Raw genomic sequence first — 57671 nt, 5'->3', positions numbered from 1 at the left:
GACTACCTGTACCGCAAACTCGGCGTGGCATGGTCGAAAAGTTGCTGCCGACACTGTCCCTACGCTGGCAACAAATCCGGCTGGCCGGAGCAACTCGCGCGGTTCGCCGCGCTGCCAACCGAAGCGGCACAGCACATCATCGACGAGTACGTGTGTCTGGCGCTCAATCCTCGATCGGGCCTGTTCGGGCCGGGCAAGTCACTGATCACGCGACTGCACAGTGACCAGGTAACCGAGCCCATCACCCTCGCCGTCGCCCGGATGAAGACGATGCCGTGGGCCATCTACCGCGTCTGCCGACTTTACTACGCGCCAGCCAACGCGATCCGCTCCCTGGACAACGTCCTGCTCGGGGGACACCGCACCGTCCACACCGCGCTGACCGAAGTCAGCCAGCTCGTCGACATCCCCCTGACGAAGAACGAGGAGATCTCCGGAGCACCGGTCCGCGATGGTGATCGAGATATCCACCGACGGCTCTGGCTCCGCAGGCGCTGCGACGGGATCTATCCCACGCAGGAGGAGTTTTACACGGCCGCGCCTGCCCAGGCATTGGATAAGGAGCTCGACAGTTTCGCCGACGCCTGGGCCGACCACACCGATGTGGCGCTGGCTCGGTTGGAACGCCGCGTCGACACGGCCATCGCCGTCGTGCAGCAAACCGTCATCGAAGGCCAAGAGCGCGGCTAAACGACCTGAACCAATCAACTGCACCGAGTAAACGCACCACTCGGTACGCGTCTTTCTCCCTCCTTCCCTGTGCGGGCCGCTTCGACACGGTTCTCCGGTCGGCGCGGCCCGCTTTTCGCATCATGACAGGAGCGCTTACCATGAATTCTCTTGCTGCTCGCGCATTTCTGCTGCGGGCCACCGAACCGCCAGCCCCTGCCGTCGACGCCTTCGTGGCCGCACACGGCCCCGTGGACGCGGTCGAGCGCATCCAGACGCAGGCCGCACCGCAGTCGGTCCTGCACGAGATCCGCGATCCCGAGCCCCAGATCGACGAGGACCTGGCTGCGATCGACTCCGGCCGCTACCGGCTTTTGACCCCGGAAGATCCCGACTGGCCACACGGCGCCCTCCAGGGCCTGACCGAACAGGGCCTCGGCGCACCCCTGGGGCTGTGGGTTCGCGGCACCGCCAACCTCGTGACAAGCACCCGCGCGGCGGTGTCGGTGGTGGGCGCCCGCGCCGCGACCAGCTACGGCGAGCACGTCGCCACCACGCTCGGCACGGACCTCGCCGCAGCCGACGTCACCGTTGTGGCCAGCGGCGCCTACGGCGTCGACGGCGCGGCCCACCGTGGCGCGCTGCTCGGCTCCGCGCCCCCGATCGCGGTGCTAGCCTGCGGCGCCGATATCGCCTACCCGCAAGGCCATGCGTGGTTGCTGGAATCGGTCGCCCACAGCGGCCTGCTGATCAGCGAGTACCCACTCGGCACGAAACCTGCCCGCGCACGCTTCGCGGCCCGGGGTCGGCTGCTGGCCGCCCTCGGAGTGGCCACCGTCGTCGTGGAAGCCGCCAGGCGCAGCGGCGCTCTCCCGATCGCGCACACCGCCGCAATCTTGGGTCGGCACGTCTACGGCGTGCCCGGACCGATCACCTCCGCCACCTCTGCTGGCGTGATCGACCTGTTGCGGACCGGCGTGGCCACCCCCATCGCCGCAGCCGATCACATCATCTCCCAGGAGGGCATCCGATGACCGAGCACACCGAGCTGGCCGCGGACATCGAGGAAGCGGTGGCCGCGCTCGGTCTCCCGCCCGGCTGGGACCTGCGGGTGGAGATCCGGCCACGGCGCAGCACGGTCGGGCTGCAACTCACGCCCGGCGAACCGGTGAAGGTACTGGTACCGCCCCACGCCACCCCGGAACGGGTCGCGGACGTCATCCGCCACCATTGGGGCTGGCTGGCGCAGAAGATCCCCGAGGCTCGGCGGCTCGCTCCGGACTTCGCGGTCAAGACGTTCGTCAACGGCGAAGGCTTCTATCTCCTCGGCAGGTCCTACCGGCTGCATCTCACCGACGACGGCCCGCCGACACGCATCGAACGTCTTCCCCACGTGCTGGGTACTGACGAGTTCCTGTGCGTCCGGCGCGACCGGCTCGACGCCATGTGCAACGCCGTGATCGCGCTGTACTGCGACCGCGGCATGGCGTGGGCCAGGGAGCATGGCGAACAGTACGAACACCATGCCAACATCCAGGGCTTGCGGTACGAGGTGCGCAGCCTCGGCCGTCGCCGCTGGGGCTCCTACAGCCCGACCAAACACCTCGTCAGCCTCCACTGGCCGGTGTTCGGACTCCCACAAGAACTGATCGAGTACGTGCTCGTCCACGAACTCGCCCACGCCACCCGCCCCGCCGGTCGTCACCACGGACCAGCCTGGCAACGCCAGATGAGCCTGTGGATGCCCGACTGGCGCCAACGCAAAGCAGCTCTCGCGCAGGTCGGGCGTCGCGCCTGGATGGGCGACTACTACCAGCCTTGATCCGTCGTGGGGGCCGTGACAACTACCAACTGCCCCACGAACATCAACGCCTCCACATGGTCACCCGCTCGACCACGCACCAACGCCAATCCCCTTGGCACGAACGTCCTACACAGGAGCGTGATAGACATGCGTGGTAGACAGACCACAGCGGCACGGTGTCGCTCACCAGGAGCGATCACAGCACACGGAGGCGTCGACGTGACCCAACCGGACGGAACGCCCGATGAGGTCCTTCAACTGCGCTCGGCCCGAGCCAAGCTCGAACGCATCAAGACCGAACTGAAAGAGGCTCGCGAGGAGCAAGCCCGGATCGAGGACAAGGTCAACGACCTGCTCGCCCAGCAGCGGGAAGCCCGCGAGGAGCGCAAGGACGCGGTGCTGGCCGCGGACGCAGCCAAAATTCCCCGACTGACGATCTCCAAGGAGGTCGGTATGCAGCGCAGCAATGTGTACAAGCTTCTGGAGGACGGCAGCGCCTCCGATTCGTAGACCAGCACCACCTGCGTGGTTGCTCGGGAAATGTGCCAGGGAGACGGGTGGATTTGACGGTGGGTTCGCGTGACCGGGAAGTGAAGAATCGGGTGTGATCGCGCAAGAATGGGCGATCACCCGATTCGCGAGTCACTTTCGGGGAAGACGCTGATCGCATAGGGGTGGGGCCGACCGCTGTCGGTAGAACGCGGTCGGATCGGTTGGCTGGCCGCTGATTTCGATCTGGAAGTGCAGGTGTGGCCCGGTGGATTCCCCGCGGTTGCCGACTTCCGCGATCACTTGTCCTGTTTGAACAGTCTGTCCTATATGAACGTGGTTGTGGTCGTTGTGTCCGTAGGTGGTGATCACGCCGTCGGCGTGTCGAATCCTCACCCAGAGTCCATATCCGGTGGCAGGTCCGGAGTCGATGACGGTGCCACTACTTGCGGCGACGATCGGGGTTCCGATGGGTGCGGCGATGTCTTGTCCTCGGTGGAACTCGCTGCCTCGTGGTCCGAAGCCGGAAGTGCATTGCCCGGCAACGGGGATCGTCCATGTTCCGGTAGGCGCACAGGTGGATCCGTGGACGGTGGCGAGGAGTTGCTGGGCGGCGGGTTCGTGGCGGGCGTAGGCGTGGGGGAATCCGGATCGTTGGACCGCTTGAGCGGCGTCGTTGATGCTCATCTGCTGCCATCCGGGCACGGCGAGCAGGTGTCGGTAGAACTGGGTGGCGCTGTAGGTGGGGTTCATGATGTCCTCCGCGCTGCCCCAGCCTTGGGAGGGGCGTTGCTGGAACAGCCCGAGGCTGTCGCGGTCTCCGTGATCGAGGTTGCGGAGTCCGGATTCCTGGATCGCGGTGGCGAGAGCGATGATCCAGCCGCGTTCCGGGATGGTCATGTGTTTGCCGACCGCGACGATGATGGCGGCGTTGGCGATCTGGTCGGGGCCGAAGCCCGATACGCCGGTGGGGCTGACCCCTGTCGGAGTGCAATTCGCCGTATGGCTGCCACCGAACATCGCGGAGACGACGCCAGCGATTGCGGCGGTGACGAACACAATGAGGACGGCGAACCCGGCCAACACGCTCAGGACGGTCTTGGTGATAGCGGACAGGTTTGATCACCTCATCGGGTTCCAGGTCAGTTCGTTGGCCTGCCAGGGCGGCATCGGTGCTGGAGGGCTCAAGCGCGGTACTGGGCTTGGATCGGCACCGGTGGCTTCTGCGGAGCTGGTTGGTGCTGTGAGGTGGGGCCAGGCCGACAGCAGGTCGATCAGTCGTCTACGGCCGGCTTCGGCGTGGTGGAGGGGAAGCCACACCTCGTCGGCGGGGCTTCCTGCGGTGCGGAGGTGTTCGGCGGTGGTGGTGGCGATCGGTAGCTCGTGCCGCCGGGGATCCGTGCGCAGGTGCTCGGCGAGGTGCCGTCGCGCGTGCGCTTCCCGGGCCGGGGTGGCGAAGACCGCCAGTAGCGGTGTGACGATGCGGGTCGTGGTGGCGAGGCTGGTGTAGCCGGGCAGTTTGGCCACGAATCGGCTGAGCTGGTAGCTGCCCGTGTCCCATTCGAGGAACCATTCGATCTCCCGACCGTCCTCGTGCCAGCGTCCGTAGCCGTCGGGGCGGACGTGGTCACCGAAGTGCCGAGTGCAGCGGGTTTCCGACCACCAGGCGGTGACGGCCCGATCCTGAGTGGTGTCGGTGAGTGCATCCGCCAGCAGCGCGGTGAAGAAGGTGTTGACGCCCATGAGGTGGGCCAGCCGCAGGGAGTAGGCGATGCCGACCGAGCGTTCGGGGCGGAACTTCAGGTCTTTGGGGTCGATGCCGTCTTCGTGGGCGAGCAGGTGGGCGCCGGTGGTGTCCAGGACGTAGCACATGGGGGCTCGGCCGCGGCCGATGTAGGGCTGGAAGCGGTTCAGCACGCGCCAGGTGTAGAGGCGCTGTAGGCGGTGGTTGGCTGAGCGGCGGGAGCCGAAGGCGATCGTGGCGATCTGCGGGGTGGTCAGCACCCGGTGTTCGGCCAGGACGCGGGCTAGCCAGCGGTCGCGGGTGGTGAGATGGGCGGCGACCTGGGCTTGATGCTCGGCGGAGGCCGCCCAGCGCAGGCTGGGCCGTTCCGGCATCGGTGCGCGCAGGTCGCGTTGCTGGTGATGAGCGAACACGATCGTCCCTCCTCGGGGGATGCGGGCATAACCGAGGGCGGCCCTCCCGGTGTTGGGAGGACCGCCCTGGAGCTCAGGGTTCAGGCCGCGGGGCGTGCGCGGCGTGGGTCTGTGCCAGTGGTTCCGGACTGGTCTCCGGTGTCTTCGGCTCCGGACTTCAATGGGCGGGCGTGGGCTGCGGCGGCTTTGCGCACGGCCTTGGACCGCCCGGGAATGGCCGACGGGAGTGGTTGGGTCGTCACCGTGAACGGCTGGGTCTCCTCGCCGCCGACGACCAGTCGCGCGGCAGCGTGGTACACGCCGAGGTGGGCGAGGTCGTGGTCCGACACTCGCGGTGCGGTGTGGCGGGCCAGTTCGCGGGCATCTTCAGGACTGGCGGTGAAGAACACTTTGCTGCGGGCGTTGGTGGAGATGCCTTCTTTGAGGTCCTTGGGAAGTTGCCCCAAGTGCTGGTGCGCCAGGGTCATCGACAGCCGGTAGCCGCGAGCTTCGGCAAGCATGTCCTCCATCGCATACGGCAAATTGAGGAAGTTGTGCGCCTCGTCGACGTACAGTCCAGCATCGCGGCGTTCGCGCTGGGCAACTGCGGCGCGAGCGGTCGTCTCCTGCCACACCCGCGCCACGATCAGCGATCCCAGCAGCCGCGTGGTGTCTTCCCCGAGGCGTCCCTTCGGGATGCGTACCAGGCATAGCCCGCCATTCAGCGCTTCACCTAGATCCACTGTGGAGGGTCCGGCGGCGATGGCCTTGACCACGAAGGGCCGCAACAAGAACGCGCGGAGCTTGTTCAACAGCGGCGCCGTGGCCTGGGCGCGGGCCGCGTCCGAGAGCTGGTCGTACCAGTCCCAGAACCCCCGCAGTGTCGGGTCGTCGGACACCCGGTCCCGGTGCCGCGCCCGCGTGGCCGGGTCGGTGAGCAGTTGCGGCAGGGTGGCCAGCGTGGGGGTGTCCGAGGCGGCCCGCAGGGTCAGACAGGCGGCGCGGAGGATGTCCTCGGTGCGTGGCCCCCAGGCCGAGGCGAACACCCGGGAAAACACCGAGACCAAGTTGTCGACCGCGGATTCCTTCGGCCCCTCTAGAGGGTTCAGGCACGGGGTCGGTCCGCGGGAGTCAGCGTCGAAGAGCACCACCTTGTCGGCGGCGTGTTCGGGAAGCCGCTGCAGGATGTCGGTGATCAGATCGCCCTTGGGGTCGATAACCACCGCCCCGCGCCCGTGCTCGGCGTCGGCGAGGATCATCCGCGCCAGCATCGTCGACTTGCCCGACCCGGTGGCGCCGAGGACGTGCAGGTGGTGCCGGGCGTCGGAGACCTGCAGACCCACCGGGCGGGCGTGGCCGGTGTCGGAGACCCCGACTGGGCGGATCAGCGCGCCCTCGGTGGGTGTGTTCGGCGGGGGCGGGACCGCCCGTGCTCCGGCGCGGGCTAAGCCCGGTAGCGCCTCGTCGGTGGGCAGGTGGGCGACGGCCGCCAGTTCTGGCACCGACAGCAGGTCGCCCCGCCGCAGGCGCCGCCGGGCCAGGACGGTCACCGGGTTGCGCAGCCGTCGGCGGCGGTAGTGGTTGTGCTCGGTGAAACCGGAGAACGCGCTCGCGATCGCGTGGGCGCGGCCCCGCACCTGATCACGCACCCGCGCCACCTGCTCGCCCGGGGTGTCGATCGGCACCGTCGTGGCCACCGCGTACCGGATCAGCGTTTCCCACTGCGCCCCGCGCTGTTTGCCGACGATGGCGCGGTTTTGCGCTTGGAACTCCAACGATGTCTGCGGGTCCAGCTTCGGCTGGCTGCCTGATGTCTTGGTGCCCGAGGGGCCTGGCGTGAGCAGGTCGAGCAGCCGGCCCGCCAGGTGGGTGGAGCGCCCGGCATGGAGGTGGCGGGCGGCCCGACGAGCCTGCTTGACCCGACGCCCGGTGACCGGACGCGCCAGGACCTGCACGCACGCGGTGTCGTGCACGCCGAGCCCCACGGGAGCGCCCAACAGGGCACGGATCGGGTCGGCGTCGAAGTCGGAGCGGATCGGCAACGCTTCCGACCGAGCCAGGCGCAGCGTGCCGCCGGTGACCAATTGCCGGCGCCCCTCGGCCGGGGCCGCGGGCACCGGCGGGTCGGCCAGGCAGGTGCGGGTGTGTGCTCCGGGCCAGGCGGCTTCGATGGCGCGCTCCACCATGCCCGGGGGCACCGCGCCCGGCACCCACAGCCGGAGTTGCACCCCGTCGTGGCCGAACACATACTCCCAGGCCAGATGGGGTTGCCCGGTGGTCAGGCGCTGCAGCATCGGCCGGACAAGCCCGACCAGGTTCGACCACACCGCCTCGGCACCGTCGGCATCAACCGTGGGAGGCGCCAGGACGGTGATCACTCGCGATTGCTCGTGGAGCGCATCCTGGCAACGCAGGAACCACCACCGCCGCAGCAGCCCTAGCCCGGTCGCCACGAGCACGGTCGCGGGGACCGCGATCAGCCCCCAGGTCTGCAGCCACGACCACACCTGGTCCAGCACCGCCTGAATCGCGCCCCACGGATCGGTCAGCAAACTCCCCAGTGGACTGTCTACTACGGATGGATTTGTTAAACCCATGAGGGAAATCTCCTTCCTGTCAGGAGGAGAAGTAGGGCTCGATGCGATCAAGCGGCGTGTTCGTCGGGTGTCGGACCGTTGCGACGGCGAGCCGACGGGGCGGTGGTGATCGCACGAACTGCCGCGTCTCCGCGAGTACGGCGGTGTGCGTCGACTTCGGCCTGCCACTCCGAAAACCGGCGTCCAGCCAGCTTTTTCACGAAGTGTGGGATGTTGTTCGCCGGAATGCCGACGAGGTGGGGGCCGAGTACCGCGAGCAGGTCTGAGGCTTCCTGGGATGACCAGCCCGCCTCGTGGATGGCGTCGGCGTCCGGAAAGACGTCGGCCACTCGATCCACCGCGGGGTCCAGCAGCGCATCCTGCGTCCCGCCGTAGCTGTAGACCCACAGGAAGTTCTCTGGAGGGTCCGGTTCCACGACCGTCTTGAAACGCCGAACTTCCTTGGTGTAGGCGTAGAAAGTGGTGTCTGGACGGGCCCGCATGATGCGCAGCCAGGACCCCAGGTAGGCGGTGTTGAAAAAGTCGCCTGAGTCGTGGATTCTGACCCAGCTACCGCGGAATTTCGGTGCGGCCAGCTCGGTGAGCATGGCCTGTTCCCACCCGGGTAGGTCGTCGAGGACGAACCGCAGGTTCGACATGTGCTTGGCGCGGACCGCTGGCCAGGTATACGTTCCGTGGCGGGCGTAGCACACGTGGCGGCAGATCCCGGCCGAGGGGCACGTGTTGTAGGTGCGGCCATCGGGCAGACGTCCGGCCCAGGCGGGCAGGGACCAGTTGTGTACGCCGATCGCGCGCATTTCCCTGTTCTGGGTCAACAGCCGGCGCGGGCGCTTCATGGATGGAGCGTCCGAAGGTAGACGAGCAGATGAAGACATACGTGTCCTCCGGATCAATAACAATAAATTCGGAATCTGAAAATAAGGTCCACTGTGGATCTTCGAAAGGCGGAAGCGTTTCGCTCCTTGTGGCTACGCCGGGTCGTCGTCGAGGTGGTGTTGGTTTGTGTTGGCGGACTCGGCGCCGGCGCTGCCGGCGAGTCGTTGCTGGCGGCCTTGGCGGTAGCGGTCCAGATTGATGACCTCGGCCCCGTCGGCGTCAACGGTGACGGGCTGGCTGTGCTTGGCCTCATGCCGGTGACGGATGTGTTGCGCCCACGTTGGGAGCGTGCGTACGCCGAGGACGACTGCGGCGCCGATGAGGTATCCGAAGATCACGATGACCGCACAGGCAAGCCCGAGGGCCGCGATCACTCCCGCTGCGAGTGCGGCGACGGCGAGGACGTCGTGGATGAGGTCGCCCACGAACGAGCCGAACACGTCCTGATCGACAACGGTCGTGGCATGCAGTGACGACATGAGGGCGTTCCTCCTTGTTCGCTCACTCGTCGAGTAGCAGGTCGTGGGGGCTGTCGATGTCGGCGAATTCGTCTGTCTCGTTGGTGTATTCGGAGGACAGGGATGCCAGCTCGGCGGGGTCAGTGGTGATCAGCTGGTGTTCGGTGTCGGAGGCGATGGCCTGCAGGGCGACCCGCTGAGTCCCCGTCGACAGCAAGCCCTGGCCCGTCCCGGCCGACAGCAGGAACTGCCGTTCGCCTTCGGAGAGGGCGAAGGTGCGGACGATGTCATCGATCGCCTGCGGTGCCTGTCTGAGCAAGAGCTGGGTCGCCGCGTTGCTGATGATCGCTTTGCCGAGATCCGTGCCGAGGACGTCGCCGACGTCTTGGGTGGCGACGGTGAGTCCGGTCCAGTGTTTGCGGGCGGATTTGGCCATGCGCCACAGGAATTCGGCGCCGGCGGGTTGTTGCATGAGCAGCCAGGCTTCGTCGACCACGCAGAGCCGGGGGCGTCGGGTGGCGGGGTTGGTCACCTGTCGCCACACGGTGTCGAGGGTGAGCAGGGTGCCGGCGGGTTTGAGTTCGTCGGGCAGGTTCCGCAGGGAGAACACCAGCAGGTGTCCCTCGGGTGGTGCGGTGGTGGGGCCGTCGAACAGCCCGCGGAAGGCACCGTCGGTGAACGGCTGCAACCGGCTGGCGAGTCCGCGAGCGGTGTCGTCGCCAAGGTCGGCGAGCACGGTGCGTAGGTCGGAGAGCAGCGGTGCGGGCCGGGTCCAGGTGCGGGCGTCGTGAGTGATTCCGGCGTGCTGGTAGGTGGTGGTGACGGCCTGATCCAGGACGGCCCGTTCGTCCGCGGTCAGTGTTTGTCCGAATAGGACTGACAGGAGGGTGTGGAGGAACAGGCTGCGGCGGGTGAGAGCGTCGGCGGGTGCGCTGCGGCGCCCGTCGGGGCGGGTGTGGATCGGCAGATCGAGGGGGTTGAGGTGGATGCCCTCGACGCCGAGGGGGAAGTAGGTGCCGCCGACGGCGGCGGCCAGGCGGGCGTACTCGTCTTCCGGATCGATGATCGCGATCTCCACGTCCCGGTACAGGCTGCGGAGTGCTTCCAGCTTGACGAGGTAGGACTTGCCGGAGCCGCTGTGGCCGAGGAGGACGGAGTTGTAGTTGGCGCAGGCGAACCGGTCCCAGTGCACCAAGCCTGGGGAGCCGAGGTTGTAGCCGTAGAGCACCCCGGCGGCCGTGGCGGCGGAGGTGACATCCGGCGGCGGCAGGTCCGGGCTGGTGAACGGAAACGCCGCGGACAGTGCGGCGGTGTCGAACGTGCGGGTCATCTGGATTGGGTCCAGGCCCATCGGCAAGGCGGTGATCCACCCTTGCAAGGACCGGTAGGTGGTGGGCTTGGCGTCCATCAACAAGGACGCGGTCAGGGCGCGCAGCGCGCTGATCTCCTCGACGAGTTCCTGTTCCGATGACGCGTGCACGGTCAGGTAGAGGCCGAGGCGGAAGAGGCGGCCTTCGCCGCGGGCGAGTCGGTCGGAGAGGTCGTATGCGTCCTCGGTGGCCGCCTCCACCTCCGGGTCGTGCAACCCGCCGTGGGCGGCGGTGTGTCGTCGGCCGGATTCGAGTTTGCCGAGCTGCTTACGCAACCGGTCGGCCGCGATGCGCGGGTCGATGGGTTCGATGTGCAGCGACACATCCAGCCTGCCGGGGTAGGTCAGCAGCGGTTGCAGCCAGCCGGGATGGACCTCGCGGGGGTAGCCGGTGACGGCGAAGGAGGCGATCCAGTCGCCGCCGATCTGCAGGTGGCGCGGGTGCACCTCGATGGCCTCCGGCGCGAAGACACCCGCCGCCGCGGGTGGTTGTCGACGCTTGGTGGTGATCACGAGAAGTCCTCCTCGGTATCGGGGTCCCAGTCCGAGCCGGCGGGGGTGGTGATGACCTCGCCCGCGCCGGCCAGCTCGACCGAGGGCGGCAGGGGGCTGTCGGGGTTGGTGGCGGTGGACAGCACCGCGGTGGCCTGGGCGGCATCCAGCGGGGTGACCGTGATGCCCGCGGGCGAGAGGAGTTCAGTGGCCTCGCTCATCCGCCGCAGCAGCCGGGAGGCCGCCGCGCGGCGTGCCCCGTCCGACGGCTGCTCACCGTCGCAGGAGCGGCGGAAGCGGCGGGGTCGGGTCAGCGAGTCCTGCGGCCCGTGGCGCACGGGTTCGCGGACGACCAGGAGGATGTGGCGCCGTAGGAGGTCGGTCTGCTGGGCGAGCTGGACGAGGTAGTCGGCGTGGTCCAGCGCGGCGGACTCCAGCGCCGGGTGCGGCAACCCCGTCGCACGCTCACGTAGTTCCGTGATCTGGCCGGAGAGGTCCAGGCGTTGGGCGCGGATGAGGATCTGCACGCTCCCGGCCAGGCTATGCAGATACCGGCCGAACGCCGCGGTCAGCGCTTGCTGTTCGGCTGGGGTGCGCAGCGCGAAGTTCACCGTCGAACATGCCGCGACTAGTGCCACGCCGTCGGAACCGAGATCGACAATGCCCGCTTCGGAGATTCCCCGGGCGGGCAGGTCAAGCCCACCCGCGGCCACAGGCTCGTGCCCGTGGGCGATGCCGGCCAGCCACTCCGGAACCGCCGCGGGCTGGTGGCCGGAAGCGACGCGGCGCCGGGGTTGCAGGCGCTGCCGCACCGCGGCCAGCAGCAGCCGATCCAGCGTCACCCCGTCCCGGCGCACCACCACCAAGGCCGTGGCCGCGACGGCGATCGGGACCGCGACAAACACATACGCCACCGTCGGGATCACGGCGCGGGTGGCCTGCCACCCTGCGTAAAGCAACAGGCCGGTTACTGCCATCACCGCGACCTGGCGGGCGGTGAAGCCCGCCAGAATCCGATCCTCACGATCGACGTCAGCGGGAATCCGGACGCTCATCAACGCTCACCTCCTCCTCGGCGGGTGTTGGGGCGGGGCGGGTGGAGTTTCGGCAGGTTCAGGGGCAACTCCTGTTGCCGTGGCCGTGGTCCCCGCCGCCGCAGTGGTGGTGGAGGCGGCGGTGGCGGTGTTGGGGGCTGGCTGCGAGCGGGTTTTCGCGTGCGCTGCACGTTCAGCAGAAGCTGGTACTGCCCGTCCCGACCCAGGCGGGGCTTGTTCTCGGGCCATTCGCCGTCGGCGGGCAGTTCCAGCTGTTGTCCGCGTGTCGCTGGGCGGGGTTTCGGTGGCGGCGGGGGCGGTGCGGGTCGCCGCACGCGCCGCGCCTCGATCGGCAGCCGGTACTGTCCGTCCCGGCCCAGTAGTGGCTTGTTCTCCGGCCATTGGCCATCGAGCGGGAATGTCCTCTGCCGGCCACGCCCGCCCGTCGACGACGTCCGCTGCGGGAGTGGTTCTGGGGCTGGTTTCGGCTTGGGGTGCCGCTGGACATTCAGCGGGAGCCGGTATTGCCCGTCCCGACCGAGCTTCGGTTTGTTTTCCGGCCACTCGCCATCCATGGGAAGCTCCCACTGCTTCCCCTGCCCGGTGGGACGAGAACGCGAGGACGCTCGCGACGTTGGTTGCTGTTCGGTTGGTTTCCGTACCCTGGTGACTTTTAGCGGCAGCATGTATTGGCCACCGGCGGTGCTTGTCGGTGACGTGTCCGGGTCCACGGTCTTCGGCGGGCGGCTTCCTCCAGCGGGCCGTCCGAGGCGTCCGCGGATCAGTCCGAACGTTTTGTAGGCGATGAACGCCCGAATCAGGGATCCGATGAAGGACCTGCCGCCGCCTCCGCGGATGGCGCCGAGGATCCAAAACGGGATTTTCACGAGGATGTAGCACAGTGCGAGCGCGGTCAGAAACGCAGTCATCAAGCCTCCCCTTGAGAAGCGGGGTGGGTTAGAAGAGGGTGATTCCGCCGGGGAGATAGAAGATCTTCAGCGCGGCGATAAACGTCAACGATTGCGCGACCTGGACAGCGAGAACCGCACCAAAGGCTTTCCACCACCACAACGCAAGGGACTCGGTCTGCGGCAGGGCATGACACATCAACACCAGCGGGGCGGAAGCGAGCAGGATCACGGTCAACGCAATCCGGACCACGTAGGTCAGCAGCACCGCGATAATCATGACCACCAGCGCCAACATGGTGAAAACGACATACAACTCGCCATAAGCCGTCGAATCGTCGCCGGGCGCCTTGCCCAGCAACGTCTCCACAAACACGCGGGACGCCTCATCCATCCCTGTTTGATCACCCAGAAACGCACGAGACAGTGCGTTGGCGAACTCAATCGCTTTCCCACCCAGAAACAGCGACAGGTTCGCGGCAACGAACCCGACCACCAGCCGCGGCAGAATTTCCTTGAGGGAACTCCGTGTCTGCACCGTGTGATAGGCCATGGCCACGATCCCGGCAATCGTGGTGATCAACGCATACGCGGCGATCATGATGGTGCGGGAACTTCCCCACAATTGGCCCATAACGGGAAGCTGATCGAACTGCGGGGTAGCCAGCAGGGAATCGGCCAGCATTCCCAGCACGCCATTGAGCGCTGTGCGGGCGACGTCGGCGAAGAAATCGTGAATCCACCCGGTCAACATCTCCGTAATCCAGGAACCCCCCGAATCCTCCGGCGCAGCGGGCTCAGGAGGGGGTGTCAGATTCGGCGGTGGTCCCGGTTCGCCGGTGCCGCTTGGGGGGACCGGTGGTGGGAGGCACCCAGGGATCTGCGGCTGATCGGGGGCACAGGCGGGGTCCGAGGGCACCGGCAGCGGTTCGCCTGACGGTGGCGGGGTGGGTTGAGCGCCTGCCGCGCCCACGGACGCCAGCCCTGCCGCTACGACGAGCACGAGCAAAGCGGCCACAGCAGTACACACGCGACCCAGCCGATGGCCCGCCCCCAGGGTGGGAAACGCGGTGGCTGGCATGTGATCACGCCCCCACGATGCCGCGCAGGATGGTCACAATCAGCGGCGCGAGCGCTGCGAGGGCATAGCCGAGCCCCGCGGACTTGAACGACTGCTTCGCCTTCTCGATCTCGCCGGGATCCCCGTTGGCCATGACGTACCGGACACCGCCGATCGTCAAAAACACCGTGGCCAACAGGGCGAGGATCCCCATGAGCCAATTGCGCGCGTTGGTCAAAACGGTGTTGATGTCTTGCGCCTGTGCGAGCACATGGCTGGTTTCGGCAGGCGCAGAGGCCGCCGTCACCACGAGGCCGACGACGACGAGTTCGGCGACCAGCAACAGCCGCGGGCCGCTACGACGGGCGAGACGATGCGTGACAGGCAAACGCATCAGAAGACCTCCAGAGATCGAGTGACAACGACAGCGGGTTCCGCGAAGTGGGGAGGACTCACCCGCGTCCCTGAAGTCCGGAATTCGGGGGCTGATTCGCCGGGTCGCCCCCGACTTTTTTCGCTACCGTGCGTGACCGACTCGGGTCGTTAGTTACCTCGTGGGAGGCTTGCCTGCTCGTGGCCGCAGTCCCTGTGGGATCGCCGTCGTCGGGGCTGGTGTCGGACTCGGCCAGCCACGCGGCGAGTCGGTTCTCGGCCTTGCGCCGATGCTTCGCGAGGGTCTTGTAGGTCAGCCCCGGCGGGCGGGGCCAGTCGGCCAGCGCGATGCCTTCCAGCCGGGTCGCACCGATCAGCTCGGCCTCGGTCCTGGTCAAGACCCCGGCCTCGACAGCCCGCGCCAGGACCAAGTCCGGATGCCCGGACGGCGGCTTGGGTTCGCAGGAGTGGAACCCCGGCGGCTTCGGGGTCGGCCCGTCCATGGCGTCCAGCAAGGCCCGATGCCCGGCGCGGTAGGCAGCCCACCGCAGCCGGACCGTGATCCGCCCCCCGGCGAGATCCACGGTGTGCAGCGCGTCGAGGAACCCGCGCAGCACTTCGGCGTGGATGTCGCTGGGGTCGTCGGCGTAGCGCTCGGTCAGCCGGACCGCCAGGGAAGTCAGCATCGGCAGCGCCAACCCGACCGCGGCGATCGTCCACGTACCGCCTTCGATGCGGGCACGGCTGATCACGTGAGCCCACACCTGGTCCCACACCCGGCGGGGGCAGCGCTGGTCCAGCAGCAGGTCCCGGAGTTCGTCGACCGGGATGACCCGGTTCGGAAGGTGGTCGAACAGGCGGCCGTCCACGGCCACCGGGTGATCTCCCGCGGTCAGCCACCCGAACGCCACTCGGGCGGCATCCAGCGGGTTGCCCGGCCACTCTTCGTGCTCGCAGTGGGATGGGTGAGCCATTGCTCGGCTCCTCTCGAACGGCGGTCAATGACGCCGCCGAGAGAGCCACGCGCAATACAGCGCAGCGCACGGTTGTGCACTAAGACGAAACTAAAATGATCTTCTTGTTCCGAAACAAGAAGATCATCTTTTGACCGACTTGAAGATCGCGTACCAGGCGAACAGCAAGCCTGTTCGCTGCGGCGTTAGTCAGAAGCTGTTCCGTTGCTGTCACCTCGACTTGACGGAGGGACGGAACAAGAAAAAGGATCTTGAGAAATGTCCGGAGAGATCTTGAACAGACCCACCGCAGGCTCTGCCAGCGCCGAACCCACCTAAGCGGCTGTCGATCTTCCGAGGCCCACCTCAAGATCGACACGCGACCGATAACACCGAAGAAGCCAGTGACGCTGGGTAAACATTCCGATTAAGGACGAGCGACAAAATTTCTGGGATGCCGGTGGCGAATCAGGGCCGTTTTCGCGGACTTCAGGGGTGTCCTTCGCAAGGCCGACCGATCACCGGAGCACGCGATGCCTGCCCTCCCCATCCCGGAGGTACCACCTCCTACCACCCCCGACAGCCACGTGCCGAACCCCCGCCCGGGGCCGGTCCGCGAACCACACCGTGAACCCACCAGCCCGTCGATGTCGGCGACGGTGCGGTTGTGTCCCGTCGACCCTGCAGCGGACGCGGACGAGATCATCACCGCCGCGGTCTCATTGATCACGACCACCTACACCGCGCCCGGCGACCGCATCATGCTCGCCGACACCGAGACCCCCGCGACGGGTGCGAGCCGGACGCGTCGGGACCGGCTCGTCGAGTCCGTCCTCCGACTCGGCCGCAGCGCGACCACCGCACCCGACTACCGGTCTCACCTCGATCACGAGTCCGCCGCGGCGGGCGGGGGTCCGCCCAGCACCTCGGTGTCCGGGTCCGGACTCGGACATCAGTCCGGCGACCCGGTCAAGTGGGTCGCGAACCCGACCAACTATCAGGACCGCGGCGAGCCCTCCGGTCCGGGTTCAGACGGCTTCACGTTGATCATCGCGGGCTGGTCCGACCACCCTGCAGACCCGTTCGCGATGGCTGACTGGGCGCCCGCTCTGACACCCGCCGGCACCGTCGTCGTACTCACGCACAGTAGCGATCAGCATAGGTCGCGGGCCACTCATTTGGGGCGGTTGTCGCGGGCTGCGGCATCGGCCGGATTGATCTTGATCAACCGACTGATCCTCGCCCACCACCCCTCGCCCGTTCCTCGACCGGCGACCCGGCAGAGCCGCTGGGAGATCTCCCTTGGCGGCCACCGCCGCATCCTCACCACCGCCTCCGTGTTCCGCCACTCGTCCCCGCTTCTGGAGGTCCACCATTCCTAGGACCGCCCTGCGCCCCGGCAGCGTCTGGGACACCGGCAGCACCACCCCCGCCCGGCAGGTCGCGGACCGGCACCTCGGGGCCACCCGCGGCGACACCGCACTGACCCACGCGGTCGCGCGGCGGATCATCACCACCTACACCGCCCCCGGCGACACCGTCTGCGACCCCAACCCCGGACCGGGCCTCGTGCTCGCCGAAGCCCTCCGGGCGGGCCGGGACGCACTCGGCCTGCCCACCCAGCCACGGTGGGAATCCGCCTTGGAAACCAACCTCGCCCACCTGGCCGAGCCGGTCGGCACCGCGACCCTGCTGGACAGCGTCGCCGCCGAGCTCCCCGGGGTCGTCGACCTCGTGCTCACGGGGCTTCGCCACGCGCCGAGCAGCGACCCCAGCCGGGTGCTGGTCGGGCTGTATGAGGACCTGGACGCGCGGCCACATCCTGATCGCCTGCCGGCCCTAGCGCCGTCACGGCCGGCTGCTCGACCTGCCCGGCAAGATCCACGACGCCGCCGACGCGATCGGTCTCGTCCCCGCAGACCACATCATCGCCTTGACCGCGCTCATTCGGGGAAACCGGGTACACGCGAGAATCGTCAGCCACGCGGGAGACTTCCCGGAAAGCACCGACATTCACGGCCGTCGCACCGCGCTCTCAGCCCATATAGACGTGCTTGTTTTCCACCTACCCCCAGCCGCGCATCGCGTGGAAACTCCGCAGGGAGGTGTCGCGTGAACAGTCTCTACTATCGTGACGAGACGATCGAATTGCATGTCGGCGACGCACTTCAGGTTATGGAATCCTTTCCCAGCGCTTCGGTGGATTGCGTCATTACCTCACCACCTCACTGGGGATTGCGCGACTACGGAACCGCGGTCTGGATCGGCGGGAACCCGGAGTGCCGACACACTTTGGGGACCACACCCCATCAGCGCCGGACCACTAAGAAACGTACTTCCTCGTGGCTTCGTTCGGACGCGAACAAGCGCTGCAGGAAGTGCGGCGCTCTTGCACACGATCGGCAATACGGCCTGGAGCCGGCGATCGATGACTACGTTGATCGCCTACGGGAGGTGAGCGCGGAAGTCTGGCGCCTGCTGACACCACGGGGAACGTATTGGCTCAATCTCCGCGACGGTTTCAGCTACCACAACAGCGGCACAGGAAGCACGCGCAAAATAACAACCGAAGAGGCACCATCGGTCGTTCGACACAAAAGTCTCCTGGGCATTCCGTGGCGGGTTGCTCTCGCTTTGCAACAAGACGGGTGGATCATTCGTAACGCGATGGTCTGGCACAAGCCCAACGGCATACCGGACCCGGCATCGGATCGGTTTTCCTCGCGCTACGAGATGGTTTTCCTCTTGGCCAAGCAGCCGGACTACTACTTCGACGCAGCCCACGCGCTCGAACCATTGTCGCAGAACCGTCCGGAGCATCGGAAGAACCACCACGGAGGAAAAAAGCCGCACACGGTCCAGTCCCCGTGGCACCCGAGGCGAACCGGGAAGAACGTCGGCGACGTCTGGTCGATATCCACACGACCGCTGCCGGACGCGCACTGCGCTCCGTTTCCGATCGACCTTCCGCAGCGTTGTATCGCGGTCGGCTGCCCTGAAAACGGCCGCGTCCTCGATCTCTTCTCCGGAGCAGGAACCACCGGCCTCGCCGCCCGACAATTGTGCCGGTCTTTCCAGGGAATCGACCTGCGGGCGGACTATCACGACATCTTCCTGCGGCGACTTCGGCACCAGAGCAGGCGCATCGAGGTCACCAACGAAACAAATCCAGGAGCCAACGTTGCGTAAGAACCAGTTCGGCGCCGCTGGCAACGCGGGCTTTCCTCCAGCACGACGGCGTGACCGAAACGCCGTGCATCGGTGCGTGACACGGCAGTCACGGCCCGATCCCGTCCGCCGGCGTTACGCTTCCCGCCGCGATGTTGCCGCGGGTCTGGGGCGCCCCGGCAGTTTCTTGCATGTGCGACCAGCCGACGATCACACGAGGTGAGGACGAAATGAGTCGTACTCCTCAGCCGAGCGATCACTCCCGGCACTCCGCATGGTCGACGGAAAGGCAGCTCAACGCAGCCCTCCGAAGCCTGGTCGAAGGCGCCCGTGACGGGGTTGAGGGGGGTGCTGCATGAGCACCCACGATCCGCTCACCGATGCCGCTGCTGCGGATGCCGACACGCTCTCGGCAGCAGCCGAACTTGCCTCGGCAGCTCGTGAATTGGCCGACGCCGTCCGCACGCTGGCCGAACACGCTCCGCACGACTCCGATGCTTTGCTCACCGCCGAACAGCTCGGAGACCTCCTGCGGCTTTCGCCACGCACATTGAAGGAGCAGGCAGCAGCCGGGCTCATCCCGCACCGCAGGTTCGGCAAGCACTACCGCTTCAGCCGCGACGACGCCGCAGAAATCGTCAGGCTCGCCGGGAAAACTCCCATGCCTCAACGGAGAGGCTTCCGGGCGGCCTGACCCGGGCACCGTGCCCACACAAATGTCCGCCCCGGCACCAGCCGGGGCGGCTTCGCAAAGAGAACAAGAGCAAGGAAGGAAGTGGTCATGGCCTACGGTCAACGACTGGGCGATGCCCAGGGTGATGGCTGGCGTGCCCGGTACAAGCGTCCCGATGGAACCTGGGGCAGCAAGTCCGGCTTTACATCCGAAAAGGCCGCCGAGGATTGGGGAAACGAACAGGAAGCCCTGATCCGCCGACACATGTGGATCGACCCCCGCAAGGGCAACATCCCGTTCGGGGACTTCGCCTCGGAGCTGCTGGACTCCATCGGTCCTCGCCTGGAACCGACGACGCTGGCGAAGTACAAGTCCCATCTGAACAACCACCTGCTGCCGCAGTGGTCCGGGTGGCCGATGATCGGGATCTTCAACAGCTACCTGGAGATCGAGAAGTGGGTCTCCGAGCTGCACGAAGACTACGCCGAGTCCACGGTGTCGTCGGTGTTCGCCACGTTCTCGACGTTCCTCAACATGGCCGCCCGCGACCAGTGCATCCCGGCCAACCCGTGCTCAGGTATCCGGGTCACCTCCGGCGAGTTCGCCCCGGACCGCCTCGTCGCCACGCCAGTACAGGTTCTGCGTGCGGCCATGCGGCTGTACCTCTCGGTCGGCCCGGCGGGATTCGTCCTCGCCGTGATGGACGCCTACACCGGAGGACGCTGGAGCGAGCTGGCCGGCCAGCAGCGGCACGAGTACAACCGCGAGCGCCAGGCGATCCGCATCGATCTTCCGTTGAAGGAGATCGGAGGGAAGCTGTTCAAAGGGGGCCGTCGCGTCGGTCCCGGCGGCGTCTTCGCCGACGGCGGCCCGAATCCCGTGCAGCGGAAGACCTCACGACCAGGCAAGGGAAAGAAGAAAGGAAGGACGAAGACCCCTGCCGGGTCCAGGGACGTCCTACTACCCCCGAGCATCGCCGTGCTCTACGAAACGCTGCTGGACTCCCACCGCCACCCGTTCATCTTCTGCACTCGCGACGGGAACCTCCTGCGGAGGTCGAACTTCCGTCAGCGCCACTGGCGCCCAGCTTGGGACGGCATCGAGCCGGACGACCCGCAGGCTGAGGATCACGTCCCGGCAGTGCTGATGTGGTTCACCTTCCACGAAGGACGACACACTCACAGCACGTGGCTGACCGAGGACGGGGTGTCGGAGGTGGCACGCCGTGCCCGGCTCGGCCAGAAGATGAAGGGCATCGCCCGGGTCTACGACCACGTGACGCCGGAGATGGAACAACACATCCTCGACGTCCTGGAAGCCCGATGGGCGGCCTCCCTGAGAGCATTGACGGCCGCCGAGCGTGCCCAACTCATGATGTGGTTCCCGCGCCTGCGGAACACCCTAGAAACCGGCGGTAGCGAGCCCGTTCAAGATCACATCGCCATTTCATCGCCATTCGCAAGCTGACAGCAAACCCACCCCACGAGGTAACAAAGCCGCTGGCCTGCACCAAGATTTGGTGCGCGATACTGGGATTGAACCAGTGACCTCTACCGTGTCAAGGTAGCGCTCTCCCACTGAGCTAATCGCGCGAGGCGGAGGCGGGAATCGAACCCGCGTACAGGGCTTTGCAGGCCCTTGCCTAAGCCACTCGGCCACTCCGCCGGACTCCGCATCCACACCGAAGCCGGCTGGACCGCCAGAGAATCCAGAGCGGACGACGGGACTCGAACCCGCGACCCTCACCTTGGCAAGGTGATGCGCTACCAACTGCGCTACGTCCGCCTGCCTGCGACATCGAAGCCCGGGGCTGCCGGGCCCGTCCGCCGCGTTGCACAGTGAACTCTAGACCACGTCCGAGATCACGATCAAAGGGGGGTCCCGGCCACTCGGCACGATCCGCGCCGAGCCGGGTTTTCCCTGATCAGCCCAGATCGTGCGGCAGCAGCCTGGTCAGCGCCTCGTCCACGTCGACCCACAGGTTCTCGTTGCCCGGCACCACCACGTCGTACGTGCGGTCGAGGAAGTCGGCCAGCTCCTGCGCCGACGCCTCGAACACCGCGTGGCCCGATGGCGAGCTGAGTTCGATCGCGACGACCTCCGGGTCGTCGACGGCCGGGCGGATCGTCACGTCGCCCTCGCCGGCGTGCGCGATCAGTCCGTCGGCGAGCAGATCGCGGGCGAACACCCACTCGACCCAGCCCGCGCGGCCTGTACGGAACGCAGCCACCACGGCGTACGGGTCCCGGGTGTCGTAACGCAGCTCGACCTGGACCGGCACGGCAGGCGCCTGCGGAGCCAGCAGATCGAACACGGCTGTCGAACGCAGTGTCACATGATCGTTACGCATTGTCCTCCCCTTCCTGCTCTCTCCCTCCCGGTCCGCTTATCGACCGAGCACCACAGTTGTGACGCCTTTCCAGGCCCGCATGCCCGCAAGTCCCACATAGATCACCCGTACGGGGCAGGCCCCACTTCGCTGGGCAACCAGGCGAGTGCGCAGCGTGTCCAGTTGGCTCCGGTTTCGGAGGTGAGCCCGGACTGGCCGCCGCATTGCGAGACGGACCAGATCCGTGGTTCACACCGGAGGAAGATCCGCTGCGAACGACCTGACAGAGGACGTCGGATCGCAGGACCGGCACCTATCCGGTGACCAAACCTCGCTACTTTCCGTAACCGAGTGAATCGTGCTCGCACCCGATCTTCGATCCGTCGCCCTCGCCCTGCGAAACCCGCCGCCGCGCCCCAGTTGACCACCGAGTTTTCCGCTTCGTCGAACTCGCCTGACGTCCGCTCAAGAATAGGCGATCGGACCCTGCGGAATTCTCGCATCGCGACCCGACGATGAGACGCTTACCACGACAGTTCCCCATATCGGGCTAACGGCTCGCGCGGCTTCCGTTACCGACTACGCGTATGCCCGAACGCCGCTTTGAGAGTGGCGTCACAGTGTGACCAGGATCGAAGAACGTCGACAGGGCTGAAAGACCCGGCGTGGCACATAACGACCAATGATCCCAGTCACATTCCCGAGCTGGCAGGCGCCCAACTCCGGCCAACTGTCCTCTTGACAACTCGGCGGACCGACCGCTGTGGCCCACGGCACGACCGATCCGGACATGACCCGTATTCTGACCCACATCGGACACCGTCGGCGGCACGGCCAGCCGAGTGCCCGACACCGACGAACGTTCGCAACCGGCAGGTGGACAGCCCTGAGTAACACAGCCGAGTCGGGATCCCGGCACCCCAGCACGGAGCCCACCGTCGACGACCGCCGAGCGCCCCGGCATCCCCGCCTGCACGCGCTGCGTGCGCGGCTGCGCGCCCGCCGCGAGCGCATCCGCAGCAAGCCCGGCCTGAACACCACCTACCGGATCGTGCTCGGCGTCTTCGGCACCCTGGTGCTGATCGCCGGGCTCCTGATGATCCCCTACCCCGGCCCCGGCTGGCTGGTCGTCTTCGCCGGGCTCGGCATCCTCGCCACCGAGTTCCACTGGGCGCACCGGGTCAACACCTTCGCCAAACGGCACTACCACCGCTGGATCCGCTGGCTCGGCCGCCAGCACCTCGCCACCAAGCTCGTCGTGATGGGTGCCACCTGCGTGGTCGTGCTCGCCACCCTGTGGATGCTGGGCCTGTTCCACACCGTCGGCGGCTGGCTCGGCCTGCACTGGACCTGGCTGGCCTCCCCCCTGTTCGGCCGCTGAAAACGACCGTGTATCGTTCTTCTCGCCGCCGGGAACGGCGGCAGCACAACAAAACAAGGGCGATTAGCTCAGCGGGAGAGCGCTTCGTTCACACCGAAGAGGTCACTGGTTCGATCCCAGTATCGCCCACTCTTGCCTTGTGCCCCTGACCAGCATGGACAGGGGCACAAGGCTATTTAGGACAGCGCGCGGTGCCCAGAATTCTCCGATGTGGTGCCTAAAATGGTGCCTAAAAGGCCCGGATCGCGCCTATTCCGTCTCGTCCTCGGCGCGGGGTAGGAATAGCCCACCGATGTCTTCGGCGGCGTCTCGGTCGAGGTCGGGTACGTCTTCGGAGTAGGTGTCCAACGTGAAGGCCGCCGTGGAGTGCCCGAGCCGACTGCTGACGATCTTCGGATGCACGCCGGACCGCAGCGCGATCGTGGCGTAGCTGTGCCGCACGCCGTGGAGGGTGATCAGCGGTAGACCAGCGCAATCGACGAGCGCGTTGAACTTCTCGGTGATGGTGTCCGGGTAGATCCGCGAGCCGTCTTCCCAGCAGAACACCAGGCCGTTGTCCTGGTAGTCCCTGCCGAACGCTTCGCGCTCGGTGTCGAGGCGATCCATGTGCTCCCGTAGCACTGCGGTCGTGTAGCGGTCGAGGGCGACCGGCCGCCGACTCTTCTTGCTCTTGCCTCCCCCGGCGACGACCTTGCCGCCCGCGACCACGCTGGTCACGTTCATGCGCACCGTCGCCCCTTCGGACGCGTCGAGGTCCAGCCCGTCACGGGTCAGCCCGCACAGTTCGGACCGCCGCATGCCGGTGGAGGCCACCAGCACCCACAGCCCGTAGAGCCGATCAGCCCGCGCCACTTCGAGAAAGCGAGCCATCTGGTCAGTGGTCCACGTTTTGTGCGGCCGGTGGATGAGAGAGGGTGCTTTCACATTGTCCATTGGGTCAGCTCCGATGCATTTCCATCCTTTCGCCGTACTGAATGCGGAACCGAGCATAATGTGAACGCTCTGCACAGTCTTGGGCGCGTAGCCCGCTGTCGGTTCGGCTGGAATACGGCCCACTCGGTATCGGCGCACGGCTTTGTATGCGCCTTTATGCGTCACGCCGACCTTTTCGGCGAGCTGACGAGTGCCGATTTCCTCGCCACGCTCTTGGGCGGATTTCCATAGTTGGTACATCCCCCAGTTCGTATCGCGCTTGCCGATTCGCGCCTTGGTGAGCAGGTGCTCGTAGAGGGCAGCGATCACAGACGGTGTGATGTCCTGCAGGGGTCGCTTTCCGATGATGGGCAGCACGTAGAAGCGGGCGAGGTTCTCGTAGTTCGCCGCAGTCGTCGCTTCCGTGGTCGTGCGAACATAGGGGAACCACGACTCGAAGAACGCCGTCACCGTCTGCCGAGACGGCTTGACGTAGATCTCGGCAGCGAGAGCAGCCTGCGCTTCCAGCATGGCGTCCCATGCCTCATCCCACGTCTCGAATCCGCTCTGCCGGATCTTCGGCTTCACCCCCGTCAACACGTCCGGCGGACCATAAAACGAGTAGGCCCACTTCCTGCCGCGCTGAAACACGCTGCCGGGAACGGTCTTTCGCTTGTTCTTCTTCCGGCTCGGACTCATGCAGCGTCAACCTCCAGGGAGACATCCGAGTCGGGAACCACGACATCGGCGAGCCGGGCACGGATGACGTACACGCGCCGACCGAACCGCTTGACGGGCAGTTTCCCGGCTGCCGCATAGCGGTAGGCCGAGGCGCGACTGAGTCCCAACAAGCGGGCTGCCTCGGGGATCGAGATCAGCACCGGACCACCAGCCTCGGTGATCTCCGGTTGAGAAGGCGTCGCTGGCGGCGTGGCTTCACTGGCCGACAACGCTTTGGTCAGGGCAGTCAACAGCGCAACGAGGTTGGCTTGTTCGGTACTCACAAGATCCCCTTCGGGCTACGGTCGGTGACCTTCTTGGTGGTGTCGGTGGCGCCTCTCCTGGGCCGGTGGGCCGGGAAGTTGCTTGCCGACGCCTACGGACTCTTTCGCCTGCCTCCCATCACGATCAGCTGCTCACACGAACACGAAAAGCTGCTCGCTGGCTCTGTGAGCATCTCTGCCAAGACCCTCTACTCGATCGTCACGGACGTGGCGGCTTCCTTGGAGCGCGCGGGAATCAGAAACTGGTTCTCGTTTCTGGTCACGGCGGCAACTACGTTCTGTCCAATGTGGTGCAAGAAGCGAACGTTGCCGAACGTCGAATGTCGCTCTACCCGGATAGAGAATCCATGAACAAGGCACGTGTCGACGCAGGTTGCGAGAGCAGCGGACACGATGACATGCACGGTGAGGAACTCGAAACGAGCATCTTCCTGCACGCCACACCGGATCTCGTCCGCGAGGGATGGCAACGCGCCGACCACGAGGCCCCCCGACGGCCCGACCTCTTGACGCTCGGCATGGCGGGTTACACGCCGACCGGGGTTATCGGACAGCCATCCCTTGCGAGCGCAGTGAAAGGCGCGGCGATCCTCGATAGCCTCACTGGGAGCTTTCAGGCACATCTCGCGATGTTGAGGGGCTGAGACAATAGAGCAAAGAACCGGGCCTCGACGTCGGGGCCCGGTTCTGCTGAGATAGCCCTCTCGAAGCGTCCTCAGATCGCCGTAGCGGCCATAACCGGAGCAACGTGACAGGCGGGCCGCCCCTGTCCTTTATTACCTGTCGTCAAGGACGATAGGCGGAAGCTCCACTCTTTCTCGCAAGCTTTCAGCTGGTGAAATCTTGGCCAATATTCTTACGATCTCCTTGCGCAAGCGGATCGCAATGGATACAGCATTCGCAGAACCAGGCTTGAAGCTCTCAATAATTCGATCACTTGCAGTAATGCGAAGAATGGACATTAACTTGATTCCCGAAAGCTCGACTTCAACCATTTGAGCATTGACCCCGTCACAGTAAACAGCAGCGTCCCTTGACGGAAGCTGGTCAACCGCGACCACCCCGTCGACAAGAGCGCGCCAGGTCTCCTGGTGACACTGGAGCTTGACATAAGCGATACCCGCCACGCGGTCAACCAGGTCCCACGTATCTGGATAGAAGTTCGTGTCCGAAACTCGCTTATTTTCGGGACTGACCTTCGCTGGAGGGTCAGATGAACTGTGAGGAGCGGGGCACGACTGGTTGGACGAGTCTTTCCCTCGACGAGCTCTTCGCTTCCAAAAGCACACCAGCGCCAACCCTCCTGTATGCGGGGCTTTGGCCTCGCGGTAGCGACCTACCACTAGTGCTTACCAGCACCGGCCAGCGCCATGAAGCTACGAACGAGTGATCATCGCGCGCCTGGAAAACACAGGCCGTAAAACCGCAGCCCGCACGACGCGAGGACAGTCGTGCCGGTCGCGACAAACCCTGGCCATGATCGGGCGACTCTTCGGGGTCAGCGCCAGTCGGGTCGAGGTCGACTGTGCGGCAAGCCGTCACACGTACGGCACGGATCGTCTGGGAGCAAATTGGGAGCACGGTCTGCTGACCACAACCCCCAATCCGAAGAGTTCATGCCGCTTCCCGCCCCACAGCGGTGTTTTCCTGCCACGTCCACCCGCCATCCTGCTCCCACCGCTGCTGCAGGGCCTTCAGCGTGTCCTCGATCATCTGGTCCATGACGTGCGAGTAGATGTCGTCGACGTCCTTGCGCTTGTGCCCGAGCCGCACCAGCCGCATGATGCGCGGCACATGATCCTCGATCAGCCACGTCTCGTGCGTGTGACGCAGGTCATGGAAGTGCAAGTCTTGGTTGATCGGTGACCACCTCTTCTTCTCGTCCCCGGCCAAAGCAGGCAGCCAGATCCGGCGGCGGAAGTTGGACCGCCGGTACAGCCCACCGCCTGCCCCGGTGAACACAAACCGCGCATCCGGGTTGCGTTCCCGGTGTGCCCGGAGTTCCTCGGCCAGGAACGGCGGCAGGTGCACCGTTCGGACACTAGCCGGAGTCTTCGGCTGCCCGAGTTCCAGCCGCCCCCGCACTTCGTGCAGTGTGCCGAAGTCGGGGTCGAAGCTGATGCGCAGTTTCCGACACGGGTTCGCGCCGATCAATCCCTCGTCCACGGCTTCGCCGAGGATCATCGAGAACAGCACGAGGATGTCCTGGGCGCTCTTGTCTGCCATGGTCGGGCGGAGTTTCTTGTTCACCCAGCCCTTGACCGCGATCCGCTGAATGTCTCCCAGGGCGGTGCCAGACCAGCGGGGCAGGATGTGATTGCGGATGTGGGAGTCGTAGGTCGCCCAGGTGATCTACGCAGCGCTCGACGGGGATGAGCCCGGCCTGCCGGCCGCATGCGGCGATTTGGGAGGGCAGGTCGATCAGTTCGGCGTGTTCGCGCCAGGGGCGCAGGGTGATCGCGAGGTGCCCGCCGGGCCGCAGGAACCTTGTGGTGGCGGCGAAGATTTTGGTGAAGCCGGAGAGGAGTCGGTGGTGGCCGATGTTGGCGAGGTTGCCGCGGTCGAGGGTGTTGACGTAGAGGTGGTGGTACTTGTGCACCCCGCCACCGGGGACGACGTTGACCTGCCCGTGGGTGGATGGCCCATACGGTGGGCTGGTGACCACTAGCGCGACCTGACCGGCTAGATCGGGCGACAGTGAGTGAAGCCATTTCGAAGCACTACGGGGTCCAGAAATGCTCGAAATAGGTAGGATCAGACTTTAGGAAAGTAAATGGAAAATGCCGATATCGCGATTGCGGTTCTATCCAAATATTTCACGAGGAGCGGAAACAAAAGTGAGGCCGAGACCCTCGTTCAATTCGGCTTGAACACAGACGGCACGATAGCCGATCCCTGGTAACAACGGCGACGAGCATGCGGTTCATCGGGGCGCCAGCCGGAGCGCGGCGTCGTGGGTAGTCATACCGACCGGCAGTGGCAGGATGATCGGCACGTCCACCCCGTTCGCCACGTAGCGCTGGATCCCCTCGACACACTCGTCCGGGCTGCCGTTGACCACCAGCTCGTCCACCACTTTGTCCGGGATCGCGGCGGCAGCACCCTTCCGGTCCCCACTGTCCCAACGCGACCATAGCTCGGCCAGCGCCTCGCCACGGCCAAGCCCCTCGTGGAATGCTCGGTACACCGGCGCGGTGAGGTAGCCAGCCATAACCCGTCGAGCCGCGGCGTGCACCGCCTCGGTGTCCACCGACGGTGCGACGAAGATCCGCGCGGCCACCATCCGGTCGGCGCCGACGTGTGCGGTGACTGTGGGGACGTCGTCGGCGGACAGCCAGCTCAGAATCGCGCCGTCACCCTCACGGCCGGCCATTCGCAGCATGCCAGGCCGCAACGCCGCGAGCAGGATCCTCGGCACCACCGCAGGCGGCCGGTCGAGCCGGAAACCGCGCACGGCGAACGTGTCGTAGGAGTGGTTGACCCGCTCGCCGGCGAGGGCGCTGCGGAGGAATCGGACGGTGTCCCGGGTGCGTTTGAACGGCTCGGTGAACGGCACACCGTTCCAGTTCCGCATGATCACGCTGGTCGACGAGCCGAGTCCGAGCGTGAACCGGTCCCCGGCAAGCTCGGCCATCGCGGCCGCGGACTGCGCGAGCACCGCCGCGCCGCGGCTGAACACCGGCACGATCGCTGTTCCGATGTGGACGGTCGGGAGTCGCGTCGCGACCATTGTGAGCGGGGTGAACGCGTCCCATCCGCTCGCTTCCAGGGTCCAGAAGTCGGTGTAGCCGGCCTCGGCCAGCTCGGCGTACCGGTCGGCCTGCTCGGCGAGCCCGAGGTCCGGGTACGGAATGCTGATGCCCCAACGCATCCCGCTCAACTTCCTGCCGCGAGGTCGCGGCCGATCACGAGCCGCTGGATCTGGTTGGTGCCCTCGAAGATCTGCATGATCTTGGCCTCGCGCATGTACCGCTCGGCGGGGAACTCGCGTGTGTAGCCGACGCCGCCGAGCACCTGCACCGCGTCGGTGGTCACCTTCATCGCGAGGTCGCTCGTGACGAGCTTCGCGATCGCGGCCTCCCGGGTGAACGGCAGCCTGCGGTCCTTGCGCCGCGCGGCGTCCACATAGGTCGCCCGCGCGCTCTCGACGGCGGCCGACATGTCGGCGAGCAGGAACGACACGCCCTGGAAGTTGATGATCGGCTGGCCGAACTGCTCTCGCTGTCGCGCATATGACACCGCGCAGTCGAGTGCCGCCTGCGCGAGACCGGTGGCGCACGCGGCGATGCACAGCCGACCGGTGTTGAGTGCTTCGAGGGCCATGGGAAGGCCACGACCCTCGGCGTCGATCCTTTGGTCGACCGGGACCCGCACACCCTCGAACCGCAGCTGCGTGGTGCGCGAGCCGGTGAGCCCCATCTTGGTCTCCGGCGGACCCGCAGTGAGTCCCTCCGCGTCGCCGGGCACGAGGAAACACGAGATGCCGCGGGACCCGTCGTCCGAGGTTCGCGCCATCACCGCGTAGAAGTCCGCGACGCCGCCGTGGGTGATCCACGCCTTGGTGCCGGTAATGACGTAGGAGTCGCCGTCGCGCGCCGCCCGCGTGCGCAGCGATCCCGCGTCGGAGCCGGCGTCCGGTTCGGACAGACAGTAGCCGCCGAGCAGATCGCCGCCGATCATGTTGCCAAGCCACCGGTCGCGCTGGGCGTCGGTCCCGTGCTTCCACAGTGGATGACAGCTGGCCCACTGCACGGTCAGGCCGACGCCCACGGTGGCCCAGGCGGTGGCGATCTCCTCGACCACCTGCAGCGTGACCTCGTCGGGCAGCCCGCCGCCGCCGTAGCGTTCCTCGTACGGCAGCGAGAGGATGCCCTGCTTGCCGAGCAGCCGGAACATGTCACGCGGGAACTCCCCGCCAGCTTCGGCGGCCGCGGCCCGCGGGGCGAGCTCGGCTCGGCACAGGTCACGGACCATCTCCAGGAGGTCCTCGGCGGTCTGGTCGGGAAGTAGGCGGATGGCAGGCATGGGCGAGCTCCGTTCTATGCCAACGTGTCCAGGGCCTTGCCGATCAGGTCAGGGATCTGCGTCGGGCGGCGGGTGGCCGGGTCGACGTACACGTGAACGAACTGGCCGTGCGCGCACAGCAGGTCATCGCGGAACACGCCGAGCCGGTAGCGGACGCTGGTGCGGCCGCGGTGCTCCAGCGCCAGCCCGATGTCGAGCCGGTCCGGGAATGTGACTTCATGCACGAACCGGCACGAGGTCTCCACCACGACGCCGATGGCCGGCAGCATGCGGATGTCCACGCCGGTCGTGTCCATCAGCCAGCCGTTGACCGTGCTGTCGAACCATAGGTAGTAGGCGGCGTTGTTGACGTGCCCGTACACGTCGTTGTCGCTCCAGCGGGTCTGTTGGGGCCGCAGCACGGGGAAGTCGGCACGGGCGAGAGTATTCACGTGGGCACCACTATCTGCCGGACCGCCGCGCCGCCGGCGAGCGCGTCGAGCGCGGAGTTGATGTCCGACAACGGCAGCTCCGTGCTCTTGAGCCGGTCCACCGGCAATCGGCCGGCGCGCCACAACGCGATCATGGCGGGAATGTCGAGCTGAGGTTGCGCGGAACCCATGTAGGAGCCGAGGATGCCGCGGTTGCCGGCGACGATGTCCAGCACCGGCAGCGAAACCCGCGTGTCGGGGTGCGGGAGTCCGACGGCGACGGCCGTGCCGCCTCGACCGGTCACCGCGTAGGCGGACTCGAGCACGGCGGCAGAGCCGACAACCTCGAACGCCCAGTCGACCCCGCCGGGGCTGGCCTCCTTCACCAGCGACGCGGCCACGTCGGGCGGGCCGACGTGGCTCGCACCGAGGTCCAGCGCGAGCTTCTGCTTGTCCCCCACTGGATCCACGGCGACCACGGGGTAGGCGCCGGCCGCCACAGCGGCCATCACCGCCGCCTGCCCGACACCGCCGAGCCCGAACACCGCGACCGAGTCACCCGGGCGCACCGCGGCGGTGTGTACGACCGCGCCGAACCCGGTGAGCATGGCGCAGCCAAACAGTGCCGCCACGTCTGCCGGCACGTCCGCACCGATCACCACCAGGGAGTTGCGGTCCACCACGGAGTGGGTGGCGAACCCGGACACACCGAGGTGGTGACGCACGTCGGCGCCGGTGGCGTCCCGCAACCGGGAGCCACCGCGGATCAGGGCGCCGCACCCGTTCGCCGTGGCCGCCGCCGGGCACAGCGCGGGCCGGCCGGATCCGCAGTAGCGGCAGACTCCGCAGCTCGGCACGTACACGAGCACCACCCGGTCGCCGGGCCGCACGTCGTAGACACCGACCCCGACCTCGAGCACGGTGCCCGCCGCCTCGTGGCCGAGCGCCATCGGCAGCGGGCGCGGCCGGTTGCCGTCCACGACGGACAGGTCCGAGTGGCACAGGCCCGCCGCGTCGACGCGCACGAGTACCTCACCAGGGCCGGGATCGTCGAGCCAAAGATCCTCAATGGACAGTGGTGTGGTCGTCGCATACGGGCCGGAAATCGGCGACTGCCGGAGCACGGCGGCACGAATCCGCACGGCGGACTCCTCTCAACGAGTCGGGGATCAGCTCACGGCGCGCTGCTGGTCAGCCCAGTAGGCGGCGCGCAGCGCCTTCTTGTCCGGCTTGCCGACCGGGGTCAGCGGCAGTTCGGCGACGACGTCCACCGACTTCGGCGTGTGCACGCCGCCCTTCGCGTCACGCACCAGCTTGACCAGATTCGCGATGTCCACAGTGGCGCCCGGCACGGGCACCACGACCGCCTTCACCGCCTCGCCCCACACCGGGTCGGGGATGCCGATGACCGCGGCCGCCGCCACGGCCGGGTCGGCGCACAGGACGTCCTCGATCTCGCGGGTGTAGACGTTGAACCCGCCGGAGATGATGAAGTCCTTCTTGCGATCGACGATGGTGTAGAAGCCGGCGTCGTCCTCGCGGCCCATGTCGCCGGTGTGCAGCCACCCGTCGGCGAGCGTCTCGGCGGTGAGCTCGGGCTGGTGGTGGTATCCGAGCATGACGCCTGGGCTGCGGATCGCGATCTCGCCGACCTCGCCGCGGGCCACCGGCCGGTTGTCCTCACCGAGCAACGCGATCCGGGTGCCGGGCACCGCGCGTCCGCACGACATCAGCCGGGTCTGGTCGGACAGGTCGTGCTCGGCAGACAGCAGCGCGGTGCCGAGAGCGAGTGTCTCGGTCTGCCCGTAGATCTGGGTGAACACCGGCCCGAGCCGGTCGTGACCCTCGATCAACCTGCTCGGTGACATCGGCGAGGCGCCGTAGATGATCCGCTCCAGCGTCGGCATCTCGATCGACGCGGCCTGCCCGTGGTCGAGCAGCTTGTAGATCATCGTGGGCACCAGGAACGAGAAGTTGGCGCGGGTGCGGCGGACGGTCTCGACGAACTCCTCCGGCCGGAACCCGTCCAGCAGCACCACGGTCCCGCCGCGCAGCAGTGTCGGGACGAGGAAGTGCGCTGCGGCATGGGTGATCGGCGCAGCGGCCAGATACACCGGCGCGAGCGGCAGCTCGTAGGCCAGCGGCGCCGCGAGGGTGATCGCCGCCCGCGCGCGCTGGCTCTGGATAACACCCTTGGACCGCCCCGTGGTGCCGCCGGTGTAAAGGATCTCCGCCCAGTGCTCGCCGTCCACATCGGACGCATCGAGTGGGCGGGGCGATTCGGCGGCCGCCAAGGCGAGGATGTCCGGCGCGAACTCACCCGGCCCGATGCTCAGCAGGGTGGACACGCCGGCCGCAGCCAGTCGCCCGGCGTCATCGGCGAAGGTCGGGTCCACCACGAGCACCCGGACGTCGGCGTCCACACACTCGAAGAGGTGGTCGTCGAACGACGCCCTGGCGTGCATGCCGACGGAATGCCCGCCGAGCAGCTGAGCGGCCACCGACACGAGCCATGCCTCCGGACGGTTCGGTGCGAGCACGCCCAGCGCCGTGCCGGGACCGATCCCCCGGGCGGCCAGCACCGCCATCATGCGGGCGATCAGATCCGCCGACTCCGCGTAGGTGTAGGTGACCTCGCCGTACACGAACGCGCTCCGGTCCGGCCAACGTCGCAGTGCGGCAAGCACCAGCTCGTTGTGGGTCGTGGTCGCCGAGGCGGCCACCGCATTGCCGATCATGAAGTCCTCCGACCATCTACTCAGGACTGAGCGACGTGCACGCGCGCGTCGAGCAGGGTGCCGCAGTGCGGGCACAGCGACTCGTCGAGGAGGACCTGCTCGGCCGCGCCGACGCGTTCGCGCACCCGCACACCGAATTCGGCGAGGCGTTCGCTCGCCACCTGCGTGGTAGTCACCGCACCCGCAAGCCAATCGTCGCCGTTGCCGAGCGAGCCGGCGCAGACCGGGCACGTCCAGCAGTCGGTACCGCAGCCTCGGACGGGCACCCACCTGCGCTCCAGAAGGTCCACATCGGACTGCAGCAGCGTCGGCACGGTATCGGCGGGCGAACCGGCCGCCGCCAGGCGGGTCAGCCGGATCCGGTCACGCAGCGCAGCTGTCGCCTCGGCGTCGAACCCGTCCCCGTCGAGCACGACGCCGTACACGTCCCGGGCCTGGTCGGCCGAGACGAACTCGTCCACCACGTCCGCCACGACAGCACGCGGGTCACGCAGCAGCGGGTCGCCGATGCCGCCACCGCCGCCGAGCCACGAGTGGAACACGTCACCCACCCCGAGTCGAAGTCCCTGCGCGTTGACGTCCTGGAGCTCGATCGCGCCCGCTTCGATCGCGTCCCGGTGCGGGTAGCGCCCATCGGCCATCAGCGTGCGAACGTTGCTGTCCCGCCAGAACTCGAACCCGCTGCCGCCAGCCGGCAGCCCGCCGGCGAACCCCCACGGCGGCACGGCCGCGGTCGGGCAGAACAACGTCTCGGTGGCCTCGTCGGCACCCCACGGCACCCACGCGTACTCCAGCCCCATGCCACCGCGGCCCGCGCCGTGCCCGCTCGAGTCGGTGGCGAGCCGCTTCCACAGGTACAGCGTCGGGTAGAGCATCTCGTTCATCTCGACGTCCGGCAGCATGTTGCCCACCTGTGTGAGCAGGCCCGCCGCGTCGTGCCCGTCACGAACCAGCTGCGCACCGGTCCCCATGCCGCCGCCGTCCATGTTGAACCAGACGAAGAACTCGCCGGTGTCCGCGCGGGTGCCCGACGAGATGCCGCCGGTCCACGAGTCGCCCCACTCCCCCTGACACCGCTGCCGCACCATATCGTTCGTGCTCTTCACGCAGGCCTGGTTCAGCAGCCGGGTGACGAGCCGAGTGGCGCGCACGCCGGCCGTGAGGTGGCCGTTGCTGATGGGCGCCGGCACCACCGGGTTCACGATGCTGCCCTCATCAGCGAGGATCGTGAACGCGGTCATCACGCCCTCGTTGAACGGCACGTCCCAGCCGAGGATCGGCACGACCGCGCTCGCGAGGCTGCCCACCAGCGCGCCGTAGCTGCAGTTGACAAACCCGTCGGTCTGCGGGCTGGACCCGGTGAAGTCGAAGGTGATCCGGTCACCGGCAACGGTCATCGCGCAGTACACGCGGTAGAGCGCGTCGTCGTGCCCGTTGCCCTCGACCCATTCCTCGGACGCGTAGGTGCCGTCCGGGATGTCGCGGATCCGGCCCCGCAGCACGTGCTCGGCCAGCTCGAAGCTCAGCGCGGTGTAGTCGGCGAACGTCTCGGCGCCGAACTCCTCGATGGTCTCCACGAGCCTGCGGATGCCGGTGTTGTTGCTGGCGACCATGCTGCGCACGTCGTTCCAGTACAGCACCGGGGTGCGCACGTTGTTGCCGATGAGCCTGCGCACCGACTCAACCGGCTCACCACGCTCGAAGATCTTCACGCCAGGGGGAAGGCGCAGCGCCTCGCCGAAGCAGTCGGTAGCGGCGGGCGCGAACCCGCCCGGCGCCATGCCGCCGACGTCCACTAGGTGCGCCTGCGACTGCGCGAACCCGATCAGCCGCTCGCCCAGGAAGATCGGCGAGATGACCGTGGTGTCCGGTGGGTGGCTCGACCCGGATGTGTGCGGGTCGTTGCTGATGAACGCGTCCCCGGGCTGGAGCTCGCCGGCGTCGACGGTGGCGAGCAGGTTGCGCACCGCGACCCCGCCAGAGCCGATGTGCAGCTGCACGGCGTCCGAGTAGGAGTAGATGCGGCCGGTCGCGTCGAACAGGGCGGTGTTGTAGTCCCGCGCCTCGGTGATCACCGGCGAGCCAGACGAGCGGATCATCGCGATGCCCATCTCCTCGACGATGTTGTCGAGGCGCATTCTGATCACCTCGAGCGTGACCGGGTCGTAGTCGTTGCGGAGTTCTTCCAGCGACATCGGTGTCAGCTCCCTACGGTCAGCGGGACAGGGTGATCAGGACGTCGCCGTGCTCGTTCAGCTCGGCGGTGGCGCCGGCCGGCACGTAGACGGTGGTGTCGATCTCTTCGAGGAGGCAAGGTCCCAACGCGGACCCGATCGCGGCAAACCCGCGGTAGACAGTGACGGTCTGCGGCTTGCCGTCGGCGGGATCGATGATCTGGCGCTCGTACCGCAGGTGCTCCGCCGGCCTGGTGAGCACGTGGTCGCCGCGCAGGTTCAGCGACTCGGACCGGCCGACCGCGCGGATCCGCGAGTTGATCAGCAGCACCTCGCTCTCGGTCCACGCGGTGCCGGTGCCGAACTCAGCCTCGTAGTCCCGGACGAACTGGTCGCGCAGTGCGCCCTTCGCGTCATCGGTGAGCGGCTCGTCCGGCAGACGGGTGGTCACCTCGAAGATCTGGCCCGCGAACTTCATGTCTGCCTCGCGGATCAGCTCACGTCGGTCCTCCGGGATGTTCTCGTCGGCGAACCAGGCACGTGCGCCGGCCTCCAGCTCGGTGAACGCCCGCGCCAGCACCTCGGTCGACTGGCGGAAGTTCCACGGCGTCGTGCGTACCTCGGTGTAGACGGCGTCGGCGTGCATGAGGCCCCATGCGGAGAACACCGCCGCGTTGGCCGGCACGACCACCTCGGACACGCCGACCTCGTTCGCGATGGCCGCCGCGAACAGGCCCATCGCGCCCCCGAAGCTGACCATCGTGAACTCGCGCGGGTCGTGGCCGCGGTTGATGGTGATCTTGCGGACGGCGTTGGCCATCTGGTGCACGGTGAGCCGGTACATGCCGTGCGCGACGGCCTCGGCATCCAGTCCGAGCCGCTGCCCGAGCCGTTCCCCGACAGCCTTGCGGGCCAGGTCGGCGTCCAGCGTCATCGTGCCGCCGAGGTAGTAGTCCGGGTTGATCAGGCGCATCACAAGGGCCGCGTCGGTCACGGTCGGTTCGGTGCCGCCGCGGGCGTAGCAGACCGGACCAGGCCGGGAGCCCGCGCTGCGCGGGCCGACCCGCAGCAGGCCGCGCTCGTCGATCCAGCCGAGGCTGCCGCCGCCCGCGCCGATCGACTCGATGTCGACCGCGGTGAGGCTGGTCGGGAACTCGCCGATCCTGGCGCGCGGCAGGATCCGCAGCTCGCCGTCGATGATGGCCGCCGCGTCGAGACTGGTGCCGCCCATGTCGGTCGTGAGGATGCGGCTGCGGTCGATCCGCTCACCGAGCAGCCGCGCCCCGGCGACCCCGCCCACTGGGCCGGAGTTGAACATGTTGATCGGCGCCTTCGCGGTCTCCTGAATGGACAGGAAGCCGCCGTGCACCTGCATGATCTGTGGCCGCACCTGCAGTCCCGCAGCCCGCAGCCCCTCCTCGAGCGCCTGGAAGTGGTTGGCCACAATCGGTTTCACCGCAGCGTCGAGCACCGTGGTGATCATCCGCTCGTACTCTCGGTAGACCGGGGTCAACTCGCACGACAGCGTGTAGGGCAGATTCGGGTAGAGTTCCTCGATCTGCGCGCCGATCGCCCGCTCGTGCTCGCTGTTGCGGAACGACCACAGTAGACAGACGGCGACCGCCTCGACGCCGTCGACCTCGACCAGGTGCGCGAGGTCTCGACGCACCTGGCCGAGGTCCAGTGGCACCACGACCGCGCCGCTCGCGTCGACCCGCTCGGCCACCTCACGGGTGTGCCGGCGCTCGACGACCGACGGGTAGGGCGCGAGGTCGTGCGGGTCGCGTTCCTCTCCGCGAGCGGACCGCGCGATCCGCAGCGTGTCCTTGAACCCGGCGGTGGTGAGCAACCCGACCTTGGCGAAGCGCAGCTGGTCGATCGCGTTGGTGACGATGGTGTTGCCGAGCACGAACCGCTCGGTGGCCGCGAAGAACTCCGCCGCGGACAGTCCCATCCGCTCCCGCAACACATCGATGGCGCCGAAGATCCCGCCGGTGACGTCCGCTGTGGACAGTGACTTGCCCCGGACCGCGCCGGCGTCGGTGATCGCCACGGCGTCCGTGAACGTGCCACCAACGTCGATTCCAACATGCATGGGCATGGCGTCCTCCGCTCTGAGGGCGACCGCGGTCCGCCGACCGCGTCCGTGTGCTGCCTCAGAACGCTAGGTCCGTTGCCACCTGCGGAGAATGTGCTGGCGGGACACCGTCCGCACCGGCCCGGTGGCGGAATCCCCACTGGGCAGTGCTCAGTCGTGTTCGGACAGTTGGTGCAAGCGAAGCGCCACACGCAGGGCGAGGTTCTCGTGATCGGTCTGCCAGTCCGCGCCGAGCAAGCTCGCCACCCGGTCAAGTCGCTTCGTGACCGTGTTGGGGTGGACGAACATGCGGCGTGCCGCCTCCGCCGCGTTGCCACCGCTGTCGAAGAACACCGTGAGCGTGCCGACGAGGTCCGACCCCTGGTCGCGGTCATGCGCCCGCAGCGCGCCGAGCGTGCTGTCGAGGAACCGCGCCAGGTCCTCCTTGCGCGACGCGTCGAACAGGACGCCGTAGAGCATCAGGTCCTCTGTGCTGGCGTGGGCGTCGGTGCGGCCGAGAGCCTCGAGCAGCGCGACACCGCGCCGGGCGGTTTCGAAGCAACCAGCGAGCCTACCGGTGCGCGGGTCGACGGGCGGCACCCCGCACACCACCACCGCGACGCCCAGCTCGCGCTGGATGCGCTGGTGCAGCCGGGCGGCCGCGTCCTTCGCGCTCTCCGCGGGCAGCACCACGGCGAGCAGTCCGGCGAAGTCGCCCGCGATGCCCTCCTCGGTGCGCGCCAGGTCCAGGACCTTCCGCCGTACCTTCGGCACGTCCTCCTCGGACGCGACCCGGACGGCGAGCGTCACCTGCGCCCTGGCGAGGTCGAAGTGCCGGGCGCAGGCCCGCAGCCGGGTCGCCTCGGTCGGCGGGGCGTGGTTGGCCAGCAGCTCCCCCAGCAGCTCGCCGCGAACACGTTCCTCCGCCTCGACGATCGCCTCCTGTCGCAGTGTCAGCAAGGCTACGATTTGTGCCGCGCGTTCCAGGTTGCGCACGTCCAGCGAGGTGACCGGCGCCGGGCGCGCGAGCACGAGAGCTCCGAGGAACGTCCTGCCGGTGCCGACCGCGGAGACCAGCCGAGGCGGCTCGGCGTCGTCGCGGACCACGCAGCGGCCCGTGCGCCTGCTCTCGCCGATGTCGCGCAGGAGATCGGAGTCAACGGCGATCACGCCTTCCGGCCCCCCGGCGTCCGCGCTGGCGGACAGGCCGCGGTAGGCGAGCAGGGAGTCGTTGCGGTCCAACAGGAGCAACTGCCCGGTGAACACGTCGGCGAGCGCGTCGGCGACGTCGGCCACCTCCGCGCCGCGGATCACCAGGCGAGCCAGCCGGTCGTGCAACTCGGCGGATCGGCGCAGCGCGAGGTTGTCGGCCTCAATCGTGCGGCGCGACTCGGTGGCGTCGGCGAACAGGTGCGCATTGTCGATGGCGAGCGCGGCGAAGTCGGCCAGCGCGGTGATCAGCGCGGTCTCCTCGTCCGTGAACGCCCGCTCGTGCCGGTTCGCCGCGAACAGCACGCCGAGCACCTCGTCACGGGCGATCAGCGGTGCGCCGAGAACCGAGGCCAAGCCATCCTTGGCGAGCGCCCGGTCGAGCCCACTGTCATGCATGATCGCCGAGTCATCGAGGTAGCGGGTGACCCGCAGCGCCGCGCGGGTCCGCTCGATCTCGGCGGACATGCCGCGTCCCGGCGGCACCTTAACGTGCTTGAACTCGGGGGAGATCAGCCCGACGCTGGCGAGCACGTAGAACCCGCCGGTCTCCTGGTCGCGCAGGCACAGGTAGGTCACGTCCGCGCCGGGCAGCACCTGGTGCGCGCGCTCGACCACCGCGCCGAGGGTGGCGCCGACGTCGCGCAGCGCCACCAGGTCCCGCGCGGTGTCGTAGAGGACGGCCAGCTGCCGCTCCCGCTGCCGCCGGTGTGCGACCGCCTGGTGCGCGCCTCGCGCGGCGGCCGCAAGCTCCGGGTGCGACGGGCCGGGCAGCGCGGTGAGCAGGTCGTCAAGGAGGCCGTCGTACTCCGTGGGCGCCGCGTCGTTGGCGAGGCCATCGAGCAGCGCGGTAAGCGACTTGGTGAGTGCGTCCACGGGGACCTCCGTTCCTGCCGTGGTCACGCCCAGGACGGCGGCCTCTTGTCCAGGAACGCGGCGACGCCCTCAGCGTACTCAGGGGTGCTGGCCATGGCGTACGCGCTGAGCTGCGCGTTCTGGTTGGCCCAGCCGGCGGCCTCGGCCATGGCGGCGGTGGTACGCAGCAGCTCCAGAGTGTGGCGGACGGCCACCGGCGGGTTCGCGTGGACGCGCGAGGCCAGCTCGACAGCGACGTCGAGCGCGGCGCCCGGCTCGGCGAGCCGGTTCACCAGACCGTGACGGTGCAGGGTGGCGGCGTCCACCGGGTCGCCGATCAGCGCCAGCTCGGCGGCCAGCGGGTACGGCAGCCGCAGCGGCAGCCGAACCAGCCCGCCCGCAGCTGCGACCTGTCCGTTGTGGATCTCGGGGATGCCGAAGCGTGCGTCGCGTGCGGCGACAACCAGATCGCAGGCAAGCACCACCTCGAACCCGCCGGCCAGCGCGAACCCCTCGACGGCGGCGACAAGCGGCTTGGCCGGGCCCCGGCCGACGAGCCCGAACCAGCTCCGGTCCCGCGTCTTGGCGAACGTCCCGGCCGCCGCCTCGGCGAGGTCCTGACCGGCGCAGAAGTAGCCGCCGGCGCCGGTGAGCACGCCAACTCGCAGCTCGGGGTCCGTGTCGAGCTCATTCATCGCCGCCTCGACCTGCTCAGCCATGGCGAGTGTGATCGCGTTGCGCCGCTTCGGCCGGTCAAGGGTGACGACAAGGACCGGGCCGCGGCGCTCGGTGGTGATCATCGTGTTTGCTTGTTCGCTCCACTCAGTCACTTGCACACCGCCTTCCCTCCTGCGCTGCTCGCTCGTTCCTCGCCGCACTGCTCGTCAGCCCAGACGGCGTAGGCTCCCTCGCCCCCGCTCACCGGCGCTCCAGGACAGTCACCGCGCACACCGCGGCCGTGTACGGGTCGTCCAGGGTGACCGCGCCGCCCGCGTTCTGCGCCGCCGCGATCCGCGCGTTCGGCACCTGGCGGTCGCCACAGCGGCCGCGCAGCTGGTCGACCAGCTCGACGAGCTGTGCGCAGCCCGTCGCGCCGACCGGATGCCCTCGACTGATCAGCCCACCGCTCGGGTTGACCGGCACGGCGCCGTCGAACCGGAGCTGGCCGTCCATCGCGAGTTTCCACGCCTCGCCTTGCCCGACGATGCCCATCTCCTCCAGGATCACCAACGCCGCGGAGGCGGCCGCGTCGTGCAGCTCCACCACGTCCACATCGGACGGTCGGAGCCCGGCCTCGGCGAACGCCAGCTCGGTGACCCGGGTGACGAGCCCGCCACCCTCCTGTCTGCGGGCGGAGCGCAGCGCCGCGCCACGGATCGCCACCGCGTCGGCGGCCGGCCGACGGTTGGTCACCACCACGGCCGCCGCGCCATCGCCGATCGGCGAGCACATCAGCAGCGTGAGTGGATCGTCGATCATGCGCGACGCGAGGATCTCCTCCGGCATATACGCTTCCCGGTACTGCGCCTTCGGGTTGCGACTGCCGTGGAAGCGCACCGTCGCCGCCGCGTGCGCCAGCGACTCCACGGGCGCACCGGTCTCCGCGAGATACCGGCGAGCCTCGGCCGCGTAAAGGTTCATGAACACGGAGTTCCGCTCGCTCGCATCCGGGTCCAGCACGGTCACATCGACTGCGGCGCCGAGCGCGGCGAACGCCCGGGTCTTGTCCGGATGGGACAGCTTCTCCGCGCCGACCGCGAGGGCCGTGTCGCACTGTCCCGAGCGGACGGCCATCATCGCCAGCTGCACCGCGGTCGAGCTGGAGGCGCAGGCGTTCTCCACGTTGACGATCTGCGCGCCCGCGAGCTGCCCGTCGAGGAGCGCGAGTTGTCCCTGGATCATGGCCTGCCCGGTGATCATCGAACTGGCGGCGTTGCCGAACGCGGCGAACCCGATCTCGCCCGGCTCGCACCCGGCGTCCGCGATCGCCGCATCGACCGCCTCGGTGGCAAGCTCCGGGATCGTCCGGCCCGGGAACTTCCCGAACGGCGTGACCGCCGCGCCGGAGATGTACAGATCCATGGTGACCTCCTTGTCAGCGCGGCAGCATCCGCTGGCCCGCGTCCAGCCGGATGCACTCGGCGTTGAGGTAGCGGTTGGTGACGAGGTGCTCGACGAGCGCGGCGAACTCGTCCGGCTCCCCCATCCGCTTCGGTTCGAGGATCATGTCGACGAGCCGGTCCCGGACCGCCACCGGCATCCCGGCGACCATCCGGGTGGCGAACAGGCCCGGCGCGACCGCGTTGACCCGCACCCCCTTGCCAGCGAGGTCGCGCGCCAGAGGCAGCGTCATGCCGACGACGCCGGCCTTGCTCGCGCTGTACGCGGCCTGCCCCACTTGCCCGTCGAACGCCGCGTCGGATGCCGTGTTCACGATGACCCCGCGCTCCCCGCCGGCGTCTGGCTCATTGCGCAGCATGGCCGCCGCAGCCACCCGGGTGACGTTGAACGTGCCGACCAGGTTGATCGCGACCGTCCGCGCGAACCCGTCCAGCTGCGCGGGCACACCCCGACTCACCACCTTCGCCGCGGAAGCCACGCCGGCACAGTTGACGCAAATGTGCACCGCCCCGAACCGGTCGACGACCTCGACCACCGCCGCCTCCACCGCGGTCCCGTCGGTGACGTCAACGGGCACGGCGAGCGCCCGGTCGCCGATCTCGACCCGGGCTTTGTCCGCCAGCTCCGCGTCCAGATCGAACAGGCCGACCGAAGCGCCAGCCGCACCCAGTCGCCTCGCGGTCGCGAGTCCGAGACCCGAGCCCGCACCGCTGACCACCACGACAGCACCGTCGACCTGCACGATGGCTCCTTCCGTAGCCGCCTCGTGTTCCGAAGCTACGGACGGACCGGGACCTCGCATATCACCCGAGGGCACACCGCAACGCCGCCCACGGTGTGGTGTCCGCACAACCGGCTGTTCGGTGAGGATCGAGAAGTACCCGACCTCTACGTAGCCCCGTGCGGTTCCGTATCAAGCATCTTGGGAAAGATGCCGGGTTCCCCAGCGGAGCAGGGGTTGTAGTGCGGCGATCAATTCCTCGCCGCCGAGCGTGGGTCGATAAACGATCTGGACCGGGGTCGTGGGTATCACCTCGCGCTCGATGAGCTCGAGGGACTCCAACTGCTTGAGGCGTTGCGACAACAGGCGGTCCGAGATGCCGACGACCAGCCGGCGGTACTCACCGAACCGGCGAGCTCCGCGGGTGCTGGCCAGCAGAACCGCGCCGGCCCAGCGCCGCCCGATGATGTCCAGCATGGTCTGCATGACCCGGCAGTCATCGGCGTTGGTGTCGTGTTGGAGTGTGCCCGCATCGGGGCGGGTGGCTGACGAGGTCACTTACTAATAGTAAGTAGCTAATGGGCAGTTTGGCAAGATCGACCCGGACGCCGAGACTGGTGTCATGACCGATCACAAACACCTCAGCCCGCTCGCAACACGCGAGGAACCGTGATGTTCACTGCCGCCGCAATCGTGTCGGCGTTGCTCGCCGGCATTCTCTTCCTCTCCGCGAGCGGAAAGCTGACTCGTCAGGAATCGCAAATGGCGACACTGCGCAAGGTCAGTGTTCCCGACGACAAGGTCTGGCTCCTCGCCGCCGCGGAAATCGCCGGTGGTGTCGGCCTGGTCGTCGGCCTGTTCTGGTGGCCGCTGGGACTTGCCGCCGCCGTCGGGGTGATCCTCTACTTTCTCGGCGCGATCGTCGCACACGTGCGCATCAACGACTGGAACATTACGGCCGCGGCCGTGCTGCTCGTATTCAGTGCGGCCGCTCTGACCCTTCGAATTCTGTCAATCTGAACAATTCTATCGAATCAGCGAGGTTGCCATCATGGCTTCACCGGTGAAGTTGGCGCATGTCGTCCTGTGGACCCGGCAGGTCTCCCAAATGCGTGATTGGTATGTGCAGGTCCTTGACGCTCGCGTCGTCCATGAAAACCCGTCCGGCGCATTCCTCACCTATGACGACGAGCACCACCGGATCGCACTGGCCAATCCTGACGCCGCCGCGAAAATGGCCGCCGAACTGGCCGGCAAGTCGGAGGGGCTTGTCGGTGCGGGCGAGGCGACAACTTCGGACGCCTCGGCGGAGCACCTTTCCGGCCTGCCGCTGCACGGGTTGTCCCACATCGCGTTCACCTACCGCTCGCTCGAGGACCTGCTCGGGAACTATGAGCGATTGGGCGAGAACTCGATCCGCCCAACGATGACGATCAACCACGGGACGACGACGTCGATGTATTACGCCGACCCCGACGGCAATCAGATCGAACTCCAGGTGGACAACTTCGAGACGGCGGCAGAGGGCGTGGAATTCATGGAGTCCGATTCCTTCGCCAAGAATCCTGTCGGTGTCCCGTTCGATCCCGACTCGCTCCTCAAGCGGCTTCGCGCGGGCGAGAACGCCGCGGACTTGGTGGCGCCGACGTGGTGAACACGGCGAAGACCACCCGGCTGATCGGCGCGGAGCCGGACCCGGCCACGGCACAGGCGCGGATCGCCTGCCTGGAGGTCATCACGACATTCTTCCAACTGGTCGACGGCGGTCACGCCTCGCGCACCGTGGAGTTGCTCACCACCGACGCCGAAATGACGATCGGCGACGTCACGGTTAAGGGGGAAGAACTCGCAGCGGCCATGCGGAAACGAGAGACCGACGGAATTAGGCGTGTGCATTTTTCCGCCGAACCCTCGTTCCGTCTGCTCGGTCCCGACGAGGCCGAAACCGAGACCCTGCTGCAGTTGTTCCATCTGGGCGATGAACAGAAGCTCGGGCCCGCCGCCCGCGCGCTGACTCATCTGAAGGACCGGTTCGTGCGGGGTGGCGACGGCGTGTGGCGCCTTTCCCGCCGCGCGGTGACGATTCTCGCCGGGAGCGAATGACCGATGCGCCTGTACCGCACCCCGCGCGGCCTCGCTCGGGGTGAGGGGAACGAGTTGCTCCTGCTCGATCTCCCTCACCCCGACGTCGAGGCCCTGTTGACACACGACCTCAGTCTCGCCCGCACTGCCTCGGTACTTGAGCGGATTCCGACGGATTCGGCGGAATTGCTGGCGCCGGTGGCCGCCCCCGGCAAGGTAGTGATCGCTGGTGCGAATTACCTTGATCACCTCGCCGAAGCAGAGATGCCGACACCGTCATCGGTGGTGTTCATCACGGTCTCGGGTGAAATGGTGGTGGGCCCACGTTCGCCCATACTGCTACCGGCCGAAGCACCGGGGCATGTCGACTACGAGGCTGAACTTGCGATCGTGGTCGGCACACCGGGAAAAGGCATCCGTGCTGCGGACGCGTGGCGCCATGTCGCAGGGTTGACGATCGTCAATGACGTCTCGGCCCGCGACGTGCAGTTGGCGGGGATGACCGACGGCGCCATCAGCGACACCGGCGCGGTCGCTCGCGGGAAGACCTTTCCCACCTTCAAGCCACTGGGCCCGGCTGTGGTGACCGCCGAGGAATTCGAGCAACCACTCGATCTCGCGATCACCACGCGGGTCAACGGCGAACTACGGCAGAACGGCCGCACGAGCGAAATGCTTTTCTCGATACCCGAGATCATCGAGACCGTTTCCGCCTCGGTGCCTCTCGATGTCGGTGACGTGGTCCTGACCGGCACGCCCTCCGGGGTCGCCCTCGCTTCCGGTGCGTACCTGCGGCCGGAGGACATCGTCGACATCGAAATCGAGGGCATCGGCCACCTGCACAACACTGTGGAGGCCGCCCGGTGAAGGTACATGAGGCAGTGGCGAAAGCCTTGCGAGACAACGGTGTCGACACACTGTTCGGCGTCCTCGGTGACGCGAACATGCTGTACATCACCGATTTCATCCGCGAGCAAGGCGGTCGCTACCTCGGTGCCGTCGACGAGCGCGGTGCGGTGCTCATGGCGCAGGGGTACGCACGGATCGGCAACCGTACCGGTTCCGTCGCAATCACCCACGGCCCTGCGGTGACCAATGCACTGACCGCGATCGTGGAGGCGGCCCGATCACGCACGCCGCTGGTGATCCTCACCGGCGACACCCCGGCGGTCCGCGGGCACGTTCAGCACATCGACCTGCCTTCCCTCGTCGCACCCGCCGGCGCTCACTACCAACGGGTGCACAACCCCAACGACGTGTTCGACAGCGTCGCCATCGCCTTTCAGCACGCTGTGGCCAACCGAAATCCCGTGGTGCTCGACGTTCCCGCGGATCTGCTCACGGCCGACGTGACCGAGACTCGCACGGCGTTCGAGGCTCGATCCGCCCAGGCCGTGGCACCGGACGAGGACATACTCGACCGCGCACTCGGCGTGCTCGCCTCAGCACGGCGTCCGCTGGTACTGGCGGGACGAGGCGTGGCACTCGGCGGTGCGCGGGCAGAGATTCTCGCGCTCGCGGAAACCATCGGTGCGCCGGTAGCCACCACCCTGCTCGCACGCGACCTGTTCCGGGGCGATCCGTTCGACCTTGGCGTGATCGGCGGAGTGGCACATGAGCTCGCCGTGAACACCCTCGCCGACGCTGACTGCGTCATCGCCTTCGGTGCCAGCCTCAACCAGTTCACCACCGGCGGCGGAAGTGCCTTCGCGGGCAAGGCAGTGATCCAGGTCGACACCTACCCGCGGGCCTTCGGCGGATCCACACCGGTCGATGTCGCCGTGATTGGTGACGCCCGCAGCACGGCGACATCGATGACCGAGTTGCGCGCCGCGGACCACCAGCCGAGCGGATTCCGATCCCAGCGCCTAGCCAACGCTCTCGCGGATCACACCGCCGCTGCGGACTTTACCGACGCAGGCACCGAATCCACCGTCGACGTCCGGACGGCCATGATCCGGCTGGACGAACTTCTCCCGGCCCAGCGCGTCATGGTCACCGACGTCGGCCGATTCGTCCGCGCACCCTGGCGGTACCTGCACGTCGCCGACCCACGCGACTTCACCCACGCCGCCAGTTTCGGGTCGATCGGACTCGGCCTGGCCACCGCGGTCGGAGCCGCGGCCGTGCATCCAGACCGGACCACCGTCGCGGTCGCCGGCGACGGCGGCGCCATGATGGGACTGATCGAGTTCAGCACCGCCGTGCGATATCGACTCCCCCTGGTACTCGTCATCGTCAACGACGGCGCCTACGGCGCGGAATGGACCAAACTCCGCGAATTCGGAGCCGACCCGGCCCACTCCTTGATCGACTGGCCCAGCCTCGAAGAAGTCGGACGCGCGCTCGGCGGACACGCGATGACCGTCACCGACCTCGCCGACCTCGACCAACTGACGGGCCACCTCCAACGCGGCGAACTTCCGCTGCTGATCGACCTCAAAGTCGCCGCAGACGTCGACATCGGCCTACCCGCATAACGGAACTCGGTCGGCCACGGCGTTGACCGGCGAACTCACCGCATGCCAAGCACGAACGCGAAGATCGGAAACCCATGAACAAGGTCGTCGACACCGCACGGGTGCTGTCGGTCGTCCACGCCTAGAGGCGCTGCGGGCGGTCGCCGACGGCGGGAGGCGGCGGAGCCAGGCGTCTACTCCTGGACGATTGCTGCGGTTTGGAGGCGTTCTGCGTCTTGGCCGGGCCTGGACGTGACCCTCACCGAGGCCCAGCGCGCGGCGCTGGATGACGTGTCCTCTCCCACTCTGAACTTCCCGGTCGACAACAACAGGATGTTCGCGCCGATGATCCAGTTCGCCGGAGCCACTGTGGACGGCCGCCCATCGATGGTGCCCCCGCACCTGCAGGCCAGCAGCGCCCGCTACTGACCCCCGCACGCAGACACGAAAACGGAAAGGACAGACATGTCACCGCAATTCGCGGGCAAGACGGCCCTCGTCACCGGAGGCGGATCCGGTATCGGGCGGGCGACGGCCCTGGCACTGGCGGCCGAGGGCGCGCTGGTCACGGTGTCGGGTCGATCATCGCTGCCCACCTCCTGGGACGGATAGCCAACGCGAGTGAGATCGCCGACGCCGTGGTCTGGCTCTGCTCGGAGAAGGCGGGGTTCATCACGGGCGTGGCGCTGCCGATCGACGGCGGGTACTCGGTGCCGTAGCAGGCCGGATGGCGGGTGCGGCGCTCGTACGGGAACCAGTTGGCACCGTGCCGCTCCGGCTAGCCCGGGCGGGCACCGAGAACTCGCCCGCGGAACCCGAACGGTCGCATGTCGTTGAACGCCGCCATACGTGAGGCGGGCGGAGTGTTCAGCGTCCAGCCCGCCCCTGCCCCCGACTTCGCGGAGAACGACTTCACCGCGAAGTCGCCGACGCCGCGAGCTGTGCTCCCGACGGCATCCGAGACACATGAAAGCCATACCCGGCGCCCCTGGGCGGCCGGAACCCTACGACTGGCTCAAACAGCCCACACAAGAAGGTAAGGAACACATGGCTCTGAACGGCGAATACGAACCCAGTGCCCTGGACATTGCCCGGGACCAGGTTGCGCTCTTCGAGAGCAGCAACGGTACCGAGGGAAACACGATAGTCGGCCGTCCCGTGGTCGTCCTGACGATGCGGGGCAAAAGACGGGGAAGATACGCAAGACCCCTTTGATGCGCGTGGAGAACGCGGGGCGCTATGCGCTGGTCGCCTCTCAGGGCGGCGGCCCCGGCATCCGGCCTGGTACCACAACGTCATGAGCAATCCGCGGGTGGAGCTTCAGGACGGGGCCAAGCGGCGGGAGTACATCGATCACGAGGCAGCGGGACAAGAGCGGGAAGATGGTGGAAGCGTGCGGTCGAGGCATTTCCCGACTACGCGGAATACCAGCGCAACACGGAACGGATCATACCGGTCCTTGTTCTGGAACCCGTGACGCACCAACCGTCCAGGAGCCGTTGATACGGGTCGGCACGCTGGAATCACTTGCCTCCGCAGGGGCCATCACCTCTCAAGGGTGCGAATATGCGCGCCACCGTGGCCTATGGGGTAACGCCGTCGCCTCCGTTCGGGCTGGTGGTCCTTCCGGATCCCCGGTCCGCCGCCGGACAGATATACGCATCAGATGGCGGCGCGCCGCCGCCAATCCAGCCGATCTGCACATGATCGACGGCTTCGGCGGCAGAGCCGAGGGAACCCGGCTTCGGCGCGAGCGGTCCGTGCTGTGCTCGATTCGCCTGAAGACGGCGCGGCATCCTCGGCCTGAGAAGCTGAGAAGCTGTTGTGCACTCCTGTGCACTCCCTGTGGGCCTGAGGTGCCCGGCCCCGCCGTCTCCGGCGCGCTCGTCAGTCGCCCGCGCTCCGCACCGGCTCCCTCGTCCGCTCGCCTTGGATCCGACAGCACCAGGCACCTCAGCCTGATCCCTCCGAAGTGGCACAGCAGCTTCCGGAGTGCGACGCCTCGGCATCCCACTCCGGAAACGACCGGTGAGGGCATCTGGTGGGCGCCGTGGAACAGCAGCGGCGCGACCTGCCGGACGGTCCCGTCCTGTGTCGGCCGGGACCGCCTTTGGGTGTGAGTGGTCAGGAAGCGTTGAGTGTGGTGATGACCTTCTCGGCGAGGGGCCTGCTGGAGTTGGGGTTCTGTCCCGAGATGAGGTTGCCGTCGACGACGACGTTGGATTCCCACGCGTTCGCGGCGGAGCGGACCACGGCGCCACGAGCCCGCAGGACGCTCTCCACCAGCCATGGGGCGTGGTCGGCGGTGCCGTTGAGGCGTTCCTCCTCGTTGGTGAAGACGGTCAGGTTCCTGCCCTGGAAGAGCCAGCCACCGCCAGGTCGATTCGCTGTCAGCAGTGCGGCGGGGCCGTGGCACAACGGCGCGATGATCTTTCCTGCGGCGTCGAACTCGGTGAGGATGCGACCGAGGTCGGGGTCGTGGGCCAGATCCTCCATGGGGCCGTGGCCGCCGGGGATGAACACGGCGTCGTAATCCGCAGTGTCGACATCGGACAGCGTCCGGGGAGCGGCCAGTTCCCCGGCGTACTTGTCGATGTACGCCGCGTACTCAGGTGCCTCGGGGCCGGCGACCTCGGGGCGAAGACTCATGGGGTCGGGAGTCGGCTGGCCTCCCACGGGAGCGGCGATGTCGACGGTGAAACCGGCCTCCGTCAGCAGACGGTGCGGTACGGCGAACTCCTCCGCCCAGTACCCGCTCGGGTCTTTCGTGCCGTCCGCACCGGTCCACAGATCGGCGCCCGACAGCACCATCAGAATCCTGGTCATACCAATCTCCCACTTTGTGAAAAGAGCACAGGCCGGCTCACCATGGGACACCTGCACTCCCTGCTCGAGCCGGGAACGGCCCGCCCCGGATCTGCCCCGGAAGCAATGGCCCTTCCTTCATCACTTCACCACCGTCTCGACCGCCGTAGAGCCCGATGGCTGGCCCTTAACTGCGAGGGAATCCGATGCCTAGGACGCAGAGTCCCACTCTCACCGAAATGAACTATCCGCCCGAGGCAGAATGGGCTCATGCCGTACAACGCCGATCTCAGTGACTTCCTGCGCAGTCGGCGCGCCCGGATCGACCCTGAGTCGGTCGGTCTGCCCGAGCGTGGCGCCTACCGCCGCGTACCGGGACTGCGTCGCGAAGAGGTGGCGCAGCTCGCCGGAGTGTCCACCGACTACTACACGCGTTTGGAGCAGGGTCGGCAGATCACTCCTTCCGGCAGTGTGCTGGACGCGATCGCTTCAGCGCTCCAGCTGGACACGTCGGAACGGTCGCACCTGTTCGACCTCACCCGCGACAGGACTGCCGCGGCGCGGCGCCAGGCACCCGCGGTGCAGAAGGTGCGTCCGGGGCTTCGGCGGCTGCTGGACTCCTACACCGATCACGCGGCGTTCATCCTGGGGCTGCGTACCGACGTACTGGCGACCAACCACCTGTGCAGGGTGCTCATCGCGGACTTCGACGCCATGCCCCGCCGGGAGCGGAACCTGACCCGGTGGATGATCCTCGACGAGGCCGCCCGCGAACTCAACACCGACTGGGAACGCATCGCCGCCGAGGCGACCGCCATGCTGCGTCTCGACGCCGGGCGCTACCCGGACGACACTCGTACGGCCGAGTTAGTGGGCGAACTGACGATGAAGAGCGAGTCGTTCCGCCGCTGGTGGGCCGATCACAAGGTGCTGGTACGCACCTTCGGACAGAAAAGGCTCCGGCACCCGCAGGTCGGTGACCTGACCATCGACTACCAGGCATTCACGATGCCCGGCCAGGACGACCAGACTCTTTTCGTCTACCTCCCGGCACAGGACCGACAGTCTCAGGAAGCCTGGAGACTCCTCGCGAGTTGGAACGCCGATCCCTCTGCTGCCGAACACAGGAATCGCTCTGGATGGGGCACAGGGTCCGCCTCACCGGGACCCACGACGCCGGTACCCAACCAGCACCGAACAATCTGATCAAGGTGTGGAAGCTGAGCCGAACCGGCGGCCACGTCGGACGAGCAGTCGATCGCGATGCCGGTCTACCAGCCCAGCAACGGACCCTTACTCGATCGTCTTCGTCGACGTCATCGCGAACTCCGCCTGGCCCCGCCGCGCGCTTCCCCCCTTATCCCAGGCTCTGGCCAGCAAAGGAGAAAACCGTCATATCCGTGATCAGCAGCCCGCTGCCCGGAAGCCGACCGAAACGACTGACCCCCAACCCGCTAGCCACGCCAACTACTGCGATTGCCCCACGGCGAGTCGCTTCCGATAACGTGGCAACTAACCACTACGGGCGTCCGCGTCGCCGGGTGGACCCAGTACGAAGGATAAGGGAGTGCTTTCTAGCACGCGGCAGAAGCGGAACGCGATGAACTCTGACAACCGCACGGTAAGCAACACGGTGACTCCTAACGCCAAACCTCTCCCTGTGGCTGCCTCCATCGTGGCCGGGGCGGGGGTCCTGCTCCTGGCAGTCGCAGTCATACGGCTGACTGTTTTCCACACCCCGGGTGCGGGGGCCGACATCGGTGCTGGCATGGCTGGCGCGCTCGGAGTCCTCTTGCTCCTCATCGGAGCCGGGCTGGGCCTCGGAACGTACGTGACCCACCGGCGTGGCAAGAACCAGGCCCGCTGACCGTCACGCCCTAACAGCTGGACCCCGATCAGCTGGTGGTCTCTCCTCGGGAAGTACCAGATCAACGAAATCGGCGGTTCATCGGGTCAGCCCCAACGGCACCGGGGGCTGTGGGACCGCCTTCTGCTCAGCGCCCCAGAGAAGGCGATCGTCACGAAGATCAGTAAGGCGACGGTGGCAGCCAAGGTGAGGCCGAGCAGCCGTCGGTTGGTTTGGAGCCACCTACGCTAAGCGGCTTTATCGAGCGCTATCCCTGACGGATTGCACTCCAGGGCGCCCTGGCCGACCCGATGGACCTGTCCCTGATGGCCAAGCGTGCGCACCGGAGAGTGTATGGTCCCGCTCCCCGCTTCATCCGCCTCCAGCTCGACGATGTCCTCAGCATCGCCCCGCCGCCGGATGGGCACGCGACACCGAGGCGGTGTCCGCACCGGTGGAGCTTTGCCCTGGTCATCGGTCGCTTGCGCAACCGCATCGAGGACACCGCCACCGCCGCTGGTCGGCTAGGGCTGTTCATCACCGTCACCGCTGACCTGGAAAAGCAGCACTCGATGTTCCAGGCCGAGAACTCCTAGTCCCGGCTTGCCGCAGCCGCAGGCCGCCAGTCGGCGATCAGATCCAGCAGCCCGGGGAAGCGGTCCTCAAGATCCTCGATGCGGACGTGACTGCGCCGCTCCAGCCCGTACTGGCGCTGCCTGATCAGCCCGGCTTCCCGCAGTGCGCGGAAGTGATGCGTCAGCGACGACTTCGGCCGATCGAGACCGAACCAGCCGCAGGTGTGATCGAATGCCTCGGCCTTCAGCAGCAGCGTCTGCACGATTCCCATGCGCAGCGGATCGCTCAGCGCTCCCATCACCACTTCCAGTCGCAGATCCTGCGAAGCCGGCTCCGGCAGCGGTTCCGGCAACGGGACAGGAGGCGCGAAGGGGCCAGCGTAACGACCGGCCGTAATCGCGGAGACCATCTGCACCACCTCGAGGGGCGTCTCACATCGGTACGACTTGAATCGTACAGCCTTTTATGTTCGACTCTAGTCGTACTGACGGTTCGATTTTTCTCGTACAGCAGTGTCAGGAGTATCCGTGCGCACCAAGCGCCTCACCCGCACACCCGCACCGCCTGGGCAGCAGCCGCCCGGCGCACGCGGTCCCCTTCCCACCGCCGCGCCCCGGCGCGCCGTGTGGCTGGCCGCCTGGCCCGTGACGGCCGTGTTCATCCTGTCCAACACCGCCACCCCCCTGTACGTGCTGTGGCAGGACGAGCTCGGCTTCTCGTCGGGCACCCTGACGGTCATCTTCGCCTTCTACATCGTCGGGCTCCTGGCCGCGCTGCTCGTCGCGGGCGTGACGTCGGATCGCATCGGCCGCAAACCGGTTTTGCTGCCCGCTCTCGCGCTGGGAGTGATGGCGAGTGTGCTGTTCGCCACCGCAGGTTCCGTCACGGCCCTGGCCATCGCCCGGCTGCTCAGCGGCATCGCCGTCGGCTCGATCGTCTCCGCCGGCATGGCAGCCGTCACCGACGTTGCGGGCCCCGCACGCAAGAGACTCGCGGCCCTGCTGGCCTCGGCCGCCATGGTGCTCGGCGCCGGTTTCGGCCCGCTCCTGGCCGGAGTGCTCTCCCAGACCCTGCCCGGCCCCACGGTCGCGGTGTTCTTCGTGGAGATTGTCCTGCTGGCCCTGGCCATGCTGGTGGTGTGGCGCATGCCACTGACCCGCCCTGGCGCCCCGAGCAGTGGTTCGTGGATCCGTGTGCCCTCGGTTCCCGGGGCGCAGCGCACCCAGCTCATGATGGGTATCGCCGTCTTCGGTCCCGGCATCACCTCCACCTCGTTCGTGCTCTCTCTCGGTCCATCGCTGCTGGCCGACGTCCTCGACACCTCCAGCCGCGTGGTGGCAGGCGCCACCGCCTTCGTCATGTTCACCGCTGCCACCGCCGTCCAGTTCGCCGTGCAGCGGCTGCGCGTACGCACCATCCTGCTCATCGGAGCCGCCTCCATCGTGGCGGGCATGGCCTTCCTGGTGACAGCCGTGTCGATCTCCTCGGCCCCGCTCCTGGCCGTCTCCGCAGTCCTGGCTGGTGCGGGCCAGGGCCTCGGTCAGCTGGGCGGCCTGACCCTCATCAGCTCAAGCGTCCCCGCCGAGCGACTGGCGGAAGCCAACGCCGCGATGAACGTCGGGGGATACGTGCCCGCCGGGCTGCTGCCCGTCGTCACCGGCTTCCTCAGCGACGCCGTCGGCCTGTCCGCAGCCACCACCGCCTTCACCTCCACCTTGGCCGTAGCAGCCGCGCTCGGCGCCCTTTATGTGGCAACCCGCCTCCACAGCACCATCTGACCGGCACGCCTCGCGCAGCCGGCGAGCGCCCCGCACCCCAGAACGCAGCCCAATACGGAGAACAGCCATGTACAAGAACATCCTGGTGGCCGTCGACGGCACACCGGTCACCGACACGGTCGTGGACACAGTGATGTCCCTGGCCAAAGTCACCCTTGCGACGGTGCACGCCCTGCACATCAAACCGTCCGACTTCCTCTACGGCCCCGTTCCCGCCGTCGTCGACCTCGAAGACGACCAGCAGGCCCAGGACGTTGTCGACGCAGCCCTCGCCCGCCTGCGCCGGGCCGGTATCACCGCAGAGGGAGAGGTACTTCCCGGTCAGCAGCAGCTTCGGGCCGACGCCATACTGCAATACGCCCACCGGCTGGGCTGTGACCTCATCGTTCTCGGCCCCGGCCACCACGCCGGCCTGGGGGCGGTTCTGCACGACAGCGTCAGCCGGGCCGTCGTCGCTCGCACCCCCGTCTCCGTTCTCCTCGTCCACGCCGGCACGGCCACCGCCTGACGAAAGGCAGCATCATGTCCCTGTCCGAACACGCCAGAAAGCTCCTCGACGGTGGCAACATCCTCACCGTCGCCACCGTCAACCCCGACGGCTCCCCGCAGACCACCGCCGTGTGGTGCCGCACAGACGGCGACGACGTGGTGTTCTCCACAATCGAAGGACGCCGCAAGCACCGCAACTTCCAGCGTGACCCGCGTGTCAGCGTCAGTGTCTTCGATCCCGCCTCACCCTTTGACCGGGTGGAGATCCGCGGACACGTCACGATCACCGACGACCCCGACGGCGCCCTCATCGACGAACTGTCCCACCGGTACGCGGGCCAGCCCTGGCACGAGCCGGACCCGTCCGCGAAGCGTGTTGTCGTGCGAGTCATCGCCGACAAGGTGGTGGAGCGGCGCGCCACCCCGTCGTGACCTGCGCCCGCCTGACAGCCGTCCAGCAGGCCTGGTCATCCACGACCCTCTGGATCACGATGCGGCCGGTGCCCACTGGTCCGGAGTCGGCCCCAGGGCCTTGACGACACCGTCGAGGATGTCGCTCAGGATGTCCGCGCAGCGGGCTGCCCTCGGACCAGTCGGGATAACCCAGATCGGCACGGTCCACCGCCTCGCGCAGCGCCTCGGCGACGACCGGAGGGACGGGGTAGTCCATGTCCGCGACCCAGGCGGGCAGGACGTCAGCCTCTACGCCGTGCCACTTCACCCCGGTGCGGGCGCGCAGCCACCGACGGTCGAGGTCGTCGAACCCGGGGCCGCCAAGAACGAAACCGGACTCGATCACTACCAGGTTCGCGACTACACCGCCTGGTATCGACACATCACCCTGTCCATGACCGCCGCCGCGTTCCTGCTTCTCCTCCGGCAAGACGCGGAAAAGGGGGATCACCTACCGGCGATCAGCACCTGATTCCGTAAACACTCAACGAAATCCGCCGACTGTTCAACCGCATCACCCGCCCCATCCAACACACCCTCGACCACATCCTGCACTGGTCGAGATGGCAACGAACCAGCCAGACACGAGCCCGAACCAGCCACTACCACCGACGAAGAGATCACAACCTGTCGTTGCAGTACTAAAGCGCCGCTGAACGCGGGCAGCAACGGCAGGCCTGCGACCACGATGGCTAACGCCCTGATCGCCGCGATTCCTTGAGGCCAGCTCGCTCGACCAGGAGCGTCAGGGTTTGCCGAGGCCGTTGAGGAACGTGTCGACGACGAGGTCCGCTGCCTGTGGGGGCTCCATTTCGGGAAATTGGTGAGCCATGCTGTACACCAGTTGATCGAGGACCGCCCTCGCCCACGGTAGGGGTATGTCCGGGCGTAGGTAGCCCTCGTCGGCTGCGCGGTGGAGGAAGTCGTCCAGTCGCCGACTCTCCTTCTGGAGTCGGCTGTTCGCGATGGGGTCTTCCTGCATCATGCGGCGCGTGTCGACAGGCCACTCACGGCTGACGGAGATGCTCCCTTCCACGTAGCGGTGCAGTGCCACTGCCACTGGCGCCTCCCTGAGCCGGGCCTCGTCGAGGACTCGCGCGGAGGAGTCGAGTTTTGCCTGGAAAACGGCACTGAGCAGGGCTTCGCGAGTGGCGAAGCGGCGATGAACGGTGGTCCGGTCCACCCCCGCCTCGCTGGCGATGGCCGCGATCGAGGTACTCGGGTCTTCGGCCAGCAGTCGGGCTCCGGTGCGCAGGACCGCGGTGATGTTGCGGGCGGCGTCAGCTCTCATGACGCAAACGATTCTACCAGCGAGCCGCACGTAGATCGTCATTTACATCACATGGATGGCGACAGGAAAGATTTTTGCTACACTTCTGTCGTGTTTGGACGACAAGCTTCTACACCGAGCGCCCGGCTTGAGGGCACTCATGAGGAGAAAGAGGAGGGTGCGTCATGGCACGGACATGGCTGATCACTGGTGGTTCTCAGGGCCTCGGGAGAGCCATGGTGGTTGCGGCGCTGGGGGCTGGCGATCAGGTCGTGGCGACCTCCCGCCGACCAGAGGCGTTGGCGGATGTGGCGCAGGCACATGCCGAGCGGTTTCAAGCCGTGACACTGGACGTCACGTCGCCATCGGATGCCCGTGACGTGGTGACGGCGGCGGTCGATCGGTTCGGTTCCCTCGATGTGGTGGTCAACAACGCTGGCTATGCCACCAGCAGCTCGATCGAGGATTTCCCGGAGGACGACTTCCGTGCGCAGGTCGAGGCGAACCTGTTCGGGGTGATCAACGTGACGCGGGCGGCGCTGCCCGTCCTGCATCGTCAGCGTTCCGGTCACTTCGTGCAGATCTCGTCCATCGGCGGCCGTGCGGGAGGCACCCCTGGGCTCAGCGCCTACCAGACCGCGAAATACGGAGTCGAGGGCTTCTCCCAGGTCCTGGCGAGCGAGGTGGCACCGCTGGGCATCAAGGTGACCATCGTGGAGCCGGGCGGCATCCGCACCGGCTGGGCTGCCGGGGCCGGGAAGCCGTCTGGCCAGGTCACAGCCGACTACGAGCAGACTGTGGGAGCGTGGGTGGAGCGCTTCGCGGCCTACAGCGGCAACGAGCCCGGCGACCCCGCACGTATGGCCAAGGCGATCATCGACGTCGTCGACGCGCAGGAACCCCCGCAGCGGCTTCTCCTCGGCAGCGACGCTCTGAAAATCGCCCTGAGCGCCGAGGAAGCGGGGATCGCTGAGGTCCACAAGTGGGCCGAGGTCAGCCGGTCCACCGACGCCCCGGACGCGTCGTCAGCCAGCCTGTGACGACCAGCCGTTGCTGAACCCCGCGCCGGAGGGCTTGAGCCCTGACCTCGGCGCGGGGTCACGCTCGGGGGCCTGCCTCCTCGAAGCGGACGGAGCAACCCCGAAAAACACCGCTGGCGTAGCGGGAATGACAAAGACTTCTTGATCACTGGAGCGGCAGCGGCCTGGGCAGGCATCTGGTCGCCACTGCTCTGATCGAGGTCTGCGAACCCGCCTGACCGCGAATCAGATATTCGCTCAATCCGTTGAGGACGGCTAGGCAAGCGTCATCGTCTCGCGTGGTCGTCGCGCATCGCGCGGGCGAGAGCGCGCAGTCATCTCGGGCCGGATCGATCCGATGCCGTCGTCGAGGATCTCCGCGAGGCGTTGGGAGTAAACGCAGCTCCCGCATGTTTGTGGCCAGATCATGCCCCAGCACGAAACACCGGACTTTCGGCAGATTCGGTCGTTCGTCGGCGAAAGATCCTGGTCCTGGTTTCGGTCGCTCCCGATCATGAGGTCAGTCGGGACGACCGAGGGCGTCGGGGCCAGTTGGGTCGTTGTCTGTCTCGGTCCAGCCATTCTGTCTGGCACGAGCGCTGGCGCCCGCCGCGTCATCGGCGCAGCCACCCGACCATGTTGACGAGGCCGAAGAACTTCTCGTTCCGCGGCTGCATCCGGAGGCCCATGGTGCCCCCGATGGCACCGTCGTACGCGGCGCCGCCGCTTCGCAAGGAGATTGTCGGTCCACACCGGACGATCAAGAGCAAGGAGATGGCCCTCTCCTTGCCTGTTTCAACTTAGAGGCTCCGGCGGTAGGCGGGGTTGCTGATCTTGGCGTGGGTGGTGGAGTAGGACGGGCATGGCCGTGAGTGATCAT

General features: G+C 67.3%; 52 protein-coding genes, 4 tRNA genes and 5 pseudogenes (1 of these 61 running past the window's edge). 27 read left to right on the top strand and 34 right to left on the bottom strand.

Translation table 11 applies throughout. The features are described from left to right. The 4 genes from MOQ72_RS21740 to MOQ72_RS21725 all read left to right on the top strand — a co-directional run. Positions 1–690, top strand: the 3' portion of a protein-coding gene (locus MOQ72_RS21740) for a hypothetical protein (protein WP_242186087.1). Its footprint begins 66 nt before the window's first position; only the last 690 of its 756 coding nucleotides appear in the window; its start codon lies beyond the left edge, outside the window; it ends in the stop codon at positions 688–690. A gap of 140 nt (positions 691–830) precedes the next feature. Continuing rightward, positions 831–1703 (top strand): DNA-processing protein DprA, encoded by an 873-nt coding sequence (locus MOQ72_RS21735; protein WP_242186086.1) that lies wholly within the window; start codon positions 831–833, stop codon positions 1701–1703. Continuing rightward, positions 1700–2491, top strand: a complete 792-nt coding sequence (locus tag MOQ72_RS21730) for a M48 family metallopeptidase (protein ID WP_242186084.1) — start codon at positions 1700–1702, stop codon at positions 2489–2491. Before MOQ72_RS21735 ends, MOQ72_RS21730 begins: the two co-directional genes overlap by 4 nt. Positions 2492–2692: 201 nt before the next feature. Beyond that, positions 2693–2983, top strand: a complete 291-nt coding sequence (locus MOQ72_RS21725) for a hypothetical protein (RefSeq protein ID WP_242186082.1) — start codon at positions 2693–2695, stop codon at positions 2981–2983. 132 nt (positions 2984–3115) lie between these two features. On the opposite strand, the gene MOQ72_RS21720 is transcribed toward MOQ72_RS21725, so the two are convergent. From MOQ72_RS21720 to MOQ72_RS21675, 10 genes are all read right to left on the bottom strand, one after another. Further along, a complete protein-coding gene (locus MOQ72_RS21720; RefSeq protein WP_242186080.1) occupies positions 3116–4048 on the bottom strand; it encodes a M23 family metallopeptidase in 933 nt (310 codons plus the stop codon). A gap of 36 nt (positions 4049–4084) precedes the next feature. Continuing rightward, positions 4085–5119, bottom strand: coding sequence for a replication-relaxation family protein (locus MOQ72_RS21715; RefSeq protein WP_308197926.1), 1035 nt, complete (start codon positions 5117–5119; stop codon positions 4085–4087). Positions 5120–5199: 80 nt separating this feature from the next. Further along, complete coding sequence (locus MOQ72_RS21710; RefSeq protein WP_372495502.1) at positions 5200–7650, bottom strand: DUF8128 domain-containing protein; 2451 nt, start codon at positions 7648–7650, stop codon at positions 5200–5202. Positions 7651–7742: 92 nt separating this feature from the next. Next, positions 7743–8570, bottom strand: a complete 828-nt coding sequence (locus MOQ72_RS21705; protein ID WP_443706321.1) for a GP88 family protein — start codon at positions 8568–8570, stop codon at positions 7743–7745. Between the two features lie 93 nt (positions 8571–8663). Beyond that, positions 8664–9050 carry a hypothetical protein gene (locus tag MOQ72_RS21700; protein WP_242186066.1) on the bottom strand — a complete coding sequence of 129 codons (387 nt, stop codon included), beginning with the start codon at positions 9048–9050 and terminating at the stop codon, positions 8664–8666. 22 nt (positions 9051–9072) lie between these two features. Further along, the gene (locus tag MOQ72_RS21695) at positions 9073–10911 is read right to left on the bottom strand and encodes a VirB4 family type IV secretion system protein (RefSeq protein ID WP_372495501.1); all 1839 of its coding nucleotides are present in this window, start codon (positions 10909–10911) and stop codon (positions 9073–9075) included. Then, a complete protein-coding gene (locus MOQ72_RS21690) occupies positions 10908–11945 on the bottom strand; it encodes a PrgI family protein (RefSeq protein WP_242186065.1) in 1038 nt (345 codons plus the stop codon). Before MOQ72_RS21690 ends, MOQ72_RS21695 begins: the two co-directional genes overlap by 4 nt. A 936-nt stretch (positions 11946–12881) precedes the next feature. Next, positions 12882–13586, bottom strand: coding sequence for a TrbL/VirB6 family protein (locus MOQ72_RS21685; protein ID WP_242186062.1), 705 nt, complete (start codon positions 13584–13586; stop codon positions 12882–12884). 331 nt (positions 13587–13917) lie between these two features. After that, on the bottom strand, positions 13918–14286 hold the full coding sequence (locus tag MOQ72_RS21680) for a pilin (protein ID WP_242186060.1): 369 nt from the start codon (positions 14284–14286) through the stop codon (positions 13918–13920). A 58-nt stretch (positions 14287–14344) separates the two neighbouring features. Then, the gene (locus MOQ72_RS21675) at positions 14345–15238 is read right to left on the bottom strand and encodes a hypothetical protein (protein WP_242186058.1); all 894 of its coding nucleotides are present in this window, start codon (positions 15236–15238) and stop codon (positions 14345–14347) included. A gap of 626 nt (positions 15239–15864) precedes the next feature. On the opposite strand from MOQ72_RS21675, the gene MOQ72_RS21670 reads away from it, so the two are divergent. From MOQ72_RS21670 to MOQ72_RS21655, 4 genes are all read left to right on the top strand, one after another. Then, positions 15865–16599, top strand: a complete 735-nt coding sequence (locus MOQ72_RS21670; protein ID WP_242186056.1) for a hypothetical protein — start codon at positions 15865–15867, stop codon at positions 16597–16599. A gap of 730 nt (positions 16600–17329) precedes the next feature. Continuing rightward, positions 17330–18406 (top strand): DNA-methyltransferase, encoded by a 1077-nt coding sequence (locus MOQ72_RS21665; protein ID WP_242186054.1) that lies wholly within the window; start codon positions 17330–17332, stop codon positions 18404–18406. Between the two features lie 334 nt (positions 18407–18740). Then, positions 18741–19079 (top strand): helix-turn-helix domain-containing protein, encoded by a 339-nt coding sequence (locus tag MOQ72_RS21660; protein ID WP_242186052.1) that lies wholly within the window; start codon positions 18741–18743, stop codon positions 19077–19079. A gap of 87 nt (positions 19080–19166) precedes the next feature. Next, positions 19167–20525, top strand: coding sequence for a tyrosine-type recombinase/integrase (locus MOQ72_RS21655; RefSeq protein WP_242186051.1), 1359 nt, complete (start codon positions 19167–19169; stop codon positions 20523–20525). A gap of 50 nt (positions 20526–20575) precedes the next feature. On the opposite strand, the gene MOQ72_RS21650 is transcribed toward MOQ72_RS21655, so the two are convergent. From MOQ72_RS21650 to MOQ72_RS21635, 4 genes are all read right to left on the bottom strand, one after another. Further along, positions 20576–20650 (bottom strand) — tRNA-Val (locus tag MOQ72_RS21650). A gap of 1 nt (position 20651) precedes the next feature. Further along, positions 20652–20723, bottom strand: a tRNA-Cys gene (locus tag MOQ72_RS21645). A gap of 47 nt (positions 20724–20770) precedes the next feature. Next, positions 20771–20843 (bottom strand) — tRNA-Gly (locus MOQ72_RS21640). Between the two features lie 139 nt (positions 20844–20982). Further along, positions 20983–21408 (bottom strand): SsgA family sporulation/cell division regulator, encoded by a 426-nt coding sequence (locus MOQ72_RS21635; protein WP_150068543.1) that lies wholly within the window; start codon positions 21406–21408, stop codon positions 20983–20985. Positions 21409–22177: 769 nt separating this feature from the next. On the opposite strand from MOQ72_RS21635, the gene MOQ72_RS21630 reads away from it, so the two are divergent. Both MOQ72_RS21630 and MOQ72_RS21625 read left to right on the top strand, forming a co-directional pair. After that, entirely contained in the window at positions 22178–22768 is a 591-nt protein-coding gene (locus MOQ72_RS21630; protein WP_242186049.1) for a TIGR02611 family protein, read from the top strand. Positions 22769–22825: 57 nt separating this feature from the next. Then, positions 22826–22897: transfer RNA gene (locus tag MOQ72_RS21625), tRNA-Val, on the top strand. Positions 22898–23017: 120 nt separating this feature from the next. On the opposite strand, the gene MOQ72_RS21620 is transcribed toward MOQ72_RS21625, so the two are convergent. Further along, entirely contained in the window at positions 23018–24379 is a 1362-nt protein-coding gene (locus MOQ72_RS21620; protein WP_242186047.1) for a site-specific integrase, read from the bottom strand. Continuing rightward, the gene (locus MOQ72_RS21615) at positions 24376–24684 is read right to left on the bottom strand and encodes a helix-turn-helix domain-containing protein (RefSeq protein WP_242186045.1); all 309 of its coding nucleotides are present in this window, start codon (positions 24682–24684) and stop codon (positions 24376–24378) included. Before MOQ72_RS21615 ends, MOQ72_RS21620 begins: the two co-directional genes overlap by 4 nt. Before the next feature lie 24 nt (positions 24685–24708). On the opposite strand from MOQ72_RS21615, the pseudogene MOQ72_RS45675 reads away from it, so the two are divergent. Continuing rightward, a pseudogene (locus tag MOQ72_RS45675) lies at positions 24709–25328 on the top strand (creatininase family protein). Between the two features lie 132 nt (positions 25329–25460). Here MOQ72_RS45675 and MOQ72_RS21600 read toward each other — a convergent pair. The 15 genes and pseudogenes from MOQ72_RS21600 to MOQ72_RS21530 form a co-directional block, all read right to left on the bottom strand. After that, positions 25461–25811 carry a hypothetical protein gene (locus MOQ72_RS21600; protein WP_242186043.1) on the bottom strand — a complete coding sequence of 117 codons (351 nt, stop codon included), beginning with the start codon at positions 25809–25811 and terminating at the stop codon, positions 25461–25463. Positions 25812–26298: 487 nt separating this feature from the next. Further along, positions 26299–26910, bottom strand: a complete 612-nt coding sequence (locus tag MOQ72_RS21595) for a tyrosine-type recombinase/integrase (protein ID WP_242186041.1) — start codon at positions 26908–26910, stop codon at positions 26299–26301. A gap of 127 nt (positions 26911–27037) precedes the next feature. After that, positions 27038–27382 (bottom strand): annotated as a pseudogene (locus MOQ72_RS21590) (TRM11 family SAM-dependent methyltransferase); the annotation flags it as partial. Between the two features lie 225 nt (positions 27383–27607). Next, complete coding sequence (locus tag MOQ72_RS21585; RefSeq protein WP_242186040.1) at positions 27608–28555, bottom strand: LLM class F420-dependent oxidoreductase; 948 nt, start codon at positions 28553–28555, stop codon at positions 27608–27610. Between the two features lie 5 nt (positions 28556–28560). Next, on the bottom strand, positions 28561–29709 hold the full coding sequence (locus MOQ72_RS21580; RefSeq protein ID WP_242186038.1) for an acyl-CoA dehydrogenase family protein: 1149 nt from the start codon (positions 29707–29709) through the stop codon (positions 28561–28563). Positions 29710–29723: 14 nt separating this feature from the next. Beyond that, positions 29724–30140 (bottom strand): acyl-CoA thioesterase, encoded by a 417-nt coding sequence (locus tag MOQ72_RS21575; RefSeq protein ID WP_242186035.1) that lies wholly within the window; start codon positions 30138–30140, stop codon positions 29724–29726. After that, positions 30137–31261: a zinc-binding dehydrogenase gene (locus MOQ72_RS21570; RefSeq protein ID WP_242186034.1), complete on the bottom strand. Its 1125-nt coding sequence runs from the start codon at positions 31259–31261 to the stop codon at positions 30137–30139. The genes MOQ72_RS21575 and MOQ72_RS21570 overlap by 4 nt, the downstream gene beginning before the upstream one ends. Before the next feature lie 27 nt (positions 31262–31288). Continuing rightward, positions 31289–32857: an AMP-binding protein gene (locus MOQ72_RS21565; RefSeq protein ID WP_242186031.1), complete on the bottom strand. Its 1569-nt coding sequence runs from the start codon at positions 32855–32857 to the stop codon at positions 31289–31291. A 20-nt stretch (positions 32858–32877) separates the two neighbouring features. Next, positions 32878–35052 carry a hydantoinase B/oxoprolinase family protein gene (locus MOQ72_RS21560; protein WP_242186030.1) on the bottom strand — a complete coding sequence of 725 codons (2175 nt, stop codon included), beginning with the start codon at positions 35050–35052 and terminating at the stop codon, positions 32878–32880. Positions 35053–35071: 19 nt separating this feature from the next. After that, entirely contained in the window at positions 35072–37132 is a 2061-nt protein-coding gene (locus MOQ72_RS21555) for a hydantoinase/oxoprolinase family protein (RefSeq protein WP_242186029.1), read from the bottom strand. A gap of 147 nt (positions 37133–37279) precedes the next feature. Next, positions 37280–39193: a helix-turn-helix domain-containing protein gene (locus tag MOQ72_RS21550; RefSeq protein ID WP_242186027.1), complete on the bottom strand. Its 1914-nt coding sequence runs from the start codon at positions 39191–39193 to the stop codon at positions 37280–37282. 23 nt (positions 39194–39216) lie between these two features. Continuing rightward, the gene (locus MOQ72_RS21545) at positions 39217–39972 is read right to left on the bottom strand and encodes a crotonase/enoyl-CoA hydratase family protein (RefSeq protein WP_242186025.1); all 756 of its coding nucleotides are present in this window, start codon (positions 39970–39972) and stop codon (positions 39217–39219) included. Between the two features lie 118 nt (positions 39973–40090). Beyond that, positions 40091–41254, bottom strand: coding sequence for a thiolase family protein (locus MOQ72_RS21540; RefSeq protein ID WP_242186024.1), 1164 nt, complete (start codon positions 41252–41254; stop codon positions 40091–40093). Between the two features lie 13 nt (positions 41255–41267). Next, positions 41268–42035 (bottom strand): SDR family NAD(P)-dependent oxidoreductase, encoded by a 768-nt coding sequence (locus MOQ72_RS21535; RefSeq protein ID WP_242186022.1) that lies wholly within the window; start codon positions 42033–42035, stop codon positions 41268–41270. A 171-nt stretch (positions 42036–42206) separates the two neighbouring features. Next, positions 42207–42491: a winged helix-turn-helix transcriptional regulator gene (locus MOQ72_RS21530; RefSeq protein WP_242186020.1), complete on the bottom strand. Its 285-nt coding sequence runs from the start codon at positions 42489–42491 to the stop codon at positions 42207–42209. A gap of 195 nt (positions 42492–42686) precedes the next feature. On the opposite strand from MOQ72_RS21530, the gene MOQ72_RS21525 reads away from it, so the two are divergent. The 9 genes and pseudogenes from MOQ72_RS21525 to MOQ72_RS45230 all read left to right on the top strand — a co-directional run bounded on the left by MOQ72_RS21525 (position 42687) and on the right by MOQ72_RS45230 (position 48058). Next, positions 42687–43034, top strand: a complete 348-nt coding sequence (locus MOQ72_RS21525; RefSeq protein ID WP_242186018.1) for a DoxX family protein — start codon at positions 42687–42689, stop codon at positions 43032–43034. Positions 43035–43065: 31 nt separating this feature from the next. Next, positions 43066–43668 (top strand): VOC family protein, encoded by a 603-nt coding sequence (locus MOQ72_RS21520; RefSeq protein ID WP_242186016.1) that lies wholly within the window; start codon positions 43066–43068, stop codon positions 43666–43668. Next, complete coding sequence (locus MOQ72_RS21515) at positions 43665–44117, top strand: nuclear transport factor 2 family protein (RefSeq protein ID WP_242186014.1); 453 nt, start codon at positions 43665–43667, stop codon at positions 44115–44117. The genes MOQ72_RS21520 and MOQ72_RS21515 overlap by 4 nt, the downstream gene beginning before the upstream one ends. Positions 44118–44120: 3 nt before the next feature. Beyond that, positions 44121–44963, top strand: coding sequence for a fumarylacetoacetate hydrolase family protein (locus tag MOQ72_RS21510; protein ID WP_242186012.1), 843 nt, complete (start codon positions 44121–44123; stop codon positions 44961–44963). After that, positions 44960–46576 carry a thiamine pyrophosphate-binding protein gene (locus tag MOQ72_RS45240; protein WP_242186010.1) on the top strand — a complete coding sequence of 539 codons (1617 nt, stop codon included), beginning with the start codon at positions 44960–44962 and terminating at the stop codon, positions 46574–46576. Before MOQ72_RS21510 ends, MOQ72_RS45240 begins: the two co-directional genes overlap by 4 nt. A gap of 231 nt (positions 46577–46807) precedes the next feature. Continuing rightward, on the top strand, positions 46808–46984 hold the full coding sequence (locus MOQ72_RS21500; protein WP_242186008.1) for a hypothetical protein: 177 nt from the start codon (positions 46808–46810) through the stop codon (positions 46982–46984). A gap of 36 nt (positions 46985–47020) precedes the next feature. Further along, positions 47021–47137 (top strand): annotated as a pseudogene (locus MOQ72_RS21495) (SDR family NAD(P)-dependent oxidoreductase); the annotation flags it as partial. A gap of 56 nt (positions 47138–47193) precedes the next feature. Next, on the top strand, positions 47194–47274 hold the full coding sequence (locus tag MOQ72_RS21490) for a hypothetical protein (RefSeq protein WP_242186255.1): 81 nt from the start codon (positions 47194–47196) through the stop codon (positions 47272–47274). A gap of 495 nt (positions 47275–47769) precedes the next feature. Further along, positions 47770–48058 (top strand): annotated as a pseudogene (locus tag MOQ72_RS45230) (nitroreductase/quinone reductase family protein). A gap of 621 nt (positions 48059–48679) precedes the next feature. On the opposite strand, the gene MOQ72_RS21480 reads toward MOQ72_RS45230, so the two are convergent. Further along, positions 48680–49381 carry a type 1 glutamine amidotransferase domain-containing protein gene (locus MOQ72_RS21480; RefSeq protein WP_242186006.1) on the bottom strand — a complete coding sequence of 234 codons (702 nt, stop codon included), beginning with the start codon at positions 49379–49381 and terminating at the stop codon, positions 48680–48682. Positions 49382–49630: 249 nt separating this feature from the next. On the opposite strand from MOQ72_RS21480, the gene MOQ72_RS21475 reads away from it, so the two are divergent. Further along, complete coding sequence (locus MOQ72_RS21475; RefSeq protein ID WP_242186003.1) at positions 49631–50566, top strand: helix-turn-helix transcriptional regulator; 936 nt, start codon at positions 49631–49633, stop codon at positions 50564–50566. 454 nt (positions 50567–51020) lie between these two features. Beyond that, the gene (locus tag MOQ72_RS21470) at positions 51021–51227 is read left to right on the top strand and encodes a hypothetical protein (RefSeq protein WP_242186001.1); all 207 of its coding nucleotides are present in this window, start codon (positions 51021–51023) and stop codon (positions 51225–51227) included. A gap of 571 nt (positions 51228–51798) precedes the next feature. On the opposite strand, the gene MOQ72_RS21465 is transcribed toward MOQ72_RS21470, so the two are convergent. Further along, positions 51799–52134 carry an ArsR/SmtB family transcription factor gene (locus MOQ72_RS21465; protein WP_242185998.1) on the bottom strand — a complete coding sequence of 112 codons (336 nt, stop codon included), beginning with the start codon at positions 52132–52134 and terminating at the stop codon, positions 51799–51801. Between the two features lie 175 nt (positions 52135–52309). Here MOQ72_RS21465 and MOQ72_RS21460 point away from each other — a divergent pair, with 175 nt between their 5' ends. From MOQ72_RS21460 to MOQ72_RS21445, 4 genes and pseudogenes are all read left to right on the top strand, one after another. Beyond that, the gene (locus MOQ72_RS21460) at positions 52310–53560 is read left to right on the top strand and encodes an MFS transporter (RefSeq protein WP_242185996.1); all 1251 of its coding nucleotides are present in this window, start codon (positions 52310–52312) and stop codon (positions 53558–53560) included. 67 nt (positions 53561–53627) lie between these two features. Then, a complete protein-coding gene (locus tag MOQ72_RS21455; RefSeq protein WP_242185994.1) occupies positions 53628–54068 on the top strand; it encodes a universal stress protein in 441 nt (146 codons plus the stop codon). 14 nt (positions 54069–54082) lie between these two features. After that, positions 54083–54481, top strand: a complete 399-nt coding sequence (locus MOQ72_RS21450) for a PPOX class F420-dependent oxidoreductase (RefSeq protein WP_242185991.1) — start codon at positions 54083–54085, stop codon at positions 54479–54481. 343 nt (positions 54482–54824) lie between these two features. After that, positions 54825–54974: pseudogene (locus MOQ72_RS21445) on the top strand (IS701 family transposase); the annotation flags it as partial. Between the two features lie 273 nt (positions 54975–55247). Here MOQ72_RS21445 and MOQ72_RS21440 read toward each other — a convergent pair. Further along, a complete protein-coding gene (locus tag MOQ72_RS21440) occupies positions 55248–55793 on the bottom strand; it encodes a TetR/AcrR family transcriptional regulator (protein WP_242185989.1) in 546 nt (181 codons plus the stop codon). A gap of 164 nt (positions 55794–55957) precedes the next feature. Between MOQ72_RS21440 and MOQ72_RS21435 the strand changes: the two genes are divergently transcribed. Beyond that, on the top strand, positions 55958–56812 hold the full coding sequence (locus MOQ72_RS21435; protein ID WP_242185988.1) for an SDR family NAD(P)-dependent oxidoreductase: 855 nt from the start codon (positions 55958–55960) through the stop codon (positions 56810–56812). Positions 56813–57671 lie beyond the last annotated feature (859 nt).

Origin of the sequence: Saccharopolyspora soli, assembly GCF_022678645.1 — a bacterium.
Taxonomy (GTDB): domain Bacteria; phylum Actinomycetota; class Actinomycetes; order Mycobacteriales; family Pseudonocardiaceae; genus Saccharopolyspora; species Saccharopolyspora soli.
The sequence above is the reverse complement of the archived record's forward strand: the minus strand, read 5'-3'. Positions and strand labels throughout refer to the sequence as shown.

Excerpts from the sequence above, each read along its gene's own strand:
- MOQ72_RS21545 (WP_242186025.1), bottom strand. The coding sequence starts at position 39,972 with ATGATCACCACCGAGCGCCGCGGCCCGGTCCTTGTCGTCACCCTTGAC.
- MOQ72_RS21560 (WP_242186030.1), bottom strand. The coding sequence starts at position 35,052 with ATGTCGCTGGAAGAACTCCGCAACGACTACGACCCGGTCACGCTCGAG.
- MOQ72_RS21455 (WP_242185994.1), top strand. The coding sequence starts at position 53,628 with ATGTACAAGAACATCCTGGTGGCCGTCGACGGCACACCGGTCACCGAC.
- MOQ72_RS21580 (WP_242186038.1), bottom strand. The coding sequence starts at position 29,709 with ATGCCTGCCATCCGCCTACTTCCCGACCAGACCGCCGAGGACCTCCTG.
- MOQ72_RS21730 (WP_242186084.1), top strand. The coding sequence starts at position 1,700 with ATGACCGAGCACACCGAGCTGGCCGCGGACATCGAGGAAGCGGTGGCC.
- MOQ72_RS21595 (WP_242186041.1), bottom strand. The coding sequence starts at position 26,910 with ATGGCAGACAAGAGCGCCCAGGACATCCTCGTGCTGTTCTCGATGATC.
- MOQ72_RS21670 (WP_242186056.1), top strand. The coding sequence starts at position 15,865 with ATGTCGGCGACGGTGCGGTTGTGTCCCGTCGACCCTGCAGCGGACGCG.
- MOQ72_RS21690 (WP_242186065.1), bottom strand. The coding sequence starts at position 11,945 with ATGAGCGTCCGGATTCCCGCTGACGTCGATCGTGAGGATCGGATTCTG.
- MOQ72_RS21480 (WP_242186006.1), bottom strand. The coding sequence starts at position 49,381 with ATGACCAGGATTCTGATGGTGCTGTCGGGCGCCGATCTGTGGACCGGT.
- MOQ72_RS21520 (WP_242186016.1), top strand. The coding sequence starts at position 43,066 with ATGGCTTCACCGGTGAAGTTGGCGCATGTCGTCCTGTGGACCCGGCAG.
- MOQ72_RS21705 (WP_443706321.1), bottom strand. The coding sequence starts at position 8,570 with ATGTCTTCATCTGCTCGTCTACCTTCGGACGCTCCATCCATGAAGCGC.
- MOQ72_RS21680 (WP_242186060.1), bottom strand. The coding sequence starts at position 14,286 with ATGCGTTTGCCTGTCACGCATCGTCTCGCCCGTCGTAGCGGCCCGCGG.
- MOQ72_RS21435 (WP_242185988.1), top strand. The coding sequence starts at position 55,958 with ATGGCACGGACATGGCTGATCACTGGTGGTTCTCAGGGCCTCGGGAGA.
- MOQ72_RS21655 (WP_242186051.1), top strand. The coding sequence starts at position 19,167 with ATGGCCTACGGTCAACGACTGGGCGATGCCCAGGGTGATGGCTGGCGT.
- MOQ72_RS21475 (WP_242186003.1), top strand. The coding sequence starts at position 49,631 with ATGCCGTACAACGCCGATCTCAGTGACTTCCTGCGCAGTCGGCGCGCC.
- MOQ72_RS21630 (WP_242186049.1), top strand. The coding sequence starts at position 22,178 with ATGACCCGTATTCTGACCCACATCGGACACCGTCGGCGGCACGGCCAG.
- MOQ72_RS21620 (WP_242186047.1), bottom strand. The coding sequence starts at position 24,379 with ATGAGTCCGAGCCGGAAGAAGAACAAGCGAAAGACCGTTCCCGGCAGC.
- MOQ72_RS21685 (WP_242186062.1), bottom strand. The coding sequence starts at position 13,586 with ATGTTGACCGGGTGGATTCACGATTTCTTCGCCGACGTCGCCCGCACA.
- MOQ72_RS21735 (WP_242186086.1), top strand. The coding sequence starts at position 831 with ATGAATTCTCTTGCTGCTCGCGCATTTCTGCTGCGGGCCACCGAACCG.
- MOQ72_RS21525 (WP_242186018.1), top strand. The coding sequence starts at position 42,687 with ATGTTCACTGCCGCCGCAATCGTGTCGGCGTTGCTCGCCGGCATTCTC.
- MOQ72_RS21660 (WP_242186052.1), top strand. The coding sequence starts at position 18,741 with ATGAGCACCCACGATCCGCTCACCGATGCCGCTGCTGCGGATGCCGAC.
- MOQ72_RS21585 (WP_242186040.1), bottom strand. The coding sequence starts at position 28,555 with ATGCGTTGGGGCATCAGCATTCCGTACCCGGACCTCGGGCTCGCCGAG.
- MOQ72_RS21700 (WP_242186066.1), bottom strand. The coding sequence starts at position 9,050 with ATGTCGTCACTGCATGCCACGACCGTTGTCGATCAGGACGTGTTCGGC.
- MOQ72_RS21540 (WP_242186024.1), bottom strand. The coding sequence starts at position 41,254 with ATGGATCTGTACATCTCCGGCGCGGCGGTCACGCCGTTCGGGAAGTTC.
- MOQ72_RS21530 (WP_242186020.1), bottom strand. The coding sequence starts at position 42,491 with ATGCTGGACATCATCGGGCGGCGCTGGGCCGGCGCGGTTCTGCTGGCC.
- MOQ72_RS21555 (WP_242186029.1), bottom strand. The coding sequence starts at position 37,132 with ATGCCCATGCATGTTGGAATCGACGTTGGTGGCACGTTCACGGACGCC.
- MOQ72_RS21450 (WP_242185991.1), top strand. The coding sequence starts at position 54,083 with ATGTCCCTGTCCGAACACGCCAGAAAGCTCCTCGACGGTGGCAACATC.
- MOQ72_RS21635 (WP_150068543.1), bottom strand. The coding sequence starts at position 21,408 with ATGCGTAACGATCATGTGACACTGCGTTCGACAGCCGTGTTCGATCTG.
- MOQ72_RS21565 (WP_242186031.1), bottom strand. The coding sequence starts at position 32,857 with ATGATCGGCAATGCGGTGGCCGCCTCGGCGACCACGACCCACAACGAG.
- MOQ72_RS21440 (WP_242185989.1), bottom strand. The coding sequence starts at position 55,793 with ATGAGAGCTGACGCCGCCCGCAACATCACCGCGGTCCTGCGCACCGGA.
- MOQ72_RS21510 (WP_242186012.1), top strand. The coding sequence starts at position 44,121 with ATGCGCCTGTACCGCACCCCGCGCGGCCTCGCTCGGGGTGAGGGGAAC.
- MOQ72_RS21675 (WP_242186058.1), bottom strand. The coding sequence starts at position 15,238 with ATGGCTCACCCATCCCACTGCGAGCACGAAGAGTGGCCGGGCAACCCG.